Source organism: Phaeobacter sp. JH204B (assembly GCF_048055755.1).
GTDB lineage: Bacteria > Pseudomonadota > Alphaproteobacteria > Rhodobacterales > Rhodobacteraceae > Phaeobacter > Phaeobacter bryozoorum.
The window spans coordinates 115,343-170,512 of sequence record NZ_JAYMXF010000020.1 but is presented as its reverse complement, the minus strand read 5'-3'; the positions used below and the strand labels follow the sequence as shown (position 1 = coordinate 170,512).

Genomic DNA, 55,170 nt, shown 5'->3' with positions numbered 1-55,170 from the left:
CCCCGACCGAGGCACTGCGCCTGCGGCCTGCCCGTCTGGCAGTGGTGGCAAAGGGCAAGGTGATCAGCCGCAGCGCACGCGGCGATGCTGCGCTGTCGCTGCCCGGTCGCCCTGCACAAGTCCGGCGCCGCCACACCCTGCCGGGCTGATCCCCGTCATAGCAGCAGGTAAGGCAGGCCGACGCCGGCCACCGCCAGCAGCGCCAGCGCCACCAGCATTACCAGCCCGTCGCGGGTCAGCATCGCGACGGCAAGGCTGCTGACCACCGCCCCCAGAGTGGAAGAGCTGAAGGGCACCAGTTCAAGAAACGGCATCGCCAGCCCAGAGAGGGCGCACAGGATACGCGGCACTGTGACAAAGGGCTGGCGCAGCAGGATCTTCACCCGCGCCTCGGTATGGCGATCGAGAAATCGGGCCATCCGGCGCATAGGCCCCAGCACACTGCGCGCCCGCTCCGAGGAGACCCGCTGTCGGCGGAGCCAATCCGGCAGCCACAGGTGATCCCGGCCAAGCGCCATTTGCCCAGCGATGAGAAAGATCAGCAGCCCGCAGACAGTCGAGAACAGCGGCACGCCACTGAGCGGCGACACCACCGCCATCGCGGGCAGCAACAGGGTCGCCGCCATCGAGGAATGGCCAAGATCCTCGACAACCTCGGCAACGCTGATGCTGTCCTCTTCCAGCAATTCGGTCGTCGCCTCGATTATCTCGCCGACGGGATGGTCCTGCGCTGTCATTGTGATCTGCCTCCTGTCTGGCCTGCGGTGCGCGCTTCGGCGCTCTGTCCGACCTGTCACGCGTCGGGTTCCGTGTCTGTTCTGTGTCTCTGGAGAGCAAACGCTTCGACGCGCCTACGGTTCCGACGAGCGCGGGACAATGCGCACGACAACACCGCTCGCCCGCGAGGCAGGTCAGGTGTTTTTCTTTGACTGCCAGCAGCCTCGGCGGGAACCGATCCGGCAGCAGAGGCGTTAGCCCAGCGCAACCCCGTGACGAGACGGGGCAGGCCCCGCCAGATCGGGGCCACCCGGGGCCGCGACTGGGCTTTGCCCGCGCCCCATACTCCGCCGGTGCGACACCGGCCCCGATTTTTCGGGACTGATACTTGGATCTGACACCGGCGTTCGCGCCGCGAAACAAAAGGAATTTGACATGCGACTGATTATTGCCGCTCTTGCCCTGGCCGGTCTGGCTGCCTGCGAAACAACCGAGGGCTTTGGCCGTGACGTCTCCGACCTTGGCGACGCGATCACCGAGGAATCTCAGGAAGCACAGTAAAGCGCCGCCCGATTCATGCCCCGTCAGACCAGTTCTGGCGGGGTTTTTCTGTCCGATCCCGCGCGTATCCGGATATTGCGGTGCTGATGGCGGTCGGCGGTTGACGTTCCCCGTAACTCGAAGAACCATTGCAGCGCGATCAATGGCCTGACGGGTATTACAACCAGCGGGCCACGCGCCCCTTTCCGATGCGTTCCAGACCGAGGATGCCAATGCCCCACCGCCCTGCCCGCCGCTCCCCCCATCCCGTCGGCGCCGCCGCCCGGCCCCTGGCCCGGGCATTCCGTCAATCCCGGCTTGCGCTGCTTCTGAGTGTCATGGCGCTGACATTCTGCCTGTTGCTGCCGCATCCCGGCGCCGCTCAGGCGACCAGCGATCCGGTGCAGACCGACAGCGCAATCCAGCTCGATAGCAAAGCCGCCCCGGACGCCCAGATCCGCCGCAGGATTGTCCAGCTGCTGGGAGAAATCGACGGCTTCGACAAGGTGAGGGTCTCTGTGTCAAGTGGCGTTGTGACCCTGTCGGGCGAGGTTCTGGACAATCCGCGCCAGACCCAGCTGACCACGATGGTCGAACGCATTGACGGTGTCGTGGCGATCGAAAACCGGACCGCGATCAATGGGCGGCTTGATGAGCGGCTCGACTCGGCCTTTTCCCGGCTGAAGGAGCGGACCCGAAATATCATTGCCAATGCACCGATTTTCTTTGTCGCGATGCTGGTTTTCGTGATGATTTCCGCCTTTGGCTGGCTGCTGACGACGCGGCTGCGGATCTGGAAGCGTCTGGCGCCAAACTCCTTTATCGCGGAGGTCTATAGCGGTGTGGCGCGCATTGCCTTTATCGTCCTTGGGCTGGTGGTGGCGCTGGATATCCTCAACGCAACAGCGCTGCTGGGGGCCGTATTGGGGGCCGCTGGTGTTGCTGGTCTGGCGGTTGGTTTTGCGGTGCGCGACACGGTGGAGAATTTCATCGCCTCTATTCTGCTCAGCCTGCGGCAACCGTTTCGGCCGAATGATTTTGTCGAGATTGCAGGCGATATGGGGACCGTTGCCCGGCTGACCTCACGCGCGACCATCCTGATCTCACCCGAAGGCAACCATATCCGCATCCCCAATGCGACGGTCTTCAAGGGCCGGATCGTCAACTACACCCGAGATGCCAACCGGCGGTTCGAGTTTGAACTGGGTGTTGATGCCGACGCCGATCTGGCCGCGGCCCTGTCGACGGCGGTTGATGCCCTGCAATCGCTGCCCTTTGTCCTGCGGGATCCATCGGTTGGTGCCTGGGTCAAGGAGGTTGGCGATTCAAATGTGATCCTGACCTTCACCGGCTGGGTCGATCAGACCCAGAGCAGTTTTCAAAAAGCCCGTGGCGAGGCCATTCGGATTGCCAAGACCGCGCTGGAAAGCAATGGGTTTGGCCTGCCGGAGCCGATCTACCGCCTGCGTGTTGATGCTCGGGACGCCGCGAGCCTGCTACCCGTGGCCCAGCAGCAATCGCAGAAGGCCCCGGCACCTAAACCTGCCGCCGCCCCAGCCGAGACCCCCCTGCCGGCAGCGTCGGATCCAGCCCGTGTCGAGGACGCCAATGAGGAGGCTGCCGCCCGCGAACGCAACGCCCCCGATGGTGGCGGCGACCTGCTGAGCGACGGGCAGAACGCGGAGTGATGACGCCAATCGCCACGGCCAGATGGCAATGCGGCAATATGGGAGGGCGGAACAAATTATTCAGGTTCTGCGTTGCGCTTGGAAAAGAGGAGCACCCCATGGCCGAAGACCACAGCGCATCCATCAAGAAGGAAGACACCTATGAGGCTCTGCGCGACAAGGGCTATGGCAAGTCGAAGGCTGCCGCCATAGCCAACGCGCAGGCAAATGATGACATGTCCCCATCTGAAAAGGGCGGTAAGGCGCCCCCATATGAGGATTGGACCAAAGACGAGCTGATGGACCGCGCCCGCGAGCTGGATATCGACGGGCGCTCGACTATGAACAAGGACGCGCTGATCGAGGCGCTGCGCAGCGCCTGACCGCGCCCATACCCCGACAAGGAGAGATTATATATGGTAGAATATGCTGGCATCGGCGGGCTGATCGTCCTGCTGCTATCCATCTGGGCAATCGTGTCGATTGTCGGGTCCAACGCAGGCACCGGCAAGAAAGTCATCTGGGTTGTTTTCGTGCTGATCCTGCCGATCCTTGGCTTCATCTGCTGGCTGCTCTTCGGCCCCCGCTCGCGAAAGGCATAAACACATCTGACCGAAGCCTGAAACGTTAAAAAATGGCGCTGCCCCAACACGGGACAGCGCCATTTTTCGTGATCGCGCGACGTGCTGACGATCAGGTATTGAGCTGAAGCACGTGGTGCACGCCGACATCCGGATGGCCCTCGGTCTCGCTCAGGCTGGCGCGCAGCAGCTTCAGGCCGACCAGAACGGCGTTGCCCTGCGAGGCCCAGACCGCTGCTTCACGCGGGGTCATCTTGAGCAATGTCACCTTGGGGTCGTCACGGCCCTTTTCAAACCAGGCGCCGACGGCAAAGCTCCACAACTCATCGAGCTTATCGGGGTCATTGGTGACCTCCAGCGGTCCGCGCACGCTTGCGTGGTAATCCTGACCGTCAGAGACAAGGGTCAACTGGGCGTCGGCACCAAGGCCGATTGCCCGGACCAGATCGCTGTCGGAGGAGCTGATGAACCAGATCGCGCCATTCTCTGCATCCGCGAAATGCGTCATCGGCTGCGGATGCTGGTCGCTGTCACGCACAGCCAGCATCGAAGTGCGGCGTTTCTCCAGCTGGTGCCACAGTTGAGAGATCGCCTCCTGCTGGGTTTCGGTCTGTCGTGCCATGTCAAAATTCCTTTCGTCTCAATTCGATAGGCGGGGTCAGAGTGTCACCCCGCGCAGTTTTCGGTCGCCTGTCCGGCAGCCAAACCACAGGACATCAGATGGAGGGGTCAGACCGAGGCGAAGAACTTATCCAACTCGCGCTCAGCTTCTTCGCGGGCCTTGCCATATTTTGTTTGCAACAGGCCAAGCAGCTGCTCGCGGTCGCCCTTGGCCTTCTCGACATCATCATCTGTCAAATCGCCATAGGCCTCATGGAATTTGCCCTTCAGGGTTGCCCAGTTCCCTTTGATCTGTTGCTCGTTCATGTCTTGGCTCCTGTCATTTGGGTATCGTCGCCTAGTCAACGTGCCGGTATCGGCTTGGTTCCCGTAAAATCAGCCGGTGCGCTATCGCCGATCGCGAAGACTGCTCTGGAGTCCGCGTCCCAGAGGGCGCTGCCATGTCGGCGTTCATGATCGCGCGTTGGGCACCGCGAGGTGGAACAGACAGAAGTCCAGAGAGATCGGGAACCAACCGTCGCAGGCCGCGTTGGGATCACAAGCCATCCAAACAGAACGGGAGAGGCACATGACCGATCAACACACGACTTCACGCCACGTCGAGCGCGCCAAGACACATGCGACGGAACTCGCGGAACAGGCGCAGGAGACGCTGCGCAGCGAGGCCAGAGCACGCGCGGAGCAAGCCCAGACCAAAGCCGCAGGTGAGGCCGCCGCCGCTGCGCGTGCTGCTGATGCCGCTGCCTCCGAGCTGCCGCAAGGCTCGCTTCAGGCTCAGGCCGCCCAACAGCTGGCTCAGGGGCTGGAGCAGGTTGCGGATACCATCCGGACAGCCGATCTGGAAAAAGTACTGCGCGATACCGGCGCTTTTGCCCGCAAGAACCCGATGCTGTTTCTTGGGGGGGCTGCGCTTCTCGGCTTTGCCGCAACCCGGTTCCTGAAGTCGACAGCCCCGGACGCCACGACGGGCCGCGCCGTCGCCGATGACGCAACAGGCGACCCATGGGCCGCCTATGAGACCGGTGACGGCTCCCCGGCCAGCGACAGTGACTACAGCCGTGGCGGCATGACGCAGAGCCCGACGCGGAGGGTTTCGTGATGGAAGATCAGAACACCTCTGCCAGCCCGTCACAGGCGCCGGGACTGCTGGTGACCGTGCTCAAACAGATGTCGCAGCTGGTACAGGACGAGTTGCGACTGGCGCGGGCAGAACTGTCGCGCAACCTGTCGCGCGCCGGTGTTGCCATCGCGATGATCGCGGTGGGTGCCGTGCTGGCCATTGTGGGGCTGCATGTCCTTGCAGCCGCGCTTGTCGCCGCGATCACCGCTATGGGCCTTAGCGTCGGGACCGCCGCGCTGATCGTCGGCGGGCCGTTGATCGCCCTTGCCGTGGGGCTGGTTATGCTGGGCGTCAACCGCCTGTCACCCTCAGCCCTTATGCCGGATCGCAGCCTGCGGAACGTGCAACGCGACCTCAAGGCCTTGAAGGAGACCACACGCCATGTCTGATGATACCGATCTGACCGAGCTTGAGACCGAAATCGCCCGTGACCGCGTGGCGCTGTCCAAATCCCTCGACACATTGGCGGCGAGCCTGTCGCCGGAGCGCATCGCGACGGAAGTTTCTGCTACAGCATCGCAATATGGCGGTGAGATTTCGCAGCAGCTGTGGTCGACCGCGCGTGCCAACCCGGCCGCGCTGGCGCTCGTCGGCACCGGCATCGCGCTGCTAATGTCGGGAGCCGGCAAGCGACGTGATCCGAAAGGACAGGCGCAACCGGCGGGACCGGTGACCGCGTCGACCAGCGCTGAGATGGCTCACGTGCCCAGCCCCGATGCGGGCCAGCGCAAAAGCCCCAGCGCCAGGCGTCTGCGTGCGGCGCTGGACCACGGGCTGGACAAACTGCCTCCCAAAGCGCGCAAGCAGGTGCGAAAGGCACGTCTTTCCGCGATCCAGATCCAGGAAGAACTGGAACGCAGAGCCGCAAAGCTCAGCCGCGCGTCGCAGGATGGCATCGCGGCGCAGCCACTGGTCGCCGGCGGTCTCGCCTTTGGTCTTGGCGCGATTGTCGCGGCCCTTCTGCCGCAAACCCGGCAGGAAGATGAACTGCTGGGCGACAAACGCGACGCCCTGATGGCTGAGGCGCGCGACACCCTGCAACAGGAGTTACGCAAGCTGGCCAACAAAGGCGAGGCCGCGCTGCACGACCAGCTCAGCCAAGGCCGCGAGGCGCTGGAAGCCTCTCTGAACTGACGCTGCCCTCCCCTCTGGCCCGACCGGGCCGGAGGGTTTTCTCTCAGACAAGGCCATTCGCCATGCTCAATTCGATGCTGTCCGACCGTGCGGCGCGCATGATGCTGCTCATTCTGACGGCACTTGCCCTCGGCCTTGCACTCTATGTATCCAAACCGATCCTTGCGCCCATCATATTTGCCGTGGTGGTGGGGATTGTCGTCTCACCCATTGCCGACCGGCTACAGGGCATTGGCGTGGCCCGCGTGATCGTCGCGAGCAGCCTTCTGCTATTCTCCTGCGCCATCATCGTGCTGCTGTTCCTGTCGCTGGAGCCTCTGATCTCGGGCGTTGTTGAAGATCTCCCCAAAATCAAACGTGAAATCAAAAGCTGGGTCTACATGATGTCCGGCCTTCTGCGCGGCATCGAAGCCATCAGCCAGGAGATTGAACGAACCGTCGGCACACGCGGCGCCGAGGCGGATGTGGCCAGCGGGTTTCCGACGCTGATGGATGCGCTCTGGGTGGCGCCCAACTTTGGTGCGCAGGTGTTTATCTTCATCGGCACGCTGTTCTTCTTCGTGCTGACACGTACGGATATCTATGCTGCTGCGGGGGCATTGGGCAAACGGCTCTACCGCGCGGAACATGAGGTGGCGCGTTACTTCGCTGCTGTGACGATCGTCAACGCAGGGCTTGGCGTCGCCACCGCAATCGGCCTTGCCGTGATCGGCATCGACAGCGCGCTGATCTGGGGGCTGGCGGCCATGCTGCTGAACTTCATCCTGTATCTCGGCCCGTTGATGATGATCACCGGCCTGACATTCGTCGGGATGACCCAGCTTGGCGGTGCGGCGGCGCTGCTGCCGCCGGCATTGTTCCTTGGGCTGAACCTTATCGAGGCGCAGTTTGTCACCCCGGCTTTTGTCGGTCATCAGCTGCATCTGAGCCCGCTGGTGGTGTTTCTCGCGATTGTCTTTGGCCTGTGGATCTGGGGTCCGGTGGGCGCGATCGTGGCGCTGCCGACGTTGCTGTGGGCCGGTCAGTTGTTGCGCGCCTCCTCAGAGGCACGCCGGTCACAAGGCCCCGATACCCAGCCAAGTTGAGCCAGACCACCGGGCCACCGGGCTGCCGCCTGCGCGCCCCAGTGGCGCCATCAGGCCCTGTCATCCCGTCGGGTCAGACCACATCCTCGGTCGCGCCCGGAAGGGGCTGCTGAAGATCGGCCATTTTGTCCGGATCATGGGGCACCAGAAAGCCGTTGCGCGACTCCGGCAGGCGCAGGCCATTGCGTGCGACCTCTGCGCGCCACCAGTCCGAAGCTGTCTCCAGCCTGCGCGCCTCATCCGGCATCTGGCCCTGATCCCACCAGTGGTTGCACATCGCGCGCCAGGTTTCGGCCACGCGGTCCTTGCGGGTGATGCGCAGCGCCACCTCAGTGTCCCAGCGCATCGACCGCCCGTTCATGTTCGCAGACCCGACCATCGCAAAACTATCGTCAACGATCAGCACCTTGCTGTGGACATAGATCACCGGTGAGCCTGCCAGCACCGAGGGCGCTTCGCGATCGGCCAGGATCGGCTGTACCGGGCTGGCGATGGTCGCGCGGCTGCCAAAAGCTGCTTGCAATATGTCCAGAGCCTGCCCCTGCAAGGCCATACCATAGCGCGCATCCAGATCCCGGTTGCCCTCAAAAGCCACATCATCGGGCAGCGCGGGCAGCACCAGAATAAGAGAGAGGTCTGGGTTACGTCTGGCGGCAGCGGCAAGCCCGTCTGCCAGTACGCTGGAGCGCAGAAACTGGGTTTCGAGATAGATCAGATGTTCGGCGCGTTCGAAGGCGGCGAGATAATCCTCTTCGATCTCGCGCAATACCGTGCGGGGGGACAGCGCCCAGAATCCGAAACGACGCGGCGCGGAAATCGTCCGGCGGATCAATTTGCCTTCGGGCGGGTTTTCCTTGCCCGCGACATAGCGTTGAAAATGCCGCAAATGCTGCGCGGCCTCGCGGGCCTCGGGGCCGCTGACCAGCACCTGGACATCCGCCCAGGTCTGCTGTGACGGCTCATCATGCTCCAGCGTATCGCGGCGGCGCTCGTTGAGATCCAGCCCGCCGACATAGAGTAGGGTTTCGTCAATCACCGCCAGCTTCTGATGGTGGGTGACCGGGCGCACTTCGGGAAGAAGACCATCGTCGGGGGTATCGGACAGGCCACGACTGGGGAACCCGGTGGCGCCTGCTGGTCCGGTTGGCATGCGGTCCGAGATCTTGTTCTTCTTCATCTTGATGAACGGGCCAAACGCCAACCGTGGCAACAGACCTGCCCGCGCCGGATGCAGCGCGCCCTCGACATGAAGGTCACCGACCGGATCATCGGTCGCGCGGCGCGCGAGGCGCACGGCGATTTCCTGCGCCTGCGCCACGGTGCGTTTCGTTTTCTGATGCAGTTCCTGGCCCATCACCGGGTCGAAATCGCTGACAACCAGATGAAAATGGACACCTCGGGCAACCACATGTTCGACCAAATCCGCCCATGTCTCGCCGATGGCGCGCGCCTCGTCGCTCAGCAATGCGGTAGAGAAGTCGAAGATACGGAAACTAGCACGCACCTCTGTTTTGGCGCTGAGCACCGCCCGCTCAAACGCAGGCCATGCCTCGGCAGCGGTCACCAGAACCTCAAAGACCTCTGGATCCGTCGCCGCGTCATCCTGTGTTTCGCAGGTCGGCATTGTCGTTCGCACCCCTTTTTTCCGCAAGCCCCTGTGCCGCCGTGTCGTCGCTATGCGGAAAGACGACCTCATAGGTAAATTCTGTTTCTGTTTCCGTCGTCTTGGCCTCACCCTCGAGCTGTGCGACGAAGGCCTTGATGAGCCGGGCGCCGAGCCCGCTGGTGAACTGGCGCTCTTCGCTTTCGGCCCCGTTCTGCGGGTCCAGCGCGTTGCGGATGGTAAGACGACAGTAGCCGCCTTCCTGTTCTGCAAAGGAGACACCAACAACGCGTCGCCCGTCGCCGTCTACACCCGCAAATCTGACAGCATTGGTGAGCGTTTCGGCCACCAGCATCGACAGATTCACCGCATCGTCCTGATTAAGCTGGACCGAGGCCAGATCGGTTTCGATGGCGACAGCGCCGTCGCGCCCATGCGACAGGGAGGCAATCTCCTTGGCCAGAGCCGTAATAAGCTCGGCCGCATCCACGGTGGTGACATCTGGATTGGTGTTCAGGGACCGGTGAATCGCCGCCAGCCCACGCACCCGGCGCTGAAGCTGGGCAAGCACGTTGCGCGCCTCGTCAGAGCGCGCCGATCTTGCCTGCATGTTCATGATCGAGGCGATGAGCTGGAGGTTGTTCTTTACCCGGTGATGCACCTCGCGCAGGAGCACGGTTTTCTCGCGCAGGTCGATCTCCCGGCGTTCTTCGGCCTTGCTGAGGATCATCACCATGCGGTTAAAGGACTGCTGGGCCTCGGCAAATTCGCGCGGCGGGTTCAGCAGATCCAGCTGGGCCTGTTTCCGCTCGCCTAGCGCATAGCGCCGCATGGCTGCGCGCAGGTCACTGAGATGGCGGATAACAAGACGATGCAGGCCAAATACGCCGACGACCATGCCTGCGAGCCACATCAACACCGGAAAGGCCAGGGTGAAGGCCCAGCCGCCCATGCCTGTTGCCATCTGCGCCTGTGCAGCTGGCCAGCTTCCCACAACGGCGACCTGGCCCGGAACGATGTCGCTCACCGCGAAGAACCGTTCTTCCTGGGATTTTGACATTGCAAAGAAAGTGTCGCCAGACCGCCTGATCAGATCCGACTGCGCGGGTGTCTGGGGCAGCATCAACCCGGCCTGAGGCAGCGGCTCCGAAGAGGACAGGATATCGCCGTCCCGATTAATTGTGGCAAAACGGATGCCTTCCAGCTGCCAGCTCTCGGTGAAAAACGCGCTGGTCAATCTGTTCGGAATGGCGAGGGTCAGATAGCCGACGATTTCGCCACCTTCGCGAACCGGCGTTGTCAATGAGAGTTCGAAATCCCCATTTCCATCAAGGCTGCGCCCCACCCCATAGGTCAGCGCGCCGCGCGCGACCGCTTTTGCAAAAAATGCTGTTTCGGCGATCGCGGCGCCCACATCCTTGGAACTGCAGACCGGCTGCCCCTCGGGCGTGACAAGGCCTGCAAAGGAATAGGTCGGCTGCGCTTTGACAAAGGCGGCCAGGGCGAGATTGCAGGCTGCGGGCTGATTGCGCAGCGGCAGGGTGGCCGCCGCCAGGGCGTCAGCGGCGCCGCTGGTGCGTTGCAACAGCTCCCGCTCTCCCATGGCGGCCCGTTCGGTGCGGGCAAGGATGGCCATCCGGGACAGGCGCGCGGCCTCATCTATCACCGTGTAGGTCTGATAGATGGCAATCATGCCCAATGGCAGCAATGCCAAGGTCATGAGAGCTGCGAGCCGAAAAAACAGCCCGCCAGCCAGTGCCCGCCCCAGTTTCATATCAGGCCACGCTTTGCTGCGACACGATGCCTGCAGTTACGGTGTCAGTCAGCTCCAGCGGCTCGTTTTCGCTCAGATTCATCAGCTCGGCCAACCGCGCCCGGCCTCTGTTCACCCGGCTCTTGATCGTGCCGACCTTGACGCCGCAGGTTTCTGCGGCCTCCTCATAAGAGAACCCGCCGGCGCCAACCAGGATCAGCGCCTCGCGCTGTTCATCGTTCAGCTGTTCGAAAGCTTTGTTGAAATCGCGCATGTTCAGGCGCCCGTCATGATCAGGTTTCTGCGAAAGCTGCTCGGACAGGACGCCATCGCCGTCCTCCACCTCGCGGCGGCGTTTACGGCGTAGAGAGTAATACGTGTTGCGCAGGATCGTAAAGAGCCAGGCCCGCATATTGGAGCCTTCCTCGAATTTGTCGATATTGGTCCAGGCTTTCACCAAGGTATCCTGCACCAGATCATCGGCCATGGCCGTATTCCGGGTCAGACTGATGGCAAACGCACGCATGGCACCAAGGTGGTCCACCAGCTCGTCTCTGGGATCGCCCATCAGGAGTCATCCTCATCACGATTGGCGCTTTCGATCGGCGCTGCGCCCTTGGCTTTCAACTGGTCGAGAAGATTTGCGAACCGGTCGGGGATAGGCTCCGACGCAAGCGTATCAAACGCCTTTTTCAGGTTGCTGTCGATCTCTCGCTCGATCGCGTCGCCGCGTTTTTCTGTTGCCTTGTGCTTTTCCATACGATCCAACTATATTTTTTTACGCACACTCTGGAACCAAACGCAGTGACCAGACGTATGGTTCCATATGTATTCAGAAAAAAAGGGACATATCAAATGACCGCCCCGACAGGAGAAATTCTTGCTAATCAGATCGGGTCTAACCTGCCGTTCCTGCGCCGTTATGCGCGGGCGCTGACAGGTAGCCAGACCAGCGGTGACACCTATGCCCTTGCAACTCTGGAGGCGATCCTGGCCGAGCCGGACCGCTATGAGGCTGAGCTGAAAGCAAAGGTGGCTTTGTTCCGCGCTTTCCATGTTATCTGGAGTTCCAGCGGTGCCCCGGTTGAGCTGGATATGCCCGACAGCGGGCTGGAGACCCAGGCGCAGAAGCATCTGCGTGCGCTTACCCCGAATACCCGCGAGGCGCTTCTGCTTCACACGATTGAGGATTTCAGCACCGCAGAGGTGGCGCAGATCATGGAAATCGGCGCCGATGAAGCAAGTGAGCTGGTGAAGATCGCCTATCAGGAGATGTCGAAATCCACATCGGGTCGCATCATGATCATCGAGGATGAGGCGATCATTTCGATGGATCTTGAAGGGATCGTCAGCGAAATGGGACATCGGGTGACCGGCATTGCCCGGACTGAAGATGCCGCGCTGAAACTCGCGAGGGAAGAGACACCGGATCTGATCCTGTCGGATATCCAGCTTGCGGATAACTCCAGCGGCATTGATGCGGTGAACAAGATCCTTGAAAATCATTTTGACTGCCCCGTGATCTTTATCACTGCCTTCCCCGAAAGGCTGCTGACCGGCGAAGGGCCGGAACCTGCCTTCCTGATTTCGAAGCCCTATACCGAGGATCAGGTTCGCTCGGCGGTCAGCCAGGCGATGTTCTTCTCCTCGACCGAGACGTTGAAGGCCTAAACCAGGCGCAAACCTGTTTTGATCAAATAGCCGCCTGTGATCAGGCGGCTATTTTTGTGTCTGGACGGCAGTTGCGGATGTTTTCCACTCTTTCGCTTGAGATCGCCGCCGCGCCGGGATCACCGCCGCGCGCGTCTCTCGTGCCGGATCACCCTGTCAGGCGGCGCCCAAGCTTTCGTCAGGCCTCAGCCCTTGGCGATGGCGCGCAGCATCCAGGCGGCCTGCTCGTGAAAGGCGGAGCGCGCCGTCGCCAGATCCTCGGTAACGATATCCTTGCGATCGCCCGCCAACTCGGCCAGCGCATGAAGGCGGTGCGCGACGCGTTCATGGCAATGAGCGAGATCCTCAACCATATCCGCAGCCGTCAGCGAGCCGGTTTTGTCTTCAAGCTTTGAACGGCTGACGATATCGGCAAGGCTCGACGGCGCCAGATGCCCCAGCGCGCGGATCCGTTCCGCCAGCTCGTCGGTCGCTGCAAACATATTCTCATATTGCTCTTCGGTCAGCTTATGGACCGAGTAGAAGGCCGGCCCTTCGACGTTCCAGTGATAGGCATGGGTCTTGAACACGAGGCGATAGGTATCGGCCAGCACATCGGCCAGCCCGCTGGCGATCACCGAGGTGTCACGGACACCGGTGCTAACGTCATCACGGCTGGGCACAACTGAAAGCGCTTCGCTCATCTCATCATCTCCTTTGTCTATGTCGGTCTCGCCACCCCAACGTGTGCTCCTGACAGAGGTTCCCATATTTCTCGCCGGTGTCAGACCTTCTCACGGATGTCGGGCGCGCAGGCGCCGGGGACAGATGGGCAACGAAAATGGGCGGACGCCACAGCATCCGCCCCTTATCGCTTTCGCATTGTCGTCTCCACGCTATCTGCCCTTTACCACCCGAACCACCATGGCGATGGCAAAGAGTACAAGGAACACGAAGAACAAAATCTGCGCGATCCCGGCAGAGGCAGACGCCACACCGCCAAAGCCGAAGAGGCCAGCGATGACTGCGACAACAAAGAATAGCAAAGCCCAGTAGAGCATGGTCCTCTCCTTCATATCATGTCGTGCTGTGATACCGTCCCAACTCAGACCGCGCGGCGATGGTTCCATGGAACTTTCGCGGCTCGGCGCACGTTGAGTGGTGGAAAGGAGACTTCATCATGGCTGCAACTCAGACACAGACTGAACCGAAGAAATCGACCGCTGCGCGACGCAAGCAGGACACCCTGACAGAGGCGTCCCAGCCGATTGCGGCAAAAGCCAAAGAAGTCGGCGAACAGCTGGAGGATATGGCGGTACGCAATGCTCAGGCGGTCCGTGAGATGGCGACTGAGGGTGCAAAAACCGCGTCCCAGACCGTTAATGAGCTTGCCTCCCAGAGTGAGGAATTCGTGAAGAAGAATCCGGCGCTTGCCGTAGCTGGCGCACTGGGGCTGGGCGTGCTGATCGGCCTTGCGGTCCGCAACCGCTACTGAAACACTTAAATTCCGAGATACAAAAAAGGGAGGCCAGCGGCCTCCCTTTTTTGTATCTGTTGGACACGTTTCTCTGACTATGAACAACCACGGCTGCGAGGGGATTCAGGTGAATTTGCGAAACAGCCGCGTGGTGTCGAAGATTGTATCGAGTTTCTCGTAGCGCGCGCGCGTCTCGTCCCAGCGCTCCTCCTGTGCGGCCGAGATCATCGCCTCCAGCAGCATCATGGTTGAGATGTTTGAGTCCCAGGCCGAGGGGATTTCCACCCAGCAATTGAAGGTATGCGCCGCCACAGATCCGATAGGGCTGGACCATTGGTCGGTGATCAAGATCACCCGCACCCCCCGTTCCGAGGCCAGTTCGGCCAGCCGTTGCAGGTTGGTCTCATAGCGGCGGACGTCGAACATCAGCAGCGTGTCGCCTTCCACCATATCCAGCACGTAATGCGGCCAGGTCGCCGAGGAGGAGGTCATATGTGTGACCCGCTGGCGAATGGCCTGAAAATGCGTGAAGGCATAATCCGCAAGCGCACGGGTGATGCGCCCGCCAACCACATAGAGCCGACCCTCAGTATCGGCCAGCTGCCGGACCGCCGCATCGAACTGCTCTGAATCGACGTTGGAAAAGGTCTGGCTGAGGTTGTCGGTCACCGCCTGTGCAAATCTGTTCAGAAGATGCCCCTCCGGCGCCTCCGACGCCCAGTTGGCCCGGCGCTGGGTCGGGCCGGATCCCTTTGCCTCCAGCTCTTTCAGCAGGGCCTGATGGAACTGCGGATATCCTTTGAAACCAAGCTTCTGCACCATGCGCGCCACGGTGGGTGTCGACACATCGGCATTGGCGGCAACAATGGTGATAGAGGCCAGACCAGCCGCCGGATAATTGGCCAGCAGGGCATTTGCGAATTTGCGCTCTGCCTGGGTCAGGGTTGCATATTGCTCCCGGATGAGTTCGCGCACGGTGGCGGGCGGTTTTGTCACTGTCCGGCTATCCCTCTGGTTTGCCTACAATTTATGCAGCGCCCCAAAGACAGGGCCACCCCCGACACGAGGGGATCAAACTGATGCTGAAAATATATTGACACAAAAAGTTGTACGTGAAAACATTTTTCCAAAATCAGGGAGTGCCCAATGTCACTGAGCGATTCCAACGCTCCATCTGCCGCCGCACCGGAACTGCCCAACGAGGCAGTAGAGATCTGGAATGCAGCGGGCACCGGCGATGTGCTGGTGCTGTGCGAACATGCCAGCAACCACATTCCGGCGCGGTATGAGGGGCTTGGCCTGTCGGAGGATGACCGCGCCAGCCATGCCGCCTGGGATCCCGGCGCATTGGCGGTGGCCAAGGGTCTATCGGTGGCTCTGGACGCGCCGCTGGTCGCAAGCAGGGTGTCGCGGCTGGTCTATGACTGCAACCGCCCGCCCGAAGCTGCCAGTGCCATGCCCGCGAAATCGGAACTGATCGAAGTCCCCGGCAACCGTGATCTGGATGCGGCGGCGCGGGCCGAACGGGTCGACAGCGTCTACACCCCTTTCTGCGCGGCCGTGGCGCAGGTGATCGCTGATCGCAGGGCCGCAGGCCGCGAGACGATGCTGGTGACGGTCCATAGCTTTACCCCGATCTTTTACGGCACCCCGCGCAGCGTCGAAATCGGCATCCTGCACGATGCGGACAGCCGCTTGGCCGATGCGATGCTGGAGGCCGCCCCGGCCCTGCCCGACCGCCAGATCGAGCGCAACGCGCCTTATGGCCCGCAGGACGGTGTCACACATTCGCTGGTGCTGCATGGTCAGAACAATGGTTTGGCCAATGTGATGATCGAAGTGCGTAACGATCTGTTGCAGACCCCGGAACAGGAAGCCGCCATGACAGACGAATTGCTGTGTCTGCTGCGCCCGGCCCTGAGCGCGCTGACCAGTAAGGAGGCAGCCAATGCCTAGTGCCATCAAGAGCTATGTACGCGCCATTGACGCGATGAACCGCGTGATTGGCCGTTTCGCCATGTATCTGATCTTTGTGCTGGTTGGGGTGCTTCTGTGGTCCTCGGTGTCAAAGACCTTTTTCAACCCGTCACTCTGGACGCTGGAGACCGCGCAGTTTGTCATGGTCGCCTACTATATTCTGGGCGGTCCCTACTCGATCCAGATGGGCAGCAATGTACGGATGGATCTGTTCTATGGCGCATGGTCGCTCAAGACCAAGGCCATGGTCGATGCTGTCACCGTGCTGTTCCTGATGTTCTACCTGGGGATCCTGTTTTATGGCGCCGTCAGCTCCACCGCCTATTCGCTGGGGTATTTCGGGCTTGAGCCGTTTCAGTTCTTCGGAGAGCTGCTGACAATCCTTGTGAGAGAAGGCGTCGATGCCGCCAGCGCCAAACTCGGCTATCTGGAACGCAGTTCCACCGCGTGGCGCCCCTTCATGTGGCCGATCAAAACCATCCTCTGTTTCGGCGTCTTTCTGATGCTGCTGCAATGCCTTGCTGAATTGTTCCGTGATCTCGGACGCCTTCGCGGAGACGACTTCTAATGTCCTATGAACTCATCGCCATTATGATGTTTGCCGGCATGATGCTGATGCTGATGACCGGTCAGCGTGTGTTTGGCGCAATCGGTTTCGTCGGCGCTGTGGCCGGTCTGCTGCTCTGGGGCACTGGCGGCAGTGAAATCCCCTTCTCCGCGGCCATGAAGCTGATGAAATGGTATCCTCTGCTCACGCTGCCAATGTTCATCTTCATGGGGTACGTGCTGTCGGAATCGAAGATCGCAGATGATCTCTACCGGATGTTTCACGTGTGGATGGGACCGGTCAAAGGCGGACTGGCGATTGGTACCATTGGTCTGATGGTCCTGATCTCGGCGATGAACGGTCTGTCGGTGGCTGGTATGGCCATCGGCGCCACCATCGCCCTGCCCGAGCTTTTGCGCCGTGGCTATGACAAGACGCTGGTCACCGGCACCATTCAGGCCGGATCCTCCCTCGGCATTCTGGTGCCGCCCTCCGTCGTGCTGGTGCTCTATGCGATGATCGCGCGCCAGCCGGTTGGTCAGCTCTGGCTCGCCGGTGTTGTTCCGGGTCTGCTGATGGCGGCCATGTTCATCATCTACATCTATCTGCGCGCCCGGATGCAGCCCGAACTCGGCCCCGCCATGAGCCCCGAGGATCTCGCCGAATATGAGCGCATCAGCGATCATCCGCTGCGCCTGAACTACATTGTTCTGGCCCTTCTGGTGCTGGTGCCGCTGGTGGTCAAGATGGGCATCATCGAGGCAAAACCCGCAATGGGCGTGGCTCTTGCCGGTGCTGTTCTGGCATTTGTCACCAGAGGCGTTCCGATCTTCTATCATGATGTCTTCATGAAGGAAAAATATCGCCTGCTGTTCTCCGGCGTGCTGCCCTTGGCGATCTTTGCCGCGATGATGGTGCCCTTTGTGAATGGCTGGACCTCGCTGGTGGAAAGCTCCGCCATTGGTGCGATGACCGCCTTTGTCGCGGCCATTCTCAAAGGTCGGATGAACAAGGAGGTGTTTGAAACTTCGGTGCGCTCCACCCTGGGGATTTCCTGCATGTTCATGTGGATCATCCTCGCCGCGCTTGGCTTTGGCGCAATTTTTGATGGTCTGGGCGCGGTGAAGGCGATCGAGGATCTGTTCACCACGCAGCTGGGTCTCAGCCCCTGGATGATCCTGATCCTGATGCAGCTGAGCTTTATCGTGATGGGCACGTTCCTTGATGACACCGCGATGCTGGTGATCGTGGCGCCGCTTTATGTGCCGCTTGTGGGGGCGCTGGGGTTCGATCTGATCTGGTACGGTGTGCTTTATACCATCACCACCCAGATCGCCTATATGACGCCGCCCTTTGGCTACAACCTGTTCCTGATGCGGGCGATGGCGCCACCGGAAATCGGGCTGAAAGACATCTACGTCTCAATCATCCCCTTTGCCGCTGTCATGGTGGTCGCACTCGCCCTGGTCATGATGTTCCCGCAGATTGCCCTGTGGCTGCCGGACTATGTTTACGGAAAATAACCCTCAGAAGAGCTCCGCAAGGGGGCCGGACATTCAACATGGAGAAGAGACATGACGACAAGACGTAAGTTTATACAGACCGCCGGTGTCGGCGCCCTGGCCGCACCGCTGGCCACACCTGCGCTGGCTCAGTCGAAAATCACCTGGCGTATGCAGACCTATGCCGGTGCGGCACTGGCCGAGCATGTGGTGAAACCCGCCATCGACATGTTCAACAAGATCGCAGGCGACCGCATGCAGATCGAGCTCTACTATGCCGACCAGCTGGTCCCCACCGGCGAGCTGTTCCGCGCCATGCAGCGCGGCACGATCGACGCGGTGCAGTCGGATGACGACTCGATGGCCTCGCCCACCGAAGTCACTGTCTTTGGCGGCTATTTCCCCTTCGCCTCGCGCTACTCGCTCGATGTGCCTGTGCTGTTCAACCAATATGGTCTGAACGAGATCTGGGACGAGGAATACTCCAAGGTCGGCGTCAAGCATATCTCGGCAGGCGCCTGGGACCCCTGCCATTTCGCCACCAAGGATCCGATCAACTCGCTGGCCGACCTCAATGGGAAACGCGTCTTCACCTTCCCGACCGCCGGCCGTTTCCTGAGCCAGTTCGGCGTGGTGCCGGTCACCCTGCCGTGGGAAGACATCGAAGTTGCCATGCAGACTGGCGAGCTGGACGGCATCGCCTGGTCCGGCATCACCGAGGATTACACCGTCGGCTGGGCGGATGTGACCAACTACTTCCTGACCAACAACATCTCCGGCGCCTGGGCTGGCTCCTTCTTTGCCAACCAGGGCCGCTGGAACGAGCTGCCCGAGGACCTGCAGACCCTGTTCCGTGTCTGCTGTGATCAGTCGCATTATTATCGCCAGTGGTGGTACTGGGGTGGCGAAGCCTCCTTGCGCGTGAACGGCGACAAGATGAAACTGACTACGATTCCGGACAATGAATGGCAGCAGGTCGAAGACGCCGCCGTCAAATTCTGGGACGAGATCGCCGCCGAAAGCCCGACCAAAGCGCGCGTTGTCGAGATCATCAAGAAGTACAACGCCGACATGCAGAAGGCTGGCCGCCCCTATCGCTACGGCTAAGGCTGCCACAGAAAACCGAATTTGGCCCGCGTGCGGTGGGCCAAATTCCTTCCCAAGGAATTTGCTCAACTTTTTTAGTCAGAAAGTTGTGGCCTCAGAACACAAAGGGCTGCTCATGCTCTCCTTCGATACGCTCAAAGACCAGGTTGCCGACGGCACCGTTGATACAGTTCTTGTGTGCCTTGTGGACATGCAGGGTCGGCTGATGGGCAAACGCTTTCACGCCAAGCATTTTGTGAACGGCGCCTGGGAAGAGACCCATTGCTGCAACTATCTCCTCGCCACCGATCTGGCGATGGCGACGCCGGAAGGCTATGCCTCGACCAGCTGGGAAAACGGCTATGGCGATTATGTCATGAAGCCGGATCTGGCCACGCTGCGCCCGGTGCCCTGGCTGGCTGGCACGGTGATGGTGCTCTGTGATGTGCTGGATCACCACAGCCATGAGGAAGTCCCCCATTCTCCCCGCGCCATCCTGAAACGTCAGGTGAACCGTCTCAAAGAGATGGGTTTTGACGCGATGTGCGCCACCGAGCTGGAATTCTTCCTGTTCGAGAAGAGCTTTGACGAAATCCGCAAATCCGGTTTCCGCGATTTGCAGCCGATCTCGGGCTACAATGAGGACTACAGCATTCTGCAGACCTCGCGTGAGGAACATATCCTGCGCCCGATCCGCAACCATCTGTGGGATGCAGGGCTGCCGATCGAGAATTCCAAGGGCGAGGCCGAGACCGGTCAGGAAGAGCTGAACATCAAATATGCCGCCGCGATGGATACGGCGGAATATCACACCATTGCCAAACATGCGGTAAAAGAGATCGCCCAGCAGCAGGGCCATGCCGTCACCTTCCTGCCGAAATGGCATCACGAGAAGGTCGGCTCCTCCTCCCATGTCCACCAGTCGCTGTGGCAGGACGGCAAACCTGCCTTCTATGACGAGAGCGACGCGCTGGGCATGTCATCGCTGATGAAGGCCTACATGGCGGGTCTGCTGAAATACGCGCCGGATTACACCGCCTTCATGGCGCCCTATATCAACAGCTACAAACGCTTCATGAAGGGCACCTTTGCCCCGACCCGTATCATCTGGTCGGTGGACAACCGCACCGCAGGCTATCGCCTCTGCGGTGTCGGCAGCAAGGCAATCCGCGTGGAATGCCGGATACCCGGCTCGGACATGAACCCCTATCTCGCGATTGCCGGCATGCTGGCGGCGGGTATTGCAGGCATCGAGGAAGGGCTTGAGCTGCAGGCCCCCACCAAGGGCGATGTCTATCAGGGCGACACCGGCATGATCCCCGGCACGCTGCGTGAGGCGGCGGCGGCACTCAAAAGCTCGGCCATGTTGCGGGCCACCATGGGCGATGCGGTGGTTGACCACTATGTCCGTGCGGCGGAAGTTGAGATCGAGGATTTCGAGCGGATCGTGACCGACTACGAGATTGCCCGCGGGTTTGAGCGCGTCTGAGACGCGCAGCCTTCGGCGAGAGTATTTTTGGAAAGATGACGATGGGGGCGTGGCCCCCGTCAAACCACATGAGGAAGACCATGGGCCAGACCCTGAAATGTATCTCACCGATCGACGGATCGGTCTATGCCGAGCGCGAGACGCTGTCACCGGAGGCCGCAGCAGAGCGTGCCAAGGCAGCACGTGTGGCCCAGGCGGCCTGGGCCGCCCGCCCCCTGCAGGAGCGGATTGACCTGGTGATGGCCGGCGTCGCCGCCGTGGGGGCCATGAATGACGAGATCGTGCCGGAGCTGGCCCACATGATGGGGCGCCCGGTGCGTTATGGCGGCGAGTTTGGCGGCTTCAACGAACGTGCCAGCCACATGGCCGCGATTGCGGCAGAGTCGCTTGCGGATATCGAGGTTGGAGAGGACGCCACCTTCAAACGCTACATCAAGCGCGTGCCCCATGGGGTTGTGTTGGTGGTCGCGCCCTGGAACTACCCCTATATGACCGCAATCAACACCGTGGCGCCAGCGCTGATTGCGGGCAATACGGTGGTTCTGAAACACGCCACCCAGACGCTCCTGGTGGGCGAGCGCATGGCGCAGGCCTTCCAGTCGGCGGGCGTTCCGTCAGATGTGTTCCAGAATGTATTCCTCGACCACGACACCACATCCTCGCTAATTGCCTCAAAGGCCTTTGACTTCGTGAACTTCACCGGCTCCGTCGGTGGCGGCCAGGCGATGGAGCGCGCAGCGGCCGGCACCTTTACCGGCGTCGGCACCGAGCTGGGCGGCAAGGATCCGGGCTATGTGATGGAAGACGCCGATCTGGACGCGGCGGTGGACACGCTGATTGACGGCGCCATGTTCAACGCAGGCCAGTGCTGCTGCGGCATCGAGCGGATCTATGTCCATGAGAGCCTTTACGACGCCTTTGTCGAGAAGGCAGTGGCCATCGTGAAAGGCTACAAGCTGGGCAATCCGCTGGAGGCCGAAACCACCATTGGCCCGATGGCCAATGTGCGCTTTGCACAGGAGGTGCGCGACCAGATCGCCGAGGCGGTAGCGGCGGGTGCTGTCGCCCATATCGCGCCCTTCGCCGAGGATGACGGCGGTGCCTATCTCACACCGCAGATCCTGACCGATGTGAATCATGACATGCGGGTGATGCGCGACGAGAGTTTTGGCCCTGTCGTGGGCATCATGAAAGTCACCTCTGACGAGGAGGCGATTGCGCTGATGAATGACAGCGAATTTGGCCTCACCGCGTCGCTATGGACCCGTGATGTCGAGCGCGCCGCGCGTGTTGGCGATCAGATCGAAACCGGCACCGTGTTTATGAACCGCGCCGATTATCTGGATCCGGGCCTGTGCTGGACCGGCTGCAAGAACACCGGCCGCGGTGGGGGTCTGTCGATCATCGGCTTCCATAACCTCACCCGCCCGAAATCCTATCACCTGAAAAAAGTCACGGGCTGAGCCCCGTCATCTTTCCAAAAAATACTCCGGGGGGCTTGCCGCAGGGCAAGCGGGGGCAGCGCCCCCTCCCCGGCTTCATCACAGGAACCCACCTATGACTCTTGTTGGAAACTGGTCCTACCCGACCGCAATCAAATTCGGCGCAGGCCGGATCAAGGAACTGGCGGACGCCTGCGCTGCTGTCGGCATGAAGAAACCTCTGCTGGTCACCGACAAAGGCCTGGCCGAACTGCCTGTCACCCAAGCCACCCTCGACATCCTGGAGGCCGCGGGCCTTGGCCGGGCGATGTTCTGCGAGGTTGACCCAAACCCGAACGAGAAGAACCTCGAAGCCGGTGTTGCCGCCTACAAGGCGGGCGGCCATGACGGGGTTATCGCTTTTGGCGGCGGCTCTGGCCTCGATCTGGGCAAGATGGTCGCCTTCATGTGCGGCCAGACCCGACCGGTTTGGGATTTTGAAGACATCGGCGACTGGTGGACCCGCGCCGATGCCGATGCAATCGCGCCAATCATCGCCGTGCCGACCACCGCAGGCACCGGCTCCGAGGTCGGCCGCGCATCTGTGATCACCGACAGTGTGACCCATCAGAAAAAGATCATCTTCCACCCCAAGGTGCTGCCGACCGTGGTGATCTGTGATCCCGAGCTGACCGTGGGCATGCCGAAGTTCATCACCGCAGGCACCGGGCTGGATGCCTTTGCCCATTGCGTCGAGGCGTTCTCCAGCCCGCATTACCACCCGATGTCGCAGGGCATCGCGCTGGAAGGCATGCGCCTGGTAAAGGATTTCCTGCCGCGCGCCTATGCCGATGGCACCGATATCGAGGCGCGCGCGCAGATGATGTCGGCTGCGGCCATGGGGGCCACCGCCTTCCAGAAAGGCCTCGGCGCGATCCACGCCATGAGCCATCCGATCGGCGCAGTGTTCAACACCCACCACGGCACCACCAATGCGGTCTGCATGCCTGCGGTTCTGGCCTTCAACGCGCCGGAAATCCGCGAGCGGTTCAACACCGCAGCTGCCTATCTGGGCATCGACTGCGGCTTTGACGGTTTCTGCGCCTATGTGCAGGAGCTGAACGACAGTCTCGGTATCCCACGTGGCCTCGCGGACCTCGGCGTCACCGAAGACGCCATCCCCGAGCTGGTCCGAGGCGCCCTGATCGACCCCTCCTGCGGCGGCAACCCTGTCGTTCTGGATGAAGCCAATCTTACGCAGCTATTCAAGGACGCGATGTGATCTCCGGTTGAGGGCCACAGAATACTGAGCCCGGACCGAGCTGTCTGACGTCTGGCTCAGGTGTCGTGATTGCGGCCCCTCTCTGGCTTGAGAGGGGCCGCATTTTTATTCGCAATGATCCGGGTCTGTCCCTATTTCGCCGCGCCGCAGTGTCGATCGACCATGCGCTGCACCATCGGGGCGAAGTGCCAGAAATCGGGCGTCTTCATCCCCTCACGCTTGCCCGCCTCGTCCAGATAGCGCACCGCGATGATCTCCTTGAGGTTCGGATTGGCCTCGAACTCCACCGCTTCCTGCGCGGTCATCGGTCCCCCCTGCAGCTCCAGCGTATGGACCGAGGCAGGCGAAAGGCGTTTAAAATACTCGGGCTTGGTCGCACAGAGATAGCGTTTCGCAGCAACGTGGTAGCGACAGCAATCGGTGATCACGCTGGGAAAGAAGCGCTCCAGTACCTCGGCCCCGGCGTCCTCATGGTGGCGGTCTTCGGTATCATCGGGGTGATAGGTGCCAAACTCCGATGTGAAATGACCGATATCATGCAGGAGGGCGCCGACGATGATTTCCTCCGGCTGGCCATTCTCTTCGGCGATTGTGGCACCCTGCAGCATATGCTCTCCCATGGTCACCGGCTCGCCCAGATATTCCTCACCGCCGCGGCGATCGAAGATGGAGCCGAGGAACGCAACGATTGTGTCGCGGTCGAGTGTCTCAGGCGGGCGATGCGGCGCTGGCTGCGGTTTGCGGCTGGTCATTCCGCCGCCTCCCCCAGGGCCTGACGCCGCCGGGCCTCATAGGCAGAGCGTAGCCCGTCCTTGTCGGCATAGCAGCCCTGTAACCACCGCGTTCCTTCGCCGGAATAGCCCTTGCGCGCATGAAGGACACGGGTGTTGTCGACCACAAATGCCTCACCGGGGTTCAGGCGAAAGGTCACCTCCATTGCCGTGTCGTCGATAATCTCGCCGAACCGGCGATAGGCCGCATAATAGAGCGCCATTTTGTCGAAGGGGACATCCTGAACCGCCGCAAGGGAGCGATTGTTGAAACGCACAGCAATCAGCTCGCCATCCGGCGCCAGCTCGATCATCGGACGGCGCGAGGTCAGGCAGACCGCGGCTTCGCCAGCATATTCAAAGCGCGCGCAATGCTCGGCCAGAACGTTGAAATAGGCTTCGTTTTCCGCCTTGAGCCGCAGCGCCGCGGCAAAGCCGTCAACCACCATGTTCTCGCCGCCGGCAGCCGAGCTTTCGAGACAGTAGAGCACCTGGATCGTCGGCACGGGATCGCGATAGGGGTTGTCGGTATGGGCCTGCAAGCCAAGCCCGGTAAAGGCCAGATTGGTCGGATTCACCTCGGTACGGACCTCAAAGTGACGCCCATAGTTGGTCTCCCGGACATGACCAAAAAGATCCACAACCCGGAACAGTGCACCGTCCTCAACCGGACCGTTGACGATTTTGCCAAACCCGTAGCGTGTCACCGCGCCAAGCCAATCGTCCAACGCCGCACCACCGGCTTCCAGCGCGGCAAAATCCCCGGTGGGCACGGCCGCCATCAACCCCGCGTCCCAGGGCTCGACCCCCTCCGCGAGCCAGCCGCGCGCGTCCTGACGCGCCCGGTCATAGGCATGATCCCCAAGCCAGGACAGATCGTAATCCACGGTCTTCTCTTCCGGGACGAACCGCACCCGGAGGTGGCCGCCATCAAGCGTCGCCTCCGCAATTGCCGTGTCGGCCGGAATATCGCGCAGGGCGATCAGACGCTGGCCATTGGCCGTCGCACGGGTCTCGGGATCGCCCGCATTGTCGCGCAGCCAGATCGCGTGGAACCGCAGTTCAGACGTCCCAAGAGACAGGGTGAGATAATCGCCCGCTGGGGCAACGGTAACTGACGGCATGATGTCCTCAAGAAAGGGTCCGCAATGCGGAAGATGACTTTTGCCTGTATGTTGCCACCGGTCCTGGATAATCTCAAATTAGGAATTTCTGCACTTAGGCCAAGGTCAGCTAATGCAAAAACAGCGCTCAACCCTGCCCCCGCTGGAATGGATCCGCGCCTTTGAAGCGGCGGCGCGCTGCGGCAGCTTTACCGCAGCCGCAGACGAAACTGGGATCACCCAATCCGCCATCTCGCAGCGCATCGCCCAGCTGGAGAAACGGCTGGGGGTGGCGCTGTTCCACCGTCACCCTCGTGCCATTTCCCTGACTGTGGAGGGCGAGGCCTGGTTGCCCCATATCCAGTCGGCGCTGGACACGATGCGCGACAGCTCAGAGGCGCTGTTCGGCACCGGGCGGCGCCAGCTGACGATCTCCGCCAGCCAGTCGGTCATTGATCTGTGGCTCACGCCAAGGCTGGCAGCCCTGAGCGAGATTTCGGGTGGTCAGCTTGCGATCCAGACCATGGTGCTGGGCGCCCATGACGCGCCCGAGGATGATGTGCTGCGCATTCGCTACGGCGCCGGGGACTGGCCCCACCCCTATAAGCTGCCGCTCTATTCCGAGGAAATCGCGCCGATGGCGGCGCCCGCTCTGATCAAGGCTGCGCAGGACTGGACCGACTGGCCCCGCATTGCCTGTTCCGGTCCACGCCCGGGCTGGCCCGATTGGGTTGCCCGCCACGGCGGCGGGACAACGCCAGTACCGCATCTGCGTTTTGACACATTCCTGTCGGCACTTGGCGCGTCACAGGCCGGGGCCGGCGTTCTGCTAGGTTCGCTTCCTCTGTGCCGCGTGCCCCTGGCCGAGGGGCGGCTGGTTCGCCTTGATCGGAACCGGCTGAAACACCATGCCACCTATTGGATGATCGCCGGAAAAGACTCGGTAACCCACACGCAATGGAGCGAGCTGACACGCATCATGCAGTGAGCCGCGGCAAACGATTGGACCACGCGAATTGTCGCGATGGCAATCTGTCTTATGGGCCAGTCATGGGGGCCGGTGCATAGCTGTATCCATTCATGCAAACCCAATTAGGAGCATTGACGCCCATGAACATGTGGTTACTGGCAGCAGGAGGCCTGATGGTCGCGAACACGCTGTTGCACATCTTCGCCGGTGGTAAGAGCGTTGCACGCCCCCTGCTAAACGCGCGCGAGCTGTCTGCCGAGGTACGATATGTAAACTACTACTGCTGGCACCTGGTGAGCATTAACCTCGCTGCGGTGGCTGCGCTCTTTTTATGGCCTGCGCTGCTGAACGGGCCAGTCGTCGCCGCGATCATCGCCACCGCTCTGGCCGCCTCATATGCCCTCTGGGGGCTGGCCGTGCCGGTTCTGAACGGCCAGCGCTACAAGGATATTCCCCAGGGGTTCCTGTTTGTCCCCGTCACCCTGTCCGGTCTCGTCGGCCTGATGATCTGACACCTGTCAGGCACGATAACCACGCAAGTATCGGTATGGGCCGCGAGATGGCGGCCCAACCTGAGACGAGGTCAAACAGTTGGCCAATAGTATTTCATAGATAAAATATCTTCTGTTGATTACCCGACATCTTGTGGGCATTGAGCCTGTTCCTCATAGAAAACCACCAAAAACACCCTTAACAGCTCATGAATCGGCCGCATTCAGGGCAGGCGCGCGCTCAACTCATAGCTGTCTGGTTAAAGTCTTAACGACACTAGGCGGGCATATTAATCATTTGTTAGCGGCAAAATGACAGTCTCAGGCCAGTCTTTGGAAAGGGCGTTATCATGAATGGTACTGAGGTTACGACACAAACCAACCACGCGACACTGCCCTCTGGCAACCTATGTGTCCTGGTGCTGGATGACAGTGAATTTGACAGAACACGGATGCGAAGGCTGATTGCCCAAGCGGACAGATCTGTGAATGTGATCACCTGTTCGGATATCAAGGACTTTGAAAGAGCACTGGACGAGAATATCGTCGACCTCTGTCTGATTGACCATCAGCTGCGCGACGCCTCGGGGCTGGATGCCGTCGCCGTGGTCAAACAGCAACTGGAGACTGCGGAGGTCCCGGTGGTCATGATTTCCGGTCGTGAAGATACAGAAGCGGTTGTCAGTTCGATCCGCGCCGGCTGTGTCGACTACATCGGCAAGGGCAATCTGACGGCTGAAAAACTTCATGGTGTGATCTACAATTCCATCGCTGAAACCTTCTCCAACCCGGCCATGAAAGCCGAGGTGCAGGAAGCAACCCGTAATGTGATCCGTGGCATGGCTGAAGGCTGCATCAGCGAGCTGCAACCCAAACTGCGGCGCATGTACCGTCAGATCTCCTTTATTCGCGGCTGCCACAATCAGGGCCTGACCCCCTCCCCTGAGGCGCTGGATGAGATCGAAACCCATTGCCTGAACATCTGGCGGTTCTTCGACGAGATCGAACACTACAGCAATAGTTTCAACGAAGTTCGCCACTAGGTGGATCACCTCACCGCGGCTCAGCCACGGTGAGGTTGCTTCAGACGCACCCGAATAGTCGCCCCGTGCCGATTGGTCCGGGGCGGCAACGCGTCTACAAGACCGCCATAGCTATCGGCAAGGCGCCGCAGGATCGCCAACCCCATGCCTGCCCCTCCGGTGTCGGCGATCGAGAATTTGCTCATCGGATCAAAAATCCGTTCCAGCTTGCCTGCTGGAATTCCGACACCATCGTCTCGCACCAGCATCTCCCACATGCCGTCGTGGCAGCGGCCAACCACGGCAATGCGCACCGGCTCCGGGTTATGACCGGCCGCATTTCCCAGCAGGATCAGGAACATCGACATCAGGGCATCGGGGTTCATGTCAATCTCAGGCGGATCGAACCGCGCCCGCACGCGCAGGCCATCTGGCAGATTCAGCGCCGCAATCGCACGATCAAGGCAAGCTTGAACCGACACGTTCTCCGTCTCCCGGTATCCGGTCTTGGAATATCGCGACAGCTGGTCAAGCATCATGTTGAGCTTTTCGGCGTGCTGCCGCATCAGATCAAGGGATTGCGCCGGGGCTTCCGGCAGGGTCAGGCCTGCGTCCTCCAGATCCTCCCCAATCCAGTTCGGCAGTTCGGCAAGCGCCCTCACCGACCCCCGCAGATCATGCACGATTTTGTAGACCACTTCCATCATCGCCTGATCGCGCGTGGTCTGTCCAGCCGCCTGGTCGGGTGTATCATGTTTCATCGCGGAGCGCCTTTCGAAGTTCGGCAGGATAGGTGTCACGCAGGGCCATCCAGCGGCGCGCCTGCAACGTGGCACCCGCACGATCCGTTGTCGCACGCCAGGACTGGGCCACATTGTTGAGCGCGACCTCCGGCGTGGCGTCACCCGCCAGCGCAAGCTGAAGCCAATAGGACAAGGCGTCGAAATACTCCCCCCGCCGCGCCAGATAGAGATCGGGCATCGACGAGCGCATTGCCTGTTCATGCACCCTCAGGAACTGTGCGCCATAGGCATCGACGATTGCGGGATCCTGATATTGATCGGTCCGGAAAGGGTCAAAAAAACCACCCGTCTGCGCGATCGCCTCGGCGCCGACTTTCTGCGAAACGGCATTCACGCAAAACTGGTATGCGAGCTCAGGCTGCCTTGAATTTTTGGCGACGACGTAACTCCACCCCCAGTTGAAATACGACATGGGCACCAACGCCCCATTGATGCGCCCACCGGGCAGCGAGGCGTTGACCAGATTATCGCGCATCGCCGAGTCCGGCGCATAGAGGCTTTTCTGTGTCCCCCCCCAACCGATATTGGCGTAGATGTCACCCTCGCGGTACCGTGCCCAATTGGCAAAGAGGCCCAGGTCGGCCCCAACCAGATGGGCGCTCGAGGCGATCATCTCTTCCAATGCGGCGACGCCCTGGGCACCGGCAATCTGCGGCTCCATCGTCGGTGAAAACGGCCAGGCCCCCTTGGCGTGGAACCGGGCCCACCATTCCCAGGCCACCTTGTCGGCAGCGCGGAACAGGCAGCCGCCATAGCGTCCCGCATCCGGGTCGTGAAAGAACGCCATCTGGCGGTCCAGCTCTTCCCACGTCGCCGGTGTTGTCAGGTCTGTCCCGGTCTGATCCGCATATTTCTGTCTTAACTCAGGGTTCTCCATAAACCTTTTGTTATAAAACATTAAGAACACGTCACCGTCGGTTTGATATCCCCAGAGCCGGTCATCGAAAACATCACCGCTGGTATACATCATCGCGTCGGTCAGATCCTGCGGCGCATATTGCTGCGCCAGCCCGTCCAGGGGCAGGATCGCCTCCGCCTCGACAAGATCGGGGATTCCAAACGTTGCAGGCAGCGCCACATCGACACCGACGTCATTGAGCATTGCCTCCAGCGTCAACACCGCATTAATCTCTCCCACACCGACAACGACCAATTCCGCCCGGCAGCCACATAACGCTTCGAAACTCTTGGCAACCGGGGCCAGATTCGCCTCTGCCCCATGAGGGGTCAGAATACGCAACAGGTTGGGAGACTGGGGATCAGTTTCAGCACGTCCGGCTGCAGGCAGCAGGCCACCGCCCACCCCCAACGCCAGCGCATGCGTGGTAAAGGCGCGTCTTGTGAACATGGGGATCCTCGCGGTTGGCTATATGTCGTCAAACCTATCGTCGCCCAGTTAACGGCTGGTAAACCTCTCAACCTTATGTTGAGTCTCGCAAACAGCAAAAGGGACCCGCAGTGTCGCTAACCGCACGCCTAAGATCCTGTGTCGTCATCTGCCTCGCGTCGATCTGTGTCGCGATGTATACGGAGTGGAACGACCTTAGCCGTATTGAGCGCAAGACGGAAAACCTGTCGGACCGCACCATCCCCCTACTGGACAGGATCGCCGATCTTGGCGACCTGCAACATGGGCTGGAGGTGACATTGGCGAGGATCCGGCTCGTCGACGAACCGGATGGGCTAAAGGCGCTCGGACAGCGGCTCGACACGCTTGCACAGCTTTTTCGCGACAATTTCAGCGATCAGACAGATACAGTCACCAACGGTCCGTCCCCTGCAGATGCCGATGTCTTCCAAAAGGTTGTCAAAGGTCGGCAAGACCTCGTCGCCCAGTATGACCGGCTGGAGGTGCTTATCTCACAGGCGGCCTCCAAGATCCTGGCCCTGGAGAAATCCATCATTGTCGCGCAGATCGAGTTCGGCAATCAACAGCGTGACACCGGGAGTTCGAGCCAGTCGTATTCCTGGGCAATCGACACCGCCAAAACCCTTGGGGAGATCTCCGGCAGCGTTGCATCGCTTGCCATCCTGACCAAGGATTTCTCCATTGATACCGGCGAAAAACACAGCGCGGAAAGTCAGCGCCTCGTCGCCCAGATCAATACTCTTGCCTCCCGCCTTGCCCGGCTCAAAAACATCGATGCGCGTCACGAGATTGCCGGTGTGCTGGTCGACTATCGCAAGATAATGCTTGGCCCGGATGGCGTCGTCGAAGGATTGTCGCAGTTACAGATCAGCGAAGCGCAACAGGATCGTCTTTACAAAGAGGCTGAAGCCTCCTGAACCGCATCGGCACCTGGAGCAGGTCGAACACGCAGCGTGCGGCGATGGAGTTTCGACAAAGCGCGGCCGAAACCACGCGCATCGTGGAACGCATTCGCTTTGTCGATGTCGCTTTCAACATGTGTATGCTGTTGATTTCTCTGGCGCTCTTGTGGTTCATGATCGAGGTTCGCATGATCTCGCGCATCCATCGCCTGACCCGCCATATCCAGCGCATGTCCCGCGGCGAGCTCGACGACCCGATCAACACCAGCGGCTCGGACGAAATCTCGGAGATCGCAAAGGCTGTCGAGAAATCACGCCTCACCGCCGCTGCGCTGAAGCGCTCGAACGAGGAGCTGGAGAGATTTGCCTATGTGGCCGCACATGACCTGCGTGCGCCATTGCGGGCGATTTCAAATCTGATTGAATGGACCGAAGAAGACTTTGCCGATGAGATGCCGGCCGATGCGCAAAAGAATATCGGATTGATCCGCAATCGCACGGACAGACTATCCAGCCATCTGTCGGCGCTGCTGGATTATGCACGTGCAGGACAGATCGAGGGCGAACACGGCGCATTCAGCCTGACGCATTTTGCAGATGAGCTGCGGCTCTACTTCAATTCCAACCCGGAATTCGAAATCAAGGTCGAGCAGGATTGCGGTCCCTTCGGTGCATATCTGACACCGTTGAAAACCATCCTGATCAATCTTGTCAGCAATGCCAGCAAGCATCACGACAGATCATCGGGCACCATCCGCATCAGCAGCGAACTCTACCCGAACTACGTGGAAATAACCGTTGCCGACGATGGTCCGGGCATCCCGAAACAATACCAGGAGCAGATTTTCGTGCTGTTTCAAACGCTGAAATCCCGTGATGAAGTCGAAGGGTCCGGCCTGGGTCTGGCTCTTGTGCAAAAACTTGCCAGATCACTGGGTGGCAGCGTTTCTGTAGTTTCCAATCCGGAGGTGGCGCGCGGCACCGTGTTCACGGTCCGGATCCCGCTCAACTCCAAATCAAAGAAACCGCTGAATGACATCCAAGGATTGGCCGCATGACCAATAAAGAATCCGTTACATTCCTGATTGTCGATGACGATGAAGTGGCTGTCATGGCCATCAAACGCGCCTTAAAAAAGCTGCGTCTCGTGAACCCGGTAGAGGTCGTGGGCGACGGGCAGGAAGCACTGGACCTGTTGCGCGGCGTGAACGCTGCCGCGCTGGAGCGCCCCTATATCATCCTGCTTGATCTGAATATGCCGCGCATGGGTGGTCTGGAATTCCTGGCAGAGGTCCGGGAAGACAAGGAACTGGCAAATTCCGTGATCTTTGTTCTGACAACCTCCGATGCGCCTTCCGATATCGCGGTCGCTTATGAGCACAAAATCGCAGGCTATATCGTGAAAGAAAACGCCTATGACGCCGTCAAATCGGCCGTTGAAATGCTGGGCGCCTATGTCGAGATTGTGTCGCTTGAAAACAAGCTGAGATGAGGCCGGTCAGCGGATCAATGCTGTTGGCGCCAGCTTGCCGAAAAGGCGGGCCCTTACAATCTGTGCGGTCCATGAACGCAACGGCGGGAGAAGACTGATATTCCCGGCGCCATCGATGGCAGCATTCGTATGGCCGATGCCCCGGCGCGACTGAACGCTAATGGCGTAGCTACTCTGGCGGCGGCGCTGTTTCTTCATGGCGATATCTAGCCCCGACGCCCCCGTGGTGGCCCCCGCCCCTCAAGGCATATGGCAATACCAAGCTGTCGCTGGACCAGATGCACCTGAATGGTCTCCGGGATGCGGGCTCCGTCCATTCGGAGGCCGCGCATTCCAGTCCGAATTCTGACCACGGATCGACAGCTTGCGGCCCGACATCGGTGATCGGGAAGATTTTCCGATCCAGAGACGCTCAAATCTGCGCGACACATCCCATGTTGGAACGCGCGCATTCGAAAGACGCGTAAGATTGGAAAACGGGTCGGGCCCTGTGCTCAAACCTGCAATCGTTCTAGATTGCGACCATACAGATTGGCCGCATGGCAGAGCGGGATCGCCCGCTGCACCCTCAGCCCCAACGCCTGCGTGGTCTTCCGGTCAACTCTGAACCAACCTGCGCGCCGGTCAACAGCGCTGCTCTGCGCGTGCAGCCGGTTGCCCGCCCCACGGTTGTCGCACAAGTCTGCGGACCGCAGCCCCTACATCACCGTCAGCCACTCAACCAATCACTCAACCTATTCCAATGCAATCATTCCGGTGTAACCGACCCGCGCCAGCTGGCGCGGGATATCAGTCTTCGACGGTTTGCCCCAGTTCGCACCAACCATCAGATCCCGCGCAGCAAGTTCAGCGCAGAACCAGTCTGGTCAGCCCTCTTTTCCAGCAGGATCACCCTCTTAACTGGGGTGACGTGACCCAGCCTAACCCTACATTTGCCTCCGCGCCATGGGCCAGCAAAACCCCGCGTGCGCGCCATGGACGGCGCCAAGGGCATGACCGGCCATCCGGGACGCCCCAGAACCACGCCTGCCCAGACGCGGGCATCATTTCAGCGTCAGCACAACAAACAGCGTCCCCGCAATCCCTGCAAAGATGGTGAGCCAAATGAGCCCCACCAGCTCGGTCGTGCTTTCCGCTTCAAGCTGGTTGGCCAGCGAGATGATTTCAGCGGTGACATTCCTCTCTTCCCTGCGCAGAAAGTCGATCCATTCCGTCGACGCCGCAACCCAGCGCTCGCTGTTGAGAGCCGCCGGCCCGGAGGCCGCTTTTGCTGACCTGATGGTATCACGCAGGTCGCTTAAGGTGAGATATTGGTCCGTCCTTTGCAGCGATGGCAGCCAGCTTCCACTTCCCTTGACGACCGCTGCTTCGGTCAACAGGATGATCTGCGCGCCGCCGAGGGCGGCAAAATGCTCCCGCAGCGCAGAAGAATTTCCCGTTTCGATGACCGCAGCGCCAGTTGCCCGCTCAAGTCCGGCCTTTTCCTTGGCTTCGCCGATCAGGAAACGCGCCTGTCGCAGCGCTTGGTATTCGGTGGAACTGTCCAGCCCGACGCTTTGTCGGGTAAGAGCCATGATGGTGCTGATGAGTTCCGTGTAGGGCCCAGCGACATCCGAAACCATGACCGGCCTATCAAAGCCGAAGCCATCGACATGCTGGCGCAGTTCCGCCAGCCGTTCCACCCCGTGAACAACTCGATCAAAGGCCAGGCTATGATCGTCGGCCATCAGGGTGATGCGCGAAAGTGCCGAGGCGACCACCGCATCAGTCTGGCCGCGCTGACGTATCAACGCATCTGGAAAAACCCGCCCATCTGAGGAGACATATCCGACGGAATACCCGCGCTCGCGCTGCAGCTCATGGATCATATCGCTGATCGCGCTTTCCTCCTGCGCGGTCTGCGCGGCGTATTCCGCAAGGAGGTGGCGAGCGCGCTGCGCCACAAGCGCGCTCGCAGCGAGATACCCTGCCAGCAGGAAAAGCGGCGCAACAACCAGCAATATGGCAAGCCTGAGCGGCATGATTTCCCCAATCCGATGAGACACCGTTGGAACAATTATAGGGATAATTCGTTTACCATGTACTACCAAAACGTGTATCATTTCAGTTTCCTCAGCGCAGGGTCTAGAGCCGCGGCTTCCAGCCCCGCCGGATCGGCTGTCGTTCAGGACCGGCGGCAGCGGCGTGAGAGGCGCAGACAGATCGCGCACAGCGGCACCTGCGCAGGCCCCCTTTCTGGCTTGCCGTGTAAACGCATCCCCTCCTGCTGTGATGTGCTACACTGATGCTTCGGGCAGCGGCATTACGCGCCAATCCGCTGACCGGCGAACGGGCTTGATTTTTGCAACTGTTAGCGATAACGATGCGGCAATTGTCAGGCCACCGGGCGCGCCCGTCGAAGGCTGAACCCCTATCACCATCGGAGTTGCACAGATGACCTTGAAAATTGCGATCAATGGATTTGGACGAATTGGCCGTGGCGTTTTGCGCGCCTTGCTGGAGAGCAACGCCGACGATATCTCGGTTGTGGCGATCAACGATCTGTCGCCTGCGGAAACCCTGGCGCATCTGTTGAAATACGACAGTGTCCATGGTCGCCTGCGGAACGAGGTGACCGTCGACGGCGATACGATGACTGTCGGCAATCACAGCATCCGCCTGACGGCGATCCGTAATCCCGAGGATCTGCCCTGGCAGGACGTTGATATCGCCTATGAATGCACCGGCCTGTTCACCAGCCGCGAGACTGCTGCCAAGCATCTGCAAAACGGCTCCAAACGTGTCCTGATCTCCGCCCCCGGCAAGGAGGTCGATCGCACCGTGGTGTTCGGGGTCAATCACAAGGATCTGACCAAGGACGACGTCATTGTCTCCAACGCCTCCTGCACCACCAATTGTCTGGCCCCGGTGGCAAAGGTTCTGGACGATACATTCGGCATTAAGACCGGGTATATGACCACGATCCACGCCTATACCGGTGATCAGCCGACCCATGACACCAGCCACAAGGATCTCTACCGCGCCCGTGCCGCGGCGCTGTCGATGATCCCGACCTCAACAGGCGCAGCCCGCGCGATTTCGGAGGTCCTGCCGCATCTGAAAGGCCGCCTGGAGGGTTCAGCAATCCGCGTGCCGACACCAAATGTATCCGTGGTGGACCTCAGCTTCATTCCTGAAAAACCTGCCACTGTTGAGACAATCAACGAGGCGATGAAGGCGGCAGCAGCGGGCGATCTGGCAGGGATCCTGTCCTATGAGACGGACCCGCTGGTCTCCATCGACTTCAACCACGACCCGCATTCCTCCTGTTTTGCGGCACCACAGACAGCGGTTACCGCCGAGGGGCTGGTCCGCGTTGTCAGCTGGTATGACAACGAATGGGGCTTCTCCAACCGGATGGTCGACACCGGCCGCCACATGGGCAAGGTGATGAACGGCTAAGCGCGCGGAAGATGCGCTGACAGAACAGGAAAGGGCTGCCAATGGCAGCCCTTTTTGCGTCGTACTCTGAGGCCTTGCCCACCCCTTGCGGGCAGGCCCTTATGCCGCTAGATGCGGAAAATCGGTTGCAGCAGGCGCGGGACAAAGGACCGGAACCGCAGTGCAGCGTCAGTCGCGGCAAGGCAGATGCAGGTCTCACCGTCCTCGGCAATCGGCGTATGTTCCAGGTGATCGTCCGCAACTTCCAGATCCCCGACACCAAAGCGCCCGGTTTCATCGCGAAACGCGCCCTGTAAAACCAGCGTCAGCTCCAGCCCGTTGTGGCCATGGTCAGGGACCGCCTGTCCCGCAGGAATATAGAGCAGCCGCACGCTGCCCTCCTCGTCATGGCTGAGGATTGACTGACGCACACCCATGCCGAGCGACTTCCACTTTGGCGGCAGCCCACCCAGCGCCTGCATCACCGGCGCCGGAAAGATGCCCGAGCGGTTGAACTTCGGTGCGTCCTCGAAGGGTGAATCCAACTCGGCAAACACGCGCTCCCGCAGATCATCCGAGACATCCCGGGTTCCACAGGTTTCCAGTACCGACCCGCCGACCGCCTGATGCGCATTCAACCGGGCGCGGCAGTCGTCACACATCGACAGATGGGTCGCCACAACCAGAGAGTAGGCATAGGGCAAATTGCCAGAGGCATAGGCCACCAGCAACGGGTCAGGGATATGATGGCGTACGCCGGTCATGATAGTCCTTGTTCCTTCAACTCATGACGCAACCGCTCAAGTCCGAGGCGGATGCGGGATTTGATTGTCCCCAGGGGCAATCCGGTCTGTTCCCGGATGTCCGCATGGGTCAGCTCGCCCAGATAGGCCTTTTCAACCATCTCTCGCTGTGCCGGTTTCAACCGGGCCAGGGCTGCGCGCAGCTTTGTTGTTTCCTGATCCAACGCCAGAATCTGGGCTGCATCTTCTTGTGTTTCCTCGGGAAGCTTCAGCTCCTCCGGTATTGGCCGCCGTTCCTTGCGGATCACGTCGATCTGCCTGTTGCGGGCGATCTGGTAGATCCACGCCGAGACCTGAGCACGTTCAGGATCGAACATGGCCGCCTTTCGCCATACGGTCAGCATCACCTCCTGAACCACCTCTTCGGCCTGGCTGGGTGGCATACCGGATCGGCAGATCACCCCCTTCAGACGCGGCGCGAAATAGTCGAACAGACGACCAAACGCCACCTTGCAGCGGTTGTCGCGCACGGCCAGCATCCAGACTGTCTGATCCGACAGGCTTTCCCGTTCCACTTTTTTCCTTTCGCGCATTACACTTGTGTCACGGTCTACCGTAACGGGCGGCGCAGGCGCTGCAAGAGTTGGATGGCTCAGCATGGTCAACATGTACGGATTACGCATCTTTCACGGTGCTGGATCACTCTGAGCGCAATTAATTTCAGTTTTTTCCATTCGTCCGGAGAGGCCCGTCATCTTAATCACCATCTTTTTTGATCCGCCCGGGCGAGCGGCCCGTAACAAGTTGAAATCACAGATGGAGACAGCATGTCCTTCGACGCATTATCATCCGCTCGCCAGCGTATCGCCGTTGTCGGTGGTGGCATCTCCGGGCTTGCCACCGCCTGGCTGCTCGCAAAAAGCCACAACGTCACGCTTTATGAAGCCGCGCCGCGACTGGGTGGGCACGCGCGGACCGTCGTCGCCGGTCGTAATGGCGACCAGCCCGTGGATACCGGCTTCATCGTCTTCAACTATGTGAACTATCCGCATCTGACGTCGATGTTCCGCGATCTGGATGTGCCCGTGGTCAAAAGCGACATGAGTTTCGGTGCCAGCATCGGGGATGGCCGCGTCGAATACGGTCTGCGAGATCTTGGGGCGCTGCTCGGGCAGCGTCGCAACATCGCGCGGCCCGCCTTTTTCCGCATGGTACGTGATATCCTGCGCTTCAACGCCAACGCCGAAGAGGTCGCCAAGAGTGACAGCGTCACCATCGGCGAACTGGTCAATGATCTGAAGCTCGGCGACTGGTTCCAGCGCTATTACCTGATGCCCATCTGTGGCGCGATCTGGTCGACGCCGCCGGATGAAATCCGCGGTTTTCCGGCGCAGTCGCTGGTCCGCTTCTTTCGCAATCACGCATTGCTCAGCGCTTCTGGACAGCATCAATGGTGGACGGTCAAAGGCGGCAGCATCGAATATGTCCGGCGTCTGACCGCCCGATTGGACCAGATGGGCTGCCAATTGCGTCCGGGCACCCCGGTGCGCAGCGTCGAACGGACATCCGAGGGGGTACGCATCCACCTCCCCGATGGCACCTCCGAAAACTTTGATCAGGTGGTGATGGCCTGCCATTCCGATGACAGCCTGCGCTTGCTGGCGCAGCCGACAGCGGCAGAGCAGGCAACGCTGGGGGTCATGCGCTATCAGGATAACGAGATGATCCTGCACCGCGACACCGACCAGATGCCGCGCCGCCGTGCCTGCTGGTCGTCCTGGGTCTACAAGGCCGACACCCGCGACAACCGGGCCGCCATCGGCGTCACCTACTGGATGAACCGGCTCCAGAATATCGACGAAAACGATCCTCTGTTCGTTTCGCTGAACCCGGTAAAGGATGTGCGGTCGGATCTGATCTACGATCAAAAAACTTTCCGCCATCCGGTGTTTGACACCTCCGCGCTGCGTGCACAAAGCCGGATTGCCGATATCCAGGGGCAGAACAACACCTGGTTTGCCGGTGCCTATCTGCGGCATGGGTTTCACGAAGACGGCTTTGCCAGCGCGGTGCGCGTCGCACGTGGCATCAGCGCGCGGGAACGGGTGATCGGATGACCCTGTGGCCCGAGCATATCGCCGGACAGACCACCCATGCCCGCCATGGCGCCATCTCCAACAGCTTTCGCTACGGCGTGGACTATGTGCTGATTGACCCGCGCTCCGAGAGCGGCCCGCTGCTGTTTTCGCGCAATCGCTTCAATCTGGCTGCGGTCCATGATCGCAACCATGGTGGCGCGCCGAAACAGGGGATCGGCCTGCCATGGGCGCAGGACGTGTTCGCCGACGCCGGGCTGGATATGGAGGGGATCACCATTCGGCTGCTCACTCAACCGAGCTATCTGGGCCATATTTTCAACCCGGTCAGCTTCTGGCTGGCCTTTCGCGGCAAGGCGCTACATGCGGTCATCGCAGAGGTCAGCAATACCTTTGGCGACCGGCACAGCTATGTCTGTCACAAACCCGGCTTCACCGCGATCGCCCCCTCCGACAAGCTTCAGGCCAAGAAGATCTTTCACGTCTCCCCATTTCAGGACATTGCCGGGGACTACTGGTTCAACTTCGACATCGGCCCCCGGCGGATCGCCATCCGGATCGACCACAAGAACGATGGCGAAGGGGTGGTCGCCACGCTGACCGGCCCGCGCCAGCCGCTAAGCAACGCCGCACTCATATGCTCCAGCCTGCGCCGCCCGGCCGGCACGCTGCGCACGGTTGCGCTGATTTACTGGCAGGCGCTGAAATTGAAACTCAAGGGCGCCAGCTATCGCCCCCGCCCTACCCCACCGGAACATGAGGTCAGCTGATGATTTTCCTTACCAAACGCGTAAAACACGACTTTCTCGACAGCTGCGCGCGCATCCGCAAGGGCAGTCTGCGCCTGCTGACCCCAGAGGGCGACACCCATGATTTCGGCACCGGTGAACCACGCGCCGAAATCCATCTGCGTGACTGGAGCGCCATAACCGCCATGGCCGCCCGCGGCGATATCGGCCTCGGCGAGGCCTATGTCGCCGGACTTTGGGAGACGCCCAGCATCGAAGACGTCATCAAGGTGGCGCTGCTCAACCTCGATCATCTTACCGATTACGCCTACCCGAGTTTCTGGGCCAGTCTGAAGTTCCGGGTCGTGGACCGGATGCTGCGCGCCAATTCGATCAAGGGCGCGGCGCGGAACATCAAGGCCCATTACGACGTCGGCAATGAATTCTACCAGCTGTGGCTGGACGAAAGCATGACCTATTCCTCGGCCCTCTTTGCGCCGGGTGACAATGACCTCGCGCGTGCGCAGACCCGCAAATACGACCGGGTGCTGAGCCGCCTCACCGCCGGTGATCGCGTCCTGGAGGTTGGCTGCGGCTGGGGCGGATTTGCCGACCGCGCCGCCGAACAGGGGCGCCATGTTACCGGGCTGACCATCTCCCCCAGTCAGTTTGGTTATGCCGACGCGAGGCTCGATGGGCGCGCCGATATCCGCCTTTGCGATTATCGCAAATCGGAGGGAAAATTCGACAATATCGTTTCCATCGAAATGGTTGAGGCCGTGGGCGAACGCTATTGGCCCAGCTATTTCGCCACGCTGAAAGACCGTCTGGCCGATGACGGCCGCGCCGTGGTGCAGGCGATCACCGTTCAGGACAGCTATTTCGACATCTATCGGCAGTCGTCGGACTATATCCGCCAGTATACTTTTCCGGGCGGCATGTTGCTCTCTGATGCGGTGATCTCACATCAGGCGCGCACCGCAGGTCTGAAGGTTACGGATAATTTCGCCTTTGGCCAGGATTACGCGCGCACCTGCCGGGAATGGGCGGCGCGCCTTGTCGCGATGACCCCCAAAATCCACTCTCTGGGCTATGGCGAGGCCTTCCTGCGCAACTGGCGCTACTATCTGGAAACCTGCGCTGCCTCCTTCGAGGTCGGCCAGACGGACGTGATTCAGGTGGAGCTGGCCCATGCCTGAGATCCGCCAAAACCGCCTACGCTCCGCCATCGCCGCATTTGCCGTCAGTCTCGGAGTGGGTCTCGCCAGCGCTGCAACGGCAAATACCGGCCTCAGCTCCCCGACCAAACTGGGAGAGGTCACCTTCCGCTGGTTTGGCCTGCCGCTCTATGATGCCAGCCTTTACACCGAAGGGCAGACCCGCTTTGACTGGCAGAACCCGATGGCGCTCAAGCTCAGCTATCGGCGCGGTTTCAGCAGATCCCAGCTGATGCGGGCCACGGTCGCGGAACTGCTGCGGCTGGAAGGCAGGCGCGCCGATCACGATCAGCTGGTCGGCAAGCTGGATCGCTGTTTTCGCGATGTGAGACCGGGCGACAGCTTCGTGGCAACAACCCGCGCGCCTGATCGGGTGGAGCTCTATCTGAACGGAAAACAGACCTGCGATCTGCGCCATGCAGACGCCCGCAAGCGGTTTCTGAATATCTGGCTGTCGCCCAACAGCCGCGCTGCGCGTTTGTCCAGCGAGCTGCGGGGCAACTGATGCAAGCCACCCGTATCTCCCTATTTGCGCTGATGCTGGCCGCCGCCGGTCTGCCGCTCTATATCCATCTGCCGCGCTTTGCGACGGCGGAACTGGGACTGAGCCTGGCAACCCTCGCAGCGGTGCTGGCGGCGATACGGGTGCTGGATTTCGTGCAGGACCCCCTACTGGGCTGGGTCACCGACCGCTGGCCGCAGGAACGCGCGACCTTTGCAGCTCTGGCGGCCTTTGGCATGGCAGTGGGGTTCATCCTGCTCTACACCTACCGCCCGGCGGCGGGGGGCGTGCTGCCATGGTTCGTCATCGCCCTGGTGCTTCTGTTCACGGCCTATAGTCTCGGAAGTGTTTTGTTCTACGGGCAAAGCACCGCGCTTGCAGGCAGCCCGGAGGCGCTGATCCGTCTGGCCGGGTTTCGCGAGGGCGGCACATTGGCCGGTATCATCCTGGCAGCCCTGGCGCCGGGCGCGCTGGTTGCCGTCGGCGCAGGCCACGGCGGCTACCCCGCTTTTGGCTGGATGCTGGCCGCACTCTGCGGTGTGGTCTGGTGGCTGACCCGCGGCCTCTGGACAGCGGCACCGCGCCCCGAACACCCGCTGTCCATCACCGCGCTGCGTGCAGCGGGTGGCCTTCGCCTGCTGGCGCTGGCCCTCGTGAACAGCCTGCCGGTCGCCATGACATCGACACTGTTTCTGTTCTTCGTCGAGGACAAGCTGGCGCTTGCCGATATGGCCGGCCCCTTTCTGGTCCTGTTCTTTCTCGCAGCGGGACTATCGGTGCCGCTATGGACCCGCGCGGCAGAGAAGTTCGGCGCGCGCGAGGTGTTGTTTCCGGCGATGGCACTGGCGATCCTTGCCTTTATCTCCGCAGCCTTTCTTCCGCCCGGCGCCAGCCTTGGCTTTGCCGCCATCTGCATTGGTTCGGGGGCCGCGCTCGGCGCGGATATGGTGATCCTGCCGGTGCTGTTCTCACGCGCATTGGCGCGCGCCGGGTTGCAGGCGGGGCAGGCCTTCGGGCTGTGGTCCTTTGCTGCCAAACTCGCGCTTGCCGCCGCCGCTGTGCTCCTGCTGCCGCTTCTGCAGATGAGCGGCTTCACCCCCGGTGGCGAAAACAGCGCCGCCGCCCTGCAGACGCTGACATGGGCCTACGCAATCATTCCCTGCTGCATCAAACTTATCGCCATCGCGATGGTGATCCGCCTCCCTGGAAAGGTAACCGCGTCATGAAACTCCTGCTTGTTGCCATCATTCTGTTGCTGCTGCTTGCGCTCCTTCGCCCTGGGCTGGGATTTCGCAACCAGCACCCCGAACACTATGCCAATACCAGTCCCGCCTTCGACATTCGCACACATCTGAGCGGCGAGATGATCTCCGAAGGTATGATTTACGGCCCGATGGGGCGCGTCTCCTCGCGGTTTGTCGCCACGATGGCGGGCGAATGGGAGGGCGACACCGGCACGTTGAGCGAGAATTTCTCCTACGCCAGCGGCGGCACGCAAATGCGGAAATGGTTCCTCACAATGGGCGAAAACGGCAGCTTCACCGCCACCGCAGATGACATCATCGGCACCGGACAGGGTCAGCAGATGGGAGCCGCCGTGCGCCTGACCTATCGCATCCGCCTGCCAGAAAGCGCCGGTGGCCATGTGCTGGATGTCACCGACTGGATGTATCTGATGGAGAACGGCACCATCATGAACCGCTCCGAAATGCGCAAATTCGGCATCAAGGTGGCCGAGCTGATCGCCACCATGCGACCGAAGGGAGAGTGAGATGTTTGCAGGACAGACCTGGTGGATCGTCGGCGCGAGCGAGGGGCTGGGGCGTGCGATCGCCGAGAAGCTGGATGCCGCAGGCGCGCGGCTGGTGCTGTCAGCGCGCAGCGAAGAGCGCCTGCAGGAGCTGGCGGGCACGCTGAGCAATGCCACTGCCCTGCCACTGGATGTGACCGATCCCGACGCCATCAGCCGGGCCGTGGAGCAGATCGGCAAGGTGGATGGCCTCCTTTACTGTGCCGGGGCCTATGACCCGATGCCTGCGCAGGACTGGGACGCCGAGAAGGTCGAGCTGATCTGCGACGTGAACTTCATGGGCGCAATTCGTGTGGTTGGCCGCGTCATACCGCAGATGGTCGCTGCCAACGAAGGGCATATCGTGCTGATCGGCTCACTCGCCGGTCACACGGGCCTGCCCGGAGCGACCGGCTATGGCGCGTCGAAATCGGCCGTTATACACATGGCCGAGAACCTCCAGGCCGATCTGATCCAGACCCCCATAAAGGTTCAGGTGATCAATCCGGGTTTCATCAAAACCCGTCTGACCGACAAGAACGATTTCAAGATGCCGATGATCCAGACCCCGGATGAGGCGGCAGATGCCTGCCTGAAAGCAATGCGAAGCGGGCGCTTCAGCACCAGTTTCCCCGCCCCCTTCGCCTGGGTCTTCACCATCGGCAAACATCTTCCCCGCAAACTGTTCCTGCGCCTGATGGGGGCGGGAAAATGAGCCCCCATTCGCCGCGCCACATCGTCATTATCGGTGCCTCCGGTGGCATCGGGTCGGCGCTGGTTGACCATTTTGCGGCGCGAAACCCCGCCAGCCTGACGGCGGTCGCGCGCGGCGCATTGCCACCGAAGGCCGGCGTCGACAGCTACCGCGCCGATATCACGGATGAGGACCAGCTGGCCGGGTTTGCCGATGATCTGCGCCGCAGGGGGATCGCCCCGGATCTGGTCGTCGTTGCAACCGGGGTCCTCTCCGACGAGGCCGGGCTTAAGCCTGAGAAATCCTATCGTCAGCAGGACCCGGTGGCGTTCCGCAAGGTGTTTGAAATAAACACCTTTGCCCCCGCCATCATTGCCAAACATCTGCTGCCGATCATGCCTCGCAAGGGGCGCGCGGTCTTTGCCGCCCTGTCCGCGCGGGTCGGCTCGATCAGCGACAATGGCCTCGGCGGCTGGCATGCCTATCGCGCCTCCAAAGCGGCACTGAACATGCTGATCCGCAACTACGCCATCGAAACCGCGCGCAGCAACGAGGAGATGATCTGTGTCGGCCTGCATCCCGGCACCGTAAAAACACCGCTGTCGGAACCTTTTTCAAAGAACGTCCCCGACGACGCTCTGTTCGAGCCACAACAGGCCGCGGCCTACCTCGCCCAGGTGATCGACCGGTTATCGGCCAAGGACAGCGGGCGGGTGTTCGACTGGGCCGGCAAGGAAATCCCAGCCTGATGATGGGCTGATCGCCACCAGATCGTGGCGACCGTGTCATCAAACACAGCGCCGGACTTGCTCATCCAGCAGGCCCCATGCGACAGTGGGTGAACACCGCACGCAGCCATGCGCTCTGCGGACTCACCCGATGTGCCAGCTGCCTACAGGACCTTGCCGCCTTGAAATCCGTCCGGCTCCGCCTCCTATTGCTCGCACTTCTGCCGCTCAGCGTGGTGATGCCGCTGCTGCTGGTCGTGGCCATGGCGCGCTGGAACGCGGATTACGACAATGTTCTGATCGTCAATGTAGAAAGCGATCTGAAAATCGCCGACCAGTATTTGCGCCAGTTGCAGGCCAATACCGGCGATGATCTGGCAGCAATCGCCAGCTCGGCCCGGTTTGCCGAGGTCCTGCGCGCACCGTTGCAGGATCAGTTACGGTTTCTTGACCAGCAGCGGCAATCCCTCCAGCTTGATTTCCTCTATTATCTGCCATTGCGCAATATTGACCGCGAGGCGCGCCGCTGGCCGGTGATCGACCGCGCCGCGCAGGGCAGGCTGGCCTCGGAAATCGACATTTTCTCCGCTGCGGACCTGGATGAGATCTCTGCTGACCTGCGTGACCGGGCCCGTATTTCCCTGATCGAGACCGAGGCCGCCGCGCCGACAACCCGACCGGCGGAAGATCGCGGCATGGTGATCCATTCCGCCGCGCCGGTGACCAATAACGGCAGTGAAGGCGCGCTGGTGGCGGGTCGGCTTCTGAACCGGGATCTTGATTTCATCGATACGATCAATGCGCTGGTCTACCTGGGCGACAGTCATCGCATCAGCCGCAAGGGCACCGCGACACTGTTTTTGGAAGATACCCGTATCTCCACAAACGTTCGCCTGTTTGAAGACGTCCGCGCCCTTGGCACCAGGGTTTCGCAGGCGGTGCGCGATGCGGTGCTGGGTGAGGGGCAGACCTGGCTCGACCGTGCCTTTGTGGTGAACGACTGGTATATCTCCGGCTATCTGCCGCTCACCGACAGCTTCGGGCGTCGCGTTGGGATGCTCTATGTCGGCTTCCTTGAGGCGCCCTTTGCGGCGGCCAAACTCTCCGCTTATTGGACTGTGGTGCTGTCATTCCTGTCCGTTCTGCTGTTGTCCGCGCCCCTGTTCCTGTGGCTGGCCAAAGGGATCTTTGCGCCTCTGGAGCAGATGAGCCACACCATGGCCCGTGTCGAACGTGGCGATCTGACCGCGCGCAACGGCAATGTCGGGCGCCGTGACGAGATCGGTCAGGTTGCGGCCCATCTCGACAGCCTGCTTGATCAGGTTCAGGATCGTGACCAGAAACTGCGCGACTGGGCAGAGGAGCTGAACGCGCGTGTCGACCAGCGCACCGCCGAACTGCGCGCCGCCAACGAAAAACTGGAGGCAACCTATAAGCAGCTGGTGATGAGTGAGAAACTCGCCTCCATCGGCGAGATCACAGCAGGTGTGGCGCATGAGATCAACAATCCCGTCGCCGTGATCCAGGGCAACGTCGATGTGATGCGGATGACTCTGGGCGCCGCCGCCGAGGAAGTGGACACCGAGCTGGCGCTGATTGACGATCAGATCCTGCGGGTCAGCGCCATCGTTGGCAAACTGCTGCAATTTGCGCGCCCCACCGAATTTGGCACCTTCGAGGAAAGCCTGGATCTGGCCCCGGTTGTCTCCGACTGTCTGGTGCTGGTCGATCACGTGATCACCAAACAGGCCATTACCGTTGAAAAACAGTTCGCCGCAACGCCACCGGTTCGCATAGACCCGGGCGAATTGCAGCAGGTGGTGATCAACCTGATCCTCAACGCGGCGCAGGCCATGGAGGGCTGCGGCAGGCTCCTGCTGGCCCTGAGGCCGATGGAGCGCGACGGTGTCAGCGGCGCCTGTCTTGAGGTTTCGGACACCGGGCCGGGCATCGCTGCCGAAGATCTGCCGTCGGTGTTCAACCCGTTCTACACCACCAAACTGGGCGAAGGCACCGGGCTGGGGCTGTCGATCAGCCAGACCCTGATTCAGCGCGCCGGCGGGGTGATTTCGGCCGACACCCGGATTGAGAACGGGGAGATCAAAGGCGCCGTCTTTTCGATCTGGCTGCCTGCGGTCAAGGCCGGGGACTGAGCCACAGCCCGCGACACGCTGGCCGTCCATCCACCTATCGCTCGGATGATATCACAGCCCCCAACTGGCGCATTTTCGATCAATCGTTTTCCGCGAAACCCCCAACCGTCGGGCGGCCTCGGCGCGATTGCCGTCACAGGCATCCAGCACATGCACGATATGACGCTGCATCACCAGATCGAGCGTATCCATCGCAGCACTGCCCGTGATCCCGCCGGTGCCTGCGAACTCCTCAGGAAAGGCGCCGAGAATGACCGACCGTTCAATCAGGTTGCGCAGCTCACGCACATTGCCTGGCCAGTCGTAGCGGCTGAATTTCAGCAGGGTCTCAGCGTCGAGCTCCAGCGCAGGCATGGCCAGCGTGGTAGAGAACTGCTCCATAAACAGCGCCGCCAGCTCCACGATATCCTCAACCCGTTCACGCAGCGGTGGCATCTGGATGTTGACGATATTGATCCGGTGATAGAGATCGGCACGGAAACGGCCCTCGGCCACGGCCTGTTCCAGATCGGCATTAGTGGCAAACAGGAACCGCAGGTTCAGCGGGATATCGCGCTCTGCGCCGACCGGCCGGATGCGCTGGTCCTCCAGCACGCGGAGCAGCGCGGCCTGCACCTGTTCGGGCATCTGGGCCACCTCGTCCAGAAACAGCGTGCCGCCATCAGCATAAAGAAACAGCCCGTCCTGTCGGCGGTCCTGCGAATCCACCATACCGAACAGCTCATGCGCGATGCGATCAGGCGCGATGGCCGCGCAGTTCACCGCCACAAACGGCTTCTCCGCGCGGTCCGACAGCGAATGCATCGTCCGCGCCGCGATTTCCTTGCCGGTGCCACTGGCGCCGGTGAACAACACAGGCGTCGGCAGCGGCGCCAGCCGGGTAATCATGTCACGCGCGGTCTGAATCGCAGGAGATTTCCCCAGCAAACGCCCCCGCGCAGCGGTGCCCTCCGCCGATAGCGCATGTTTCAGCAGGTAGTTTTCCCGCCGCAGATGCTTGCGGTCCAGGGCCCGTGCCACGGAATTGAGGATCTGATTGGCGCGAAACGGTTTCAGCACGAAATCCGCCACCCCGACCCGCAGCGCCTGAATGGCAGTTTCCAGATCCGCATAGGCGGTGACCAGCACCGTATCGGCAAACAGGCCGACCTTATGCTGTTCCTGTACCCATTCCAGCCCGGTTTTGCCGGGCATGATATTGTCGAGGATGATCAGGTCGAAATGCGCCTGATCCAGAATATTGGACGCCTCCGCGGCAGACGCCGCCTGCTCCACCCGCTTGCAGCGGGGGGTCAGGATCTTGGTCATGAAATTGCGCATACCTGGTTCATCATCGATCACCAGGATCGACGCACCGGCAAGGTTTTCCCCATATTCATCGCGGGGCGGCGGCGCGGTTGTCAGCACGGTCAATCCAGTCGGACGGCCGACCCGGAATGCACCTCATAAGAGGCGAACCCCGCCTGATCCAGTGCCAGATTGGCGCCGGCGGCGATCACGATGATGCCGGCAAACCCCGTCAACATGGCTTTCATTGTGTTACTTCTCCACCTTGGTTGCGCGTTTCAGAAACGCAATCAGATCGCGCCGGTCCTGCGGATCGGTAATCCGCTGCATCGGCATCTTGGAGCCGGGGATATAGTGATCCGGCCCCAGATCGAAGAGGGCATCAATTGTCGCCTCTCCCCAGATTATATCAGATCCATCAAGGACCTGCGAATAGCGATAACCCGCCAGCTTGCCGGCGGGACGACCAAAAACATCATATAGGCTCGGTCCCGCCTTGCGACTCTCACCGGGGCCGAGCGCGTGGCAGATCGAGCATTTCCGCATGAACTGCCGTTCGCCGTTGGGCATCGTTTCGGGGTCCTTCAGGAACCCGCGGTTGCCTGCCATCTGTGCCTCGGCCTCTCCCATCAGGGCAACCGGCCAGCCATAGGCCAGATCATCCAGCCCGGCGGCCCAGATGGTCTGCCCGTCCGGCGCAAACTCCAGCGCCCAGACCGGCCCGTCGCGGGTGGCGCGAAAATCGGCACTGATGCGCCAGGTCTCGGTGTCCACCATCATGATATAGCCCTGCCCGTCCCCGACGGCGAGCCGCGCGGTGCCCTCATGATGGGCCATTGCAAGGATAGGCCGTCGCTCCAGCGTGAAATCGGCTACAGGCTCGCCGGTCTGTGTGTCGACAACGCGCGTCGCGCCATCCACAGCCCCATAGGCCAGCCAGTCGCCACCGGGGCCAAGCGCCAGCTGGTTGATGCCAAAGCCCTGATCGACCAGGCGCCGGGGCGGTTGGCCTGCGTCCTCGTAGACCAGTATCTGCCCCTCCATCGTGGCGGCATAAATCGCCCCCCTTGGTCCGATTGCCACGTCATTGATGCCACTGCCCACAGCTATGCGCTGTTCCGCTCCTCCGTCAAATGGCCAGAGGCCGATATTGCCGTCCCAGCTCGCCGACACCAGCATTTCGCGGTCAGGGGCAATGGCCAGCGCCCGGATCTTGCCCAGATGGCGGCCGATCAGCTCGGCCTGCTGGCCGCCCTTCGGCCACAGGTAGAGCGCGAAATCATCCCCCGCCGTGACCAGACGACCGGCATCGACAAAGGCCAGAGCGGTGACCGCTGCATCATGGGCCTCAAGCCAGCGTGGCGTGCGATCGCTCCACAGGCCCACGGCATTGTCGAAACTGCCGGTGGCCACCTGACCCTCAGGCGACACCGCCAAGGCCATCACCGGGCCGCCGTGGCCTTTCAACGTGGTGAACTCATCCCCGTCGGCCGGATCGGCACCTGCGGGCAGCGCCAGAACAGTCGCAGCGCAGGCGGCCCACAGATAGCCCGTCCGCAGGACCAGCGCTGACAGGCGGCACCACACCGCCGGTCACTCCGCCGGTGTTGCGCCCTTGGCGCTGCCGCTGCTGCCCTCTGGCGTGACTTCGCCTTTTTCGCGCATTTCCTCCAACCAGATGGAGTGGTGCTGATGCGCCCAAGCCTCATCCACGTCGCCGGTTCCCATCGCGTCAAAGGCACCTTCCATGCCCAGCGAGCCGATGTAGATATGCGCCAGAATAATCGCCATCAGCACAAAGCTGATAATGGCGTGCCAGCTCTGGGCCAGCTGCATTTCTTCCTGCGGTGCAAGGTCAACCGGCAGGGTGCCATAACCCACCAGCTGCGGCAGGCCGAAATCATTCAAGATGGCAAAGGTCTTGGCAAAGAGCGGCATCTCAAACGGGAACAGGAGCGACAGGCCCGAAACCGAAATGGAGGTTCCAAGAACAATCACCGACCAGAAAATCAGCTTCTGGCCAAAGTTGAACTTCTTAGCGGGCGGATGGGCCTTGCCGACAATGCCGCCCATCTGGCGGATCCACACCAGATCCGTACGGTTGGGGATATTGTGGGCCACCCACATGACAAACACCATGATCAGCGCCAGCATGAACGCCCAGGAAACATTGTTGTGGACCCATTTGCTCCAGATCAGCAGGCCCGCGTTGATCTCCTTGCCCAGATAGGGGGCGATCACCATCCGGCCAAACAGGCTGGCCAATCCTGTAACGCCCAGCAGAATGAAGGATCCCGCCAGCATCCAATGGGCAAAGCGTTCGATGAACTGAAAGCGGGTGACCGTGCGTCCGGTGGAGGGCTCGTCTATGCGAATACGGCCCCGCAACAGATAGAACAGCGCCAGAAAGCCTATCGTGCCCAGCAATAGCCAGCCACCATAGGTGCGAAGCGGCCCATCGCGGAAAGTCAGCCAGCGCATACCGCCATCCTGCACCAGAACAGTGGCAACATCGCCCCCCGCCGAGACCCGCAGATCTGCCGCGTTGTAGCGGATTGCGCGCCAGAGTTCGGGATCGGAGGCCCCACCGAGCGTGCCCAGCTGTTGCGTGATCCCGGCGCCAATCGCGCCCGCACCGGTATCGTCGCTGCGGAAACTGTCGTCGATTTTTTCGCCGCGCTGACGGGCCAGGATATCCTCCAGCGTCTGCGCCCCACCCGTGGCACTGCGATCCGGCACCGCCTCCGCCGCAGGGGCACCCTGGGTGTCCTGCGCCGCAGCGATCCCCGCCATCAGCGTCAGTTGCATCAGAATTGCAAAGGCGATGCGCAGCATGGGCCACACTCCTTCATGGGTTGTCTTGGAAACTGAACAGGAAAACAGGACGGCCCGCGCGGGCGGGCCATCCCTTCATGTCAAAGAGGGCTGATCAGCCGCCCTTCTGGTCATAGGCTGTCCCCCAGCCCCATGCACCCGAGCCAAAGCCACGGGCGACAACGCGTTCGCGGTAGACCGCAGACACGACATCGCCGTCACCGGCCAACAGCGCCTTGGTTGAGCACATCTCGGCGCAGATGGGCAGCTTGCCCTCTGCAATCCGGTTGCGCCCGTATTTGGAGAATTCCGCATTGGAATGCGTCTCCTCGGGACCACCGGCACAGAAGGTGCATTTGTCCATCTTGCCGCGGCTGCCAAAGTTGCCCGCCTGCGGATACTGCGGCGCACCAAAGGGGCACGCGTAGAAGCAATAGCCACAGCCAATGCAGAGATCCTTGGAGTGCAGGACCACGCCTTCTTCGTTCTGGTAGAAGCAATCGACCGGGCACACCGCCATACAGGGTGCGTCCGAGCAATGCATACAGGCGACCGAGATCGACCGCTCGCCGGGTTTGCCATCATTGATGGTCACCACCCGACGCCGGTTGATGCCCCAGGGCACCTCGTGCTCGTTCTTACAGGCCGTCACGCAGGCGTTGCATTCAATGCAGCGTTCGGCGTCACAGAGAAACTTCGCTCTTGCCATATCTCTTTCTCCTTATGCTGCGCTGATTTTGCAGAGAGTACATTTAGTCTCCTGCATCTGGGTCACGCTGTCGTAGCCATAGGTCTGTGCGACGTTGCAGCTTTCGCCCAGAACATAGGGGTCAGCCCCATCCGGGTATTTGTCGCGCAGATCCGTGCCCTGGTAGTGACCACCAAAGTGGAACGGCATGAAGGCAACGCCCTCTCCGACCCGCTCTGTGACCATTGCCATGACTTTGACCTTGCCGCCTTCCGGGCCTTCGACCCAGACCTGAGAGCCATCGCGAATGCCGATATTGTTGGCATCGCGCGGGTGGATCTCGACGAACATGTCCTGCTGCAATTCCGCAAGCCACGGGTTGGACCGGGTTTCTTCGCCGCCGCCTTCATATTCGACCAGACGACCTGAGGTCAGGATGATCGGATATTCCTTGGAGACGTCGTTCTTCTGGATCGACGCATAGAGGGTCGGCAGCCGGTAGGCGTGACGGTCCTCATATGTCGGGTAGTCTTCGACCAGATCCCGGCGGTTGGTATAGAGCGGCTCGCGATGGATTGGCACCGGATCCGGGAAGGTCCAGACCACGGCACGCGCCTTGGCGTTGCCGAAGGGCGCACATTCATGCGCGATGGCAACCCGCTGGATGCCGCCCGACAGGTCGGTTTTCCAGTTCACCTTGGCCACCTTGTCGTCATAGTCCGACGGGAAGGGCGACATGCTCTGCTCGCCGACTTCGTGGGTGTAATCGGCAAACCCATCCACCCCGGCAGCCTTGGCGATAAAGGCCCGCTCGGACGCGGTCAGCTCGGTGTGCCAGCCCAGATCCTTCAGCATCTGATAGGTGAACTCAGGATAACCATCCTGAATGTCGGAGCCTGCGGAATAGACGCCTTCTGCCAGCAGGTTGTCGCCATCCCGTTCCACACCAAAGCGCGCGCGGAAGGTCAGGCCGCCCTCGGAGACCGGTTTTGACATGTCATAGAGGTTTGGCGTGCCCGGGTGACCCATTTCAGCGGTTCCCCAGCAGGGCCAGGGCATCCCGTAGTAATCGCCGTCAGCAGGACCACCCACCGCCCGCAGCGTGGTGCGGTCAAAGGTGTGCTGATTGGCCATATGCGTTTTCATCCGCTCCGGCGACTGGCCGGTATAGCCGATCGTCCACATACCACGGTTGAATTCGCGGGTGACGCTTTCGACATTCGGGGTCTCGGCATCTTCCATCTCGATATTGCGGAAGAACCGGTCGCCCCAGCCGAATTTATTGGCGAATTTGGCGATGATCACATGGTCCGGCAGGCTTTCGAACAGCGGATCGACGATCTTGTCGCGCCACTGCAAGGAGCGGTTGGACGCGGTGACCGAACCCCGGGTCTCGAACTGGGTACAGGCGGGCAGCAGATAGACGCCATCGGTGCGATCATGCAGCACCGCAGAGACGGTGGGATACGGGTCGACAACGACCAGCATGTCCAGCTTCTCCATCGCCGTCTTCATCTCCGTCATACGGGTCTGAGAGTTCGGCGCATGGCCCCACAGGACCATGGCCCGCACGTTATTGGGCTGGTCTATGTTCGCCTTGTCTTCCAGAATGCCGTCGATCCAGCGGCTGACCGGAATACCCGTCAGGTTCTGCATCGACTTGTCCTTGCCATCGGCCCCTTTGGTGGTGTCGAACTGACCGGCAAGCCATTCGCTATCCTCACCCCAGACACGGCCCCAATGCGCCCATGCGCCCGCCGACAGGCCATAGTAACCCGGCAATGTATGGCTCAGAACGCCAAGGTCGGTTGCGCCCTGCACGTTGTCGTGGCCACGGAAGATATTGGTGCCGCCGCCCGATGTGCCCATGTTGCCCAGTGCAAGCTGAAGAATGCAGTAGGCGCGGGTGTTGTTGTTGCCGGTGGTGTGCTGGGTGCCACCCATACACCAGATCACGGTGCCGGGGCGGTTGTTGGCCATTGTCCGCGCCACGCGCTTCAGCTGGCTGCCGGGGGTGCCGGTCACACGCTCGACTTCCTCGGGCGTCCACTTGGCCACTTCTTCGCGGATCTGATCCATGCCCCAGACACGGGTGCGGATGAATTCTTTATCTTCCCAGCTGTTCTCGAAGATATGCCACAGGATCCCCCAGACCAGCGCCACATCGGTGCCGGGGCGGAAACGCACATATTCATCGGCATGGGCTGCCGTGCGGGTGAAACGCGGATCGCAGACGATCAACGGCGCGTTGTTCTGCTCCTTGGCCTTCAGAACATGCAGCAGCGAGACAGGATGCGCCTCTGCCGGGTTGCCGCCGATGATGAAGATCGCCTTGGAGTTATGGATATCGTTGTAGCTGTTGGTCATGGCGCCGTAGCCCCATGTATTCGCAACACCCGCAACCGTGGTCGAGTGACAGATCCGCGCCTGGTGGTCGACGTTATTGGTGCCCCAATAGGCGGCGAACTTGCGGAACAGATAGGCCTGTTCGTTGTTATGCTTGGCCGAGCCAAGCCAATAGACGCTGTCGGGTCCGCTCTCTTCGCGGATCTGCATCATGCCGTCGCCGATCTCGTTGATCGCCTGTTCCCAGCTGATGCGCTTCCATTCCCCGCCTTCTTTCTTCATCGGGTACTTCAGACGGCGTTCTCCATGGGCGTGTTCGCGCACGGAGGCCCCCTTGGCACAATGGGCGCCGAGGTTGAACGGGCTGTCCCAACCGGGTTCCTGACCGGTCCAGACGCCATTCTGCACCTCTGCTACGACGGTACAGCCGACCGAGCAGTGGGTGCAGACGGATTTGACGGTTTCCACCGCGCCAGCCGCAGCCGTGGCGGCATTGGCCTTGGTGACGGATCCACCGGTGGCGCTGATGGCGGCAAGCCCACCAATCGCGAGGCCGGATCCGCGCAGAAACGCGCGGCGGTCAACGGAGCTTTCTGCAACCTTGGACAGGATACTGGTCCGCTGGGGGCGTCGCGCAACCCCGTTGGTCTTTTTCCTAAGCATGTGTTCCTCCCTTGCTTCCCTTACGGGTTCGCTGGGTTATCGGGGGCCTTTGGCAGTCGGGCGTCACGCAACCAGTCGCCGTGGGCGTTCAAAACATCACCGGTCGGTCAGAACCGGAGACTGTCGTAATAGGCGCGGGTGTGCGCGGTATCCTGCATCACTTCCGATGTCAGGTCAGGCTCGGCCGCCTCGGCCGTGCCGCCGGTCGTCGCCACCGCAATCGCCGCAATCGGCGTTGTGGTCGCTGCCAGCTTGAGAAAGTCGCGGCGGCTCTGGGCCTCCTCGGTCTTTCTGGTCATGTGATCCTCCTCCTCAGTTGGTTGGCTCACGTGGGTTAAGGACGGCACGCCGTCCCGGCTCAGGCGGATTGCTCCGCACTCATTCGAAATCCTTCGGCCTCGATCTCCATGAAGACCCGGCCCACGGCACCGACGGCGGCATAAAGAACCGAGTTCTTCGCCGCCTCCAGATCGGAATAGAAATGCCCGGCCCAGGGGCCTATGTGTTTGTTGAAGAACTGTTTCTGGTCACCCAGCGGTGCTGCCGTGCCGAAACGTCCGGCAATCAGCGCCCCCATCATCTCCATAAGGGAGGCGATATTATCCTCCGGCTCATAGACATTCTGGGCCCGTGTCATGCCCCGCGCGGCCATGTCCTGCCGCAGGGCTGCCAGCGGTTTCTCGTTCAGAAATCCGGTCAGATAGTAGCTGGCATAGGGCAGCAGCTCGCCACGGCCCAGACCGATGAACAGCTTGTTAAACTCCCGCTCAGCGGCGGCAGGTTTGGTCAGCCGCGCGATTTTCGCCAGCGCGTTGATCGCCGTGCCCAAGTCGGTGTCATCCCCGGACAAACCGGCCACCTGCGCCAACAGCATCTCATCCGGCGGCCCCGACAGCATCAGGCCCAGAAAATTGTAGAGATCCGCACGCAAACGGTCTTCATCCTGCGGAATGGCAGGACCGGCCGTCTGTTCGGCTGTCTCTGTCTGGGCGTGCTCGGCGGTCATATGTGTCTCCTCGCAGGGGTCTTGGTCTGGGTTTCGGGTGGGTCAGGTGACGGGTGCGTTGGTGTCAGCGGCAAAGGTGAAGCGCATACGCCTCGGCGCCGACGCCACCGGATCGGGAACGG

The 55,170-nt window shown here is 61.1% G+C and carries 60 protein-coding genes (2 of these 60 only partly in view); 34 read left to right on the top strand and 26 right to left on the bottom strand.

Features of this window, described 5'->3' with window-relative positions:
- A protein-coding gene (locus tag VXL81_RS12490; RefSeq protein ID WP_416539974.1) for an amidohydrolase family protein crosses the window boundary here: on the top strand, positions 1 to 149 show its end. The gene continues 1,132 nt to the left of window position 1, outside the view; only the last 149 of its 1,281 coding nucleotides appear in the window; its start codon lies beyond the left edge, outside the window; it ends in the stop codon at positions 147 to 149.
- Between the two features lie 6 nt (positions 150 to 155).
- On the opposite strand, the gene VXL81_RS12485 is transcribed toward VXL81_RS12490, so the two are convergent.
- The gene (locus VXL81_RS12485) at positions 156 to 737 is read right to left on the bottom strand and encodes an exopolysaccharide biosynthesis protein (RefSeq protein ID WP_416554522.1); all 582 of its coding nucleotides are present in this window, start codon (positions 735 to 737) and stop codon (positions 156 to 158) included.
- 415 nt (positions 738 to 1,152) lie between these two features.
- On the opposite strand from VXL81_RS12485, the gene VXL81_RS12480 reads away from it, so the two are divergent.
- The 4 genes from VXL81_RS12480 (at position 1,153) to VXL81_RS12465 (ending at position 3,526) form a co-directional block, all read left to right on the top strand.
- The gene (locus VXL81_RS12480; protein ID WP_072505423.1) at positions 1,153 to 1,278 is read left to right on the top strand and encodes an entericidin A/B family lipoprotein; all 126 of its coding nucleotides are present in this window, start codon (positions 1,153 to 1,155) and stop codon (positions 1,276 to 1,278) included.
- 212 nt (positions 1,279 to 1,490) lie between these two features.
- Complete coding sequence (locus VXL81_RS12475; protein WP_416554520.1) at positions 1,491 to 2,945, top strand: mechanosensitive ion channel family protein; 1,455 nt, start codon at positions 1,491 to 1,493, stop codon at positions 2,943 to 2,945.
- 98 nt (positions 2,946 to 3,043) lie between these two features.
- Positions 3,044 to 3,307 carry a Rho termination factor gene (locus VXL81_RS12470; protein WP_416554518.1) on the top strand — a complete coding sequence of 88 codons (264 nt, stop codon included), beginning with the start codon at positions 3,044 to 3,046 and terminating at the stop codon, positions 3,305 to 3,307.
- 33 nt (positions 3,308 to 3,340) lie between these two features.
- Positions 3,341 to 3,526: a PLD nuclease N-terminal domain-containing protein gene (locus VXL81_RS12465; protein ID WP_416554516.1), complete on the top strand. Its 186-nt coding sequence runs from the start codon at positions 3,341 to 3,343 to the stop codon at positions 3,524 to 3,526.
- Between the two features lie 91 nt (positions 3,527 to 3,617).
- On the opposite strand, the gene VXL81_RS12460 is transcribed toward VXL81_RS12465, so the two are convergent.
- Both VXL81_RS12460 and VXL81_RS12455 read right to left on the bottom strand, forming a co-directional pair.
- Entirely contained in the window at positions 3,618 to 4,127 is a 510-nt protein-coding gene (locus VXL81_RS12460) for a pyridoxamine 5'-phosphate oxidase family protein (RefSeq protein ID WP_416539977.1), read from the bottom strand.
- Positions 4,128 to 4,234: 107 nt separating this feature from the next.
- Positions 4,235 to 4,432 carry a CsbD family protein gene (locus VXL81_RS12455; protein WP_340547367.1) on the bottom strand — a complete coding sequence of 66 codons (198 nt, stop codon included), beginning with the start codon at positions 4,430 to 4,432 and terminating at the stop codon, positions 4,235 to 4,237.
- Positions 4,433 to 4,694: 262 nt separating this feature from the next.
- On the opposite strand from VXL81_RS12455, the gene VXL81_RS12450 reads away from it, so the two are divergent.
- The 4 genes from VXL81_RS12450 to VXL81_RS12435 all read left to right on the top strand — a co-directional run bounded on the left by VXL81_RS12450 (position 4,695) and on the right by VXL81_RS12435 (position 7,465).
- Positions 4,695 to 5,225, top strand: a complete 531-nt coding sequence (locus VXL81_RS12450; protein WP_416554514.1) for a hypothetical protein — start codon at positions 4,695 to 4,697, stop codon at positions 5,223 to 5,225.
- Entirely contained in the window at positions 5,225 to 5,635 is a 411-nt protein-coding gene (locus tag VXL81_RS12445; protein WP_416554512.1) for a phage holin family protein, read from the top strand. Before VXL81_RS12450 ends, VXL81_RS12445 begins: the two co-directional genes overlap by 1 nt.
- A complete protein-coding gene (locus tag VXL81_RS12440) occupies positions 5,628 to 6,380 on the top strand; it encodes a hypothetical protein (protein WP_416537487.1) in 753 nt (250 codons plus the stop codon). Before VXL81_RS12445 ends, VXL81_RS12440 begins: the two co-directional genes overlap by 8 nt.
- Before the next feature lie 62 nt (positions 6,381 to 6,442).
- The gene (locus VXL81_RS12435) at positions 6,443 to 7,465 is read left to right on the top strand and encodes an AI-2E family transporter (protein ID WP_416554510.1); all 1,023 of its coding nucleotides are present in this window, start codon (positions 6,443 to 6,445) and stop codon (positions 7,463 to 7,465) included.
- 73 nt (positions 7,466 to 7,538) lie between these two features.
- Here the strand turns inward: VXL81_RS12435 and VXL81_RS12430 are convergent, their stop codons facing one another.
- From VXL81_RS12430 to VXL81_RS12415, 4 genes are read right to left on the bottom strand one after another with little or no spacing between them, the layout of a single operon-like run.
- Positions 7,539 to 9,089 carry a phospholipase D family protein gene (locus VXL81_RS12430; RefSeq protein WP_416554508.1) on the bottom strand — a complete coding sequence of 517 codons (1,551 nt, stop codon included), beginning with the start codon at positions 9,087 to 9,089 and terminating at the stop codon, positions 7,539 to 7,541.
- Positions 9,064 to 10,788, bottom strand: a complete 1,725-nt coding sequence (locus tag VXL81_RS12425; RefSeq protein WP_416554506.1) for a sensor histidine kinase — start codon at positions 10,786 to 10,788, stop codon at positions 9,064 to 9,066. The genes VXL81_RS12430 and VXL81_RS12425 overlap by 26 nt, the downstream gene beginning before the upstream one ends.
- Positions 10,789 to 10,843: 55 nt before the next feature.
- Positions 10,844 to 11,389 carry an RNA polymerase sigma factor gene (locus VXL81_RS12420; protein ID WP_340547374.1) on the bottom strand — a complete coding sequence of 182 codons (546 nt, stop codon included), beginning with the start codon at positions 11,387 to 11,389 and terminating at the stop codon, positions 10,844 to 10,846.
- Positions 11,389 to 11,580 (bottom strand): NepR family anti-sigma factor, encoded by a 192-nt coding sequence (locus VXL81_RS12415; RefSeq protein ID WP_340547375.1) that lies wholly within the window; start codon positions 11,578 to 11,580, stop codon positions 11,389 to 11,391. Before VXL81_RS12415 ends, VXL81_RS12420 begins: the two co-directional genes overlap by 1 nt.
- Before the next feature lie 96 nt (positions 11,581 to 11,676).
- On the opposite strand from VXL81_RS12415, the gene VXL81_RS12410 reads away from it, so the two are divergent.
- Positions 11,677 to 12,492 carry a response regulator gene (locus tag VXL81_RS12410; RefSeq protein WP_340547376.1) on the top strand — a complete coding sequence of 272 codons (816 nt, stop codon included), beginning with the start codon at positions 11,677 to 11,679 and terminating at the stop codon, positions 12,490 to 12,492.
- Positions 12,493 to 12,677: 185 nt separating this feature from the next.
- Here VXL81_RS12410 and VXL81_RS12405 read toward each other — a convergent pair whose 3' ends face one another.
- Positions 12,678 to 13,175: a Dps family protein gene (locus VXL81_RS12405; RefSeq protein ID WP_340547377.1), complete on the bottom strand. Its 498-nt coding sequence runs from the start codon at positions 13,173 to 13,175 to the stop codon at positions 12,678 to 12,680.
- Positions 13,176 to 13,367: 192 nt separating this feature from the next.
- Positions 13,368 to 13,532: a DUF1328 domain-containing protein gene (locus VXL81_RS12400; protein WP_340547378.1), complete on the bottom strand. Its 165-nt coding sequence runs from the start codon at positions 13,530 to 13,532 to the stop codon at positions 13,368 to 13,370.
- Positions 13,533 to 13,651: 119 nt separating this feature from the next.
- Between VXL81_RS12400 and VXL81_RS12395 the strand changes: the two genes are divergently transcribed.
- Positions 13,652 to 13,966, top strand: coding sequence for a hypothetical protein (locus VXL81_RS12395; protein WP_340547379.1), 315 nt, complete (start codon positions 13,652 to 13,654; stop codon positions 13,964 to 13,966).
- 105 nt (positions 13,967 to 14,071) lie between these two features.
- Here the strand turns inward: VXL81_RS12395 and VXL81_RS12390 are convergent, their stop codons facing one another.
- On the bottom strand, positions 14,072 to 14,944 hold the full coding sequence (locus VXL81_RS12390; RefSeq protein WP_340547380.1) for a MurR/RpiR family transcriptional regulator: 873 nt from the start codon (positions 14,942 to 14,944) through the stop codon (positions 14,072 to 14,074).
- Positions 14,945 to 15,094: 150 nt separating this feature from the next.
- On the opposite strand from VXL81_RS12390, the gene VXL81_RS12385 reads away from it, so the two are divergent.
- The 7 genes from VXL81_RS12385 to VXL81_RS12355 all read left to right on the top strand — a co-directional run bounded on the left by VXL81_RS12385 (position 15,095) and on the right by VXL81_RS12355 (position 23,252).
- Positions 15,095 to 15,904: an N-formylglutamate amidohydrolase gene (locus VXL81_RS12385; RefSeq protein WP_340547381.1), complete on the top strand. Its 810-nt coding sequence runs from the start codon at positions 15,095 to 15,097 to the stop codon at positions 15,902 to 15,904.
- Positions 15,897 to 16,493: a TRAP transporter small permease subunit gene (locus VXL81_RS12380; RefSeq protein WP_416554504.1), complete on the top strand. Its 597-nt coding sequence runs from the start codon at positions 15,897 to 15,899 to the stop codon at positions 16,491 to 16,493. Before VXL81_RS12385 ends, VXL81_RS12380 begins: the two co-directional genes overlap by 8 nt.
- Positions 16,493 to 17,995 carry a TRAP transporter large permease gene (locus tag VXL81_RS12375; RefSeq protein WP_340547383.1) on the top strand — a complete coding sequence of 501 codons (1,503 nt, stop codon included), beginning with the start codon at positions 16,493 to 16,495 and terminating at the stop codon, positions 17,993 to 17,995. Before VXL81_RS12380 ends, VXL81_RS12375 begins: the two co-directional genes overlap by 1 nt.
- Positions 17,996 to 18,046: 51 nt before the next feature.
- Positions 18,047 to 19,081: a TRAP transporter substrate-binding protein gene (locus tag VXL81_RS12370; protein WP_340547384.1), complete on the top strand. Its 1,035-nt coding sequence runs from the start codon at positions 18,047 to 18,049 to the stop codon at positions 19,079 to 19,081.
- A gap of 115 nt (positions 19,082 to 19,196) precedes the next feature.
- Positions 19,197 to 20,549, top strand: a complete 1,353-nt coding sequence (locus tag VXL81_RS12365) for a glutamine synthetase family protein (protein ID WP_340547385.1) — start codon at positions 19,197 to 19,199, stop codon at positions 20,547 to 20,549.
- Positions 20,550 to 20,629: 80 nt separating this feature from the next.
- Positions 20,630 to 22,012, top strand: a complete 1,383-nt coding sequence (locus VXL81_RS12360; protein WP_416554502.1) for an aldehyde dehydrogenase family protein — start codon at positions 20,630 to 20,632, stop codon at positions 22,010 to 22,012.
- 94 nt (positions 22,013 to 22,106) lie between these two features.
- A complete protein-coding gene (locus VXL81_RS12355; protein WP_416554500.1) occupies positions 22,107 to 23,252 on the top strand; it encodes an iron-containing alcohol dehydrogenase in 1,146 nt (381 codons plus the stop codon).
- Between the two features lie 131 nt (positions 23,253 to 23,383).
- Here the strand turns inward: VXL81_RS12355 and VXL81_RS12350 are convergent, their stop codons facing one another.
- Positions 23,384 to 24,004: an HD domain-containing protein gene (locus tag VXL81_RS12350; RefSeq protein ID WP_416554498.1), complete on the bottom strand. Its 621-nt coding sequence runs from the start codon at positions 24,002 to 24,004 to the stop codon at positions 23,384 to 23,386.
- The gene (locus VXL81_RS12345) at positions 24,001 to 25,146 is read right to left on the bottom strand and encodes a TauD/TfdA family dioxygenase (protein ID WP_416554497.1); all 1,146 of its coding nucleotides are present in this window, start codon (positions 25,144 to 25,146) and stop codon (positions 24,001 to 24,003) included. Before VXL81_RS12345 ends, VXL81_RS12350 begins: the two co-directional genes overlap by 4 nt.
- A gap of 112 nt (positions 25,147 to 25,258) precedes the next feature.
- On the opposite strand from VXL81_RS12345, the gene VXL81_RS12340 reads away from it, so the two are divergent.
- From VXL81_RS12340 to VXL81_RS12330, 3 genes are all read left to right on the top strand, one after another.
- Positions 25,259 to 26,113: a LysR family transcriptional regulator gene (locus VXL81_RS12340; RefSeq protein ID WP_416554495.1), complete on the top strand. Its 855-nt coding sequence runs from the start codon at positions 25,259 to 25,261 to the stop codon at positions 26,111 to 26,113.
- Between the two features lie 122 nt (positions 26,114 to 26,235).
- A complete protein-coding gene (locus VXL81_RS12335; protein ID WP_416554493.1) occupies positions 26,236 to 26,607 on the top strand; it encodes a hypothetical protein in 372 nt (123 codons plus the stop codon).
- A 329-nt stretch (positions 26,608 to 26,936) separates the two neighbouring features.
- Positions 26,937 to 27,629, top strand: a complete 693-nt coding sequence (locus VXL81_RS12330; protein ID WP_416536634.1) for a response regulator — start codon at positions 26,937 to 26,939, stop codon at positions 27,627 to 27,629.
- A gap of 20 nt (positions 27,630 to 27,649) precedes the next feature.
- Here the strand turns inward: VXL81_RS12330 and VXL81_RS12325 are convergent, their stop codons facing one another.
- Together VXL81_RS12325 and VXL81_RS12320 are read right to left on the bottom strand one after the other, a co-directional pair.
- Positions 27,650 to 28,369 (bottom strand): sensor histidine kinase, encoded by a 720-nt coding sequence (locus VXL81_RS12325; protein ID WP_416536633.1) that lies wholly within the window; start codon positions 28,367 to 28,369, stop codon positions 27,650 to 27,652.
- Positions 28,359 to 29,759: a sugar ABC transporter substrate-binding protein gene (locus VXL81_RS12320; RefSeq protein ID WP_416554491.1), complete on the bottom strand. Its 1,401-nt coding sequence runs from the start codon at positions 29,757 to 29,759 to the stop codon at positions 28,359 to 28,361. The genes VXL81_RS12325 and VXL81_RS12320 overlap by 11 nt, the downstream gene beginning before the upstream one ends.
- A gap of 110 nt (positions 29,760 to 29,869) precedes the next feature.
- Here VXL81_RS12320 and VXL81_RS12315 point away from each other — a divergent pair, with 110 nt between their 5' ends.
- Genes VXL81_RS12315 through VXL81_RS12305 form a run of 3 tightly spaced genes read left to right on the top strand, consistent with a single transcriptional unit; the run spans position 29,870 to position 32,174 of the window.
- Entirely contained in the window at positions 29,870 to 30,697 is an 828-nt protein-coding gene (locus VXL81_RS12315) for a hypothetical protein (protein WP_416554489.1), read from the top strand.
- 44 nt (positions 30,698 to 30,741) lie between these two features.
- Entirely contained in the window at positions 30,742 to 31,740 is a 999-nt protein-coding gene (locus VXL81_RS12310) for an ATP-binding protein (RefSeq protein WP_416554487.1), read from the top strand.
- On the top strand, positions 31,737 to 32,174 hold the full coding sequence (locus tag VXL81_RS12305) for a response regulator (RefSeq protein ID WP_340547396.1): 438 nt from the start codon (positions 31,737 to 31,739) through the stop codon (positions 32,172 to 32,174). The genes VXL81_RS12310 and VXL81_RS12305 overlap by 4 nt, the downstream gene beginning before the upstream one ends.
- A 1,043-nt stretch (positions 32,175 to 33,217) precedes the next feature.
- Here VXL81_RS12305 and VXL81_RS12300 read toward each other — a convergent pair.
- Positions 33,218 to 34,276 (bottom strand): nitrate- and nitrite sensing domain-containing protein, encoded by a 1,059-nt coding sequence (locus VXL81_RS12300; RefSeq protein ID WP_416554485.1) that lies wholly within the window; start codon positions 34,274 to 34,276, stop codon positions 33,218 to 33,220.
- Between the two features lie 331 nt (positions 34,277 to 34,607).
- Between VXL81_RS12300 and gap the strand changes: the two genes are divergently transcribed.
- A complete protein-coding gene (gene gap, locus VXL81_RS12295) occupies positions 34,608 to 35,615 on the top strand; it encodes a type I glyceraldehyde-3-phosphate dehydrogenase (RefSeq protein ID WP_340547398.1) in 1,008 nt (335 codons plus the stop codon).
- A 107-nt stretch (positions 35,616 to 35,722) separates the two neighbouring features.
- On the opposite strand, the gene VXL81_RS12290 is transcribed toward gap, so the two are convergent.
- Complete coding sequence (locus tag VXL81_RS12290) at positions 35,723 to 36,358, bottom strand: ChrR family anti-sigma-E factor (RefSeq protein WP_340547399.1); 636 nt, start codon at positions 36,356 to 36,358, stop codon at positions 35,723 to 35,725.
- Positions 36,355 to 37,005, bottom strand: a complete 651-nt coding sequence (locus VXL81_RS12285) for a sigma-70 family RNA polymerase sigma factor (RefSeq protein WP_340547532.1) — start codon at positions 37,003 to 37,005, stop codon at positions 36,355 to 36,357. Before VXL81_RS12285 ends, VXL81_RS12290 begins: the two co-directional genes overlap by 4 nt.
- A gap of 159 nt (positions 37,006 to 37,164) precedes the next feature.
- Between VXL81_RS12285 and VXL81_RS12280 the strand changes: the two genes are divergently transcribed.
- From VXL81_RS12280 to VXL81_RS12240, 9 genes are all read left to right on the top strand, one after another.
- Positions 37,165 to 38,454, top strand: coding sequence for an NAD(P)/FAD-dependent oxidoreductase (locus tag VXL81_RS12280; RefSeq protein WP_416554483.1), 1,290 nt, complete (start codon positions 37,165 to 37,167; stop codon positions 38,452 to 38,454).
- On the top strand, positions 38,451 to 39,203 hold the full coding sequence (locus tag VXL81_RS12275) for a DUF1365 domain-containing protein (protein WP_416554481.1): 753 nt from the start codon (positions 38,451 to 38,453) through the stop codon (positions 39,201 to 39,203). The genes VXL81_RS12280 and VXL81_RS12275 overlap by 4 nt, the downstream gene beginning before the upstream one ends.
- Complete coding sequence (locus tag VXL81_RS12270) at positions 39,203 to 40,360, top strand: class I SAM-dependent methyltransferase (protein ID WP_416554479.1); 1,158 nt, start codon at positions 39,203 to 39,205, stop codon at positions 40,358 to 40,360. Before VXL81_RS12275 ends, VXL81_RS12270 begins: the two co-directional genes overlap by 1 nt.
- Complete coding sequence (locus tag VXL81_RS12265) at positions 40,353 to 40,883, top strand: chalcone isomerase family protein (protein WP_416554477.1); 531 nt, start codon at positions 40,353 to 40,355, stop codon at positions 40,881 to 40,883. The genes VXL81_RS12270 and VXL81_RS12265 overlap by 8 nt, the downstream gene beginning before the upstream one ends.
- Positions 40,883 to 42,106 carry an MFS transporter gene (locus VXL81_RS12260; RefSeq protein WP_416554475.1) on the top strand — a complete coding sequence of 408 codons (1,224 nt, stop codon included), beginning with the start codon at positions 40,883 to 40,885 and terminating at the stop codon, positions 42,104 to 42,106. Before VXL81_RS12265 ends, VXL81_RS12260 begins: the two co-directional genes overlap by 1 nt.
- Positions 42,103 to 42,651, top strand: a complete 549-nt coding sequence (locus VXL81_RS12255; RefSeq protein WP_416554473.1) for a DUF3833 domain-containing protein — start codon at positions 42,103 to 42,105, stop codon at positions 42,649 to 42,651. Before VXL81_RS12260 ends, VXL81_RS12255 begins: the two co-directional genes overlap by 4 nt.
- Position 42,652: 1 nt before the next feature.
- On the top strand, positions 42,653 to 43,384 hold the full coding sequence (locus VXL81_RS12250; RefSeq protein ID WP_416536622.1) for an SDR family NAD(P)-dependent oxidoreductase: 732 nt from the start codon (positions 42,653 to 42,655) through the stop codon (positions 43,382 to 43,384).
- Positions 43,381 to 44,112, top strand: a complete 732-nt coding sequence (locus VXL81_RS12245; protein WP_416554471.1) for an SDR family NAD(P)-dependent oxidoreductase — start codon at positions 43,381 to 43,383, stop codon at positions 44,110 to 44,112. The genes VXL81_RS12250 and VXL81_RS12245 overlap by 4 nt, the downstream gene beginning before the upstream one ends.
- Before the next feature lie 161 nt (positions 44,113 to 44,273).
- Positions 44,274 to 46,244, top strand: coding sequence for a cache domain-containing protein (locus VXL81_RS12240; protein WP_416554575.1), 1,971 nt, complete (start codon positions 44,274 to 44,276; stop codon positions 46,242 to 46,244).
- A gap of 51 nt (positions 46,245 to 46,295) precedes the next feature.
- On the opposite strand, the gene VXL81_RS12235 is transcribed toward VXL81_RS12240, so the two are convergent.
- The 9 genes from VXL81_RS12235 to VXL81_RS12195 form a co-directional block, all read right to left on the bottom strand.
- Complete coding sequence (locus VXL81_RS12235; protein ID WP_416554469.1) at positions 46,296 to 47,657, bottom strand: sigma-54-dependent transcriptional regulator; 1,362 nt, start codon at positions 47,655 to 47,657, stop codon at positions 46,296 to 46,298.
- On the bottom strand, positions 47,654 to 47,779 hold the full coding sequence (locus VXL81_RS12230) for a hypothetical protein (protein ID WP_416554467.1): 126 nt from the start codon (positions 47,777 to 47,779) through the stop codon (positions 47,654 to 47,656). Before VXL81_RS12230 ends, VXL81_RS12235 begins: the two co-directional genes overlap by 4 nt.
- 4 nt (positions 47,780 to 47,783) lie before the next feature.
- Positions 47,784 to 49,118: a c-type cytochrome gene (locus VXL81_RS12225; RefSeq protein WP_416554466.1), complete on the bottom strand. Its 1,335-nt coding sequence runs from the start codon at positions 49,116 to 49,118 to the stop codon at positions 47,784 to 47,786.
- A gap of 6 nt (positions 49,119 to 49,124) precedes the next feature.
- Entirely contained in the window at positions 49,125 to 50,366 is a 1,242-nt protein-coding gene (locus VXL81_RS12220) for a formate dehydrogenase subunit gamma (protein WP_416554464.1), read from the bottom strand.
- Positions 50,367 to 50,460: 94 nt separating this feature from the next.
- Positions 50,461 to 51,054 carry a formate dehydrogenase FDH3 subunit beta gene (fdh3B, locus tag VXL81_RS12215; RefSeq protein WP_014875661.1) on the bottom strand — a complete coding sequence of 198 codons (594 nt, stop codon included), beginning with the start codon at positions 51,052 to 51,054 and terminating at the stop codon, positions 50,461 to 50,463.
- 12 nt (positions 51,055 to 51,066) lie between these two features.
- Entirely contained in the window at positions 51,067 to 54,042 is a 2,976-nt protein-coding gene (locus tag VXL81_RS12210) for a formate dehydrogenase subunit alpha (protein ID WP_340547412.1), read from the bottom strand.
- Between the two features lie 107 nt (positions 54,043 to 54,149).
- Positions 54,150 to 54,341, bottom strand: a complete 192-nt coding sequence (locus VXL81_RS12205) for a twin-arginine translocation pathway signal protein (RefSeq protein WP_340547413.1) — start codon at positions 54,339 to 54,341, stop codon at positions 54,150 to 54,152.
- A 59-nt stretch (positions 54,342 to 54,400) separates the two neighbouring features.
- Positions 54,401 to 55,048 (bottom strand): TorD/DmsD family molecular chaperone, encoded by a 648-nt coding sequence (locus VXL81_RS12200; protein WP_416537509.1) that lies wholly within the window; start codon positions 55,046 to 55,048, stop codon positions 54,401 to 54,403.
- Positions 55,049 to 55,090: 42 nt separating this feature from the next.
- On the bottom strand, positions 55,091 to 55,170 hold the end of the coding sequence (locus tag VXL81_RS12195) for a DUF3306 domain-containing protein (RefSeq protein ID WP_416554462.1). 685 nt of this gene lie beyond the right edge of the window; the window shows 80 of its 765 coding nt (coding positions 686-765); the start codon falls outside the window, past its right edge — the gene reads right to left on this strand; its stop codon occupies positions 55,091 to 55,093.

Coding starts and splice junctions, on each gene's coding strand:
- VXL81_RS12485 (WP_416554522.1), bottom strand. CDS start 737: ATGACAGCGCAGGACCATCCCGTCGGCGAGATAATCGAGGCGACGACC.
- VXL81_RS12480 (WP_072505423.1), top strand. CDS start 1,153: ATGCGACTGATTATTGCCGCTCTTGCCCTGGCCGGTCTGGCTGCCTGC.
- VXL81_RS12475 (WP_416554520.1), top strand. CDS start 1,491: ATGCCCCACCGCCCTGCCCGCCGCTCCCCCCATCCCGTCGGCGCCGCC.
- VXL81_RS12470 (WP_416554518.1), top strand. CDS start 3,044: ATGGCCGAAGACCACAGCGCATCCATCAAGAAGGAAGACACCTATGAG.
- VXL81_RS12465 (WP_416554516.1), top strand. CDS start 3,341: ATGGTAGAATATGCTGGCATCGGCGGGCTGATCGTCCTGCTGCTATCC.
- VXL81_RS12460 (WP_416539977.1), bottom strand. CDS start 4,127: ATGGCACGACAGACCGAAACCCAGCAGGAGGCGATCTCTCAACTGTGG.
- VXL81_RS12455 (WP_340547367.1), bottom strand. CDS start 4,432: ATGAACGAGCAACAGATCAAAGGGAACTGGGCAACCCTGAAGGGCAAA.
- VXL81_RS12450 (WP_416554514.1), top strand. CDS start 4,695: ATGACCGATCAACACACGACTTCACGCCACGTCGAGCGCGCCAAGACA.
- VXL81_RS12445 (WP_416554512.1), top strand. CDS start 5,225: ATGGAAGATCAGAACACCTCTGCCAGCCCGTCACAGGCGCCGGGACTG.
- VXL81_RS12440 (WP_416537487.1), top strand. CDS start 5,628: ATGTCTGATGATACCGATCTGACCGAGCTTGAGACCGAAATCGCCCGT.
- VXL81_RS12435 (WP_416554510.1), top strand. CDS start 6,443: ATGCTCAATTCGATGCTGTCCGACCGTGCGGCGCGCATGATGCTGCTC.
- VXL81_RS12430 (WP_416554508.1), bottom strand. CDS start 9,089: ATGCCGACCTGCGAAACACAGGATGACGCGGCGACGGATCCAGAGGTC.
- VXL81_RS12425 (WP_416554506.1), bottom strand. CDS start 10,788: ATGACCTTGGCATTGCTGCCATTGGGCATGATTGCCATCTATCAGACC.
- VXL81_RS12420 (WP_340547374.1), bottom strand. CDS start 11,389: ATGGGCGATCCCAGAGACGAGCTGGTGGACCACCTTGGTGCCATGCGT.
- VXL81_RS12415 (WP_340547375.1), bottom strand. CDS start 11,580: ATGGAAAAGCACAAGGCAACAGAAAAACGCGGCGACGCGATCGAGCGA.
- VXL81_RS12410 (WP_340547376.1), top strand. CDS start 11,677: ATGACCGCCCCGACAGGAGAAATTCTTGCTAATCAGATCGGGTCTAAC.
- VXL81_RS12405 (WP_340547377.1), bottom strand. CDS start 13,175: ATGAGCGAAGCGCTTTCAGTTGTGCCCAGCCGTGATGACGTTAGCACC.
- VXL81_RS12400 (WP_340547378.1), bottom strand. CDS start 13,532: ATGCTCTACTGGGCTTTGCTATTCTTTGTTGTCGCAGTCATCGCTGGC.
- VXL81_RS12395 (WP_340547379.1), top strand. CDS start 13,652: ATGGCTGCAACTCAGACACAGACTGAACCGAAGAAATCGACCGCTGCG.
- VXL81_RS12385 (WP_340547381.1), top strand. CDS start 15,095: ATGTCACTGAGCGATTCCAACGCTCCATCTGCCGCCGCACCGGAACTG.
- VXL81_RS12380 (WP_416554504.1), top strand. CDS start 15,897: ATGCCTAGTGCCATCAAGAGCTATGTACGCGCCATTGACGCGATGAAC.
- VXL81_RS12375 (WP_340547383.1), top strand. CDS start 16,493: ATGTCCTATGAACTCATCGCCATTATGATGTTTGCCGGCATGATGCTG.
- VXL81_RS12370 (WP_340547384.1), top strand. CDS start 18,047: ATGACGACAAGACGTAAGTTTATACAGACCGCCGGTGTCGGCGCCCTG.
- VXL81_RS12365 (WP_340547385.1), top strand. CDS start 19,197: ATGCTCTCCTTCGATACGCTCAAAGACCAGGTTGCCGACGGCACCGTT.
- VXL81_RS12360 (WP_416554502.1), top strand. CDS start 20,630: ATGGGCCAGACCCTGAAATGTATCTCACCGATCGACGGATCGGTCTAT.
- VXL81_RS12355 (WP_416554500.1), top strand. CDS start 22,107: ATGACTCTTGTTGGAAACTGGTCCTACCCGACCGCAATCAAATTCGGC.
- VXL81_RS12350 (WP_416554498.1), bottom strand. CDS start 24,004: ATGACCAGCCGCAAACCGCAGCCAGCGCCGCATCGCCCGCCTGAGACA.
- VXL81_RS12345 (WP_416554497.1), bottom strand. CDS start 25,146: ATGCCGTCAGTTACCGTTGCCCCAGCGGGCGATTATCTCACCCTGTCT.
- VXL81_RS12340 (WP_416554495.1), top strand. CDS start 25,259: ATGCAAAAACAGCGCTCAACCCTGCCCCCGCTGGAATGGATCCGCGCC.
- VXL81_RS12335 (WP_416554493.1), top strand. CDS start 26,236: ATGAACATGTGGTTACTGGCAGCAGGAGGCCTGATGGTCGCGAACACG.
- VXL81_RS12330 (WP_416536634.1), top strand. CDS start 26,937: ATGAATGGTACTGAGGTTACGACACAAACCAACCACGCGACACTGCCC.
- VXL81_RS12325 (WP_416536633.1), bottom strand. CDS start 28,369: ATGAAACATGATACACCCGACCAGGCGGCTGGACAGACCACGCGCGAT.
- VXL81_RS12320 (WP_416554491.1), bottom strand. CDS start 29,759: ATGTTCACAAGACGCGCCTTTACCACGCATGCGCTGGCGTTGGGGGTG.
- VXL81_RS12310 (WP_416554487.1), top strand. CDS start 30,742: ATGGAGTTTCGACAAAGCGCGGCCGAAACCACGCGCATCGTGGAACGC.
- VXL81_RS12305 (WP_340547396.1), top strand. CDS start 31,737: ATGACCAATAAAGAATCCGTTACATTCCTGATTGTCGATGACGATGAA.
- VXL81_RS12300 (WP_416554485.1), bottom strand. CDS start 34,276: ATGATACACGTTTTGGTAGTACATGGTAAACGAATTATCCCTATAATT.
- gap (WP_340547398.1), top strand. CDS start 34,608: ATGACCTTGAAAATTGCGATCAATGGATTTGGACGAATTGGCCGTGGC.
- VXL81_RS12290 (WP_340547399.1), bottom strand. CDS start 36,358: ATGACCGGCGTACGCCATCATATCCCTGACCCGTTGCTGGTGGCCTAT.
- VXL81_RS12285 (WP_340547532.1), bottom strand. CDS start 37,005: ATGTTGACCATGCTGAGCCATCCAACTCTTGCAGCGCCTGCGCCGCCC.
- VXL81_RS12280 (WP_416554483.1), top strand. CDS start 37,165: ATGTCCTTCGACGCATTATCATCCGCTCGCCAGCGTATCGCCGTTGTC.
- VXL81_RS12275 (WP_416554481.1), top strand. CDS start 38,451: ATGACCCTGTGGCCCGAGCATATCGCCGGACAGACCACCCATGCCCGC.
- VXL81_RS12270 (WP_416554479.1), top strand. CDS start 39,203: ATGATTTTCCTTACCAAACGCGTAAAACACGACTTTCTCGACAGCTGC.
- VXL81_RS12265 (WP_416554477.1), top strand. CDS start 40,353: ATGCCTGAGATCCGCCAAAACCGCCTACGCTCCGCCATCGCCGCATTT.
- VXL81_RS12260 (WP_416554475.1), top strand. CDS start 40,883: ATGCAAGCCACCCGTATCTCCCTATTTGCGCTGATGCTGGCCGCCGCC.
- VXL81_RS12255 (WP_416554473.1), top strand. CDS start 42,103: ATGAAACTCCTGCTTGTTGCCATCATTCTGTTGCTGCTGCTTGCGCTC.
- VXL81_RS12250 (WP_416536622.1), top strand. CDS start 42,653: ATGTTTGCAGGACAGACCTGGTGGATCGTCGGCGCGAGCGAGGGGCTG.
- VXL81_RS12245 (WP_416554471.1), top strand. CDS start 43,381: ATGAGCCCCCATTCGCCGCGCCACATCGTCATTATCGGTGCCTCCGGT.
- VXL81_RS12230 (WP_416554467.1), bottom strand. CDS start 47,779: ATGAAAGCCATGTTGACGGGGTTTGCCGGCATCATCGTGATCGCCGCC.
- VXL81_RS12220 (WP_416554464.1), bottom strand. CDS start 50,366: ATGCTGCGCATCGCCTTTGCAATTCTGATGCAACTGACGCTGATGGCG.
- fdh3B (WP_014875661.1), bottom strand. CDS start 51,054: ATGGCAAGAGCGAAGTTTCTCTGTGACGCCGAACGCTGCATTGAATGC.
- VXL81_RS12210 (WP_340547412.1), bottom strand. CDS start 54,042: ATGCTTAGGAAAAAGACCAACGGGGTTGCGCGACGCCCCCAGCGGACC.
- VXL81_RS12205 (WP_340547413.1), bottom strand. CDS start 54,341: ATGACCAGAAAGACCGAGGAGGCCCAGAGCCGCCGCGACTTTCTCAAG.
- VXL81_RS12200 (WP_416537509.1), bottom strand. CDS start 55,048: ATGACCGCCGAGCACGCCCAGACAGAGACAGCCGAACAGACGGCCGGT.